Annotated in this window: 50 protein-coding genes and 1 tRNA gene; 35 read left to right on the top strand and 16 right to left on the bottom strand. The window is 68.2% G+C overall.

What is annotated here, in order from left to right; translation table 11 throughout:
* Window positions 1-18 precede the first annotated feature (18 nt).
* The 5 genes from cobA to nirB all read right to left on the bottom strand — a co-directional run bounded on the left by cobA (window position 19) and on the right by nirB (window position 7478).
* Entirely contained in the window at window positions 19-807 is a 789-nt protein-coding gene (cobA, locus tag VLG41_RS07700; protein ID WP_325348805.1) for a uroporphyrinogen-III C-methyltransferase, read from the bottom strand.
* Window positions 788-1705 (bottom strand): DNA-binding protein YbiB, encoded by a 918-nt coding sequence (gene ybiB / locus VLG41_RS07695; RefSeq protein WP_325348804.1) that lies wholly within the window; start codon window positions 1703-1705, stop codon window positions 788-790. Before ybiB ends, cobA begins: the two co-directional genes overlap by 20 nt.
* Before the next feature lie 76 nt (window positions 1706-1781).
* The gene (locus VLG41_RS07690) at window positions 1782-4562 is read right to left on the bottom strand and encodes a molybdopterin-dependent oxidoreductase (RefSeq protein WP_325348803.1); all 2781 of its coding nucleotides are present in this window, start codon (window positions 4560-4562) and stop codon (window positions 1782-1784) included.
* 58 nt (window positions 4563-4620) lie between these two features.
* Entirely contained in the window at window positions 4621-5013 is a 393-nt protein-coding gene (nirD, locus tag VLG41_RS07685) for a nitrite reductase small subunit NirD (protein WP_325348802.1), read from the bottom strand.
* Window positions 5010-7478: a nitrite reductase large subunit NirB gene (gene nirB, locus VLG41_RS07680; RefSeq protein WP_325348801.1), complete on the bottom strand. Its 2469-nt coding sequence runs from the start codon at window positions 7476-7478 to the stop codon at window positions 5010-5012. Before nirB ends, nirD begins: the two co-directional genes overlap by 4 nt.
* Before the next feature lie 359 nt (window positions 7479-7837).
* Here nirB and VLG41_RS07675 point away from each other — a divergent pair, with 359 nt between their 5' ends.
* Together VLG41_RS07675 and VLG41_RS07670 are read left to right on the top strand one after the other, a co-directional pair.
* Window positions 7838-9124, top strand: a complete 1287-nt coding sequence (locus VLG41_RS07675; protein WP_325348800.1) for a type IV pili methyl-accepting chemotaxis transducer N-terminal domain-containing protein — start codon at window positions 7838-7840, stop codon at window positions 9122-9124.
* Between the two features lie 6 nt (window positions 9125-9130).
* The gene (locus VLG41_RS07670; protein WP_414652464.1) at window positions 9131-10879 is read left to right on the top strand and encodes a protein kinase domain-containing protein; all 1749 of its coding nucleotides are present in this window, start codon (window positions 9131-9133) and stop codon (window positions 10877-10879) included.
* Window positions 10880-10943: 64 nt separating this feature from the next.
* Here VLG41_RS07670 and VLG41_RS07665 read toward each other — a convergent pair whose 3' ends face one another.
* From VLG41_RS07665 to VLG41_RS07645, 5 genes are all read right to left on the bottom strand, one after another.
* Entirely contained in the window at window positions 10944-12170 is a 1227-nt protein-coding gene (locus VLG41_RS07665; protein WP_325348799.1) for an MFS transporter, read from the bottom strand.
* Window positions 12171-12266: 96 nt separating this feature from the next.
* Window positions 12267-13112, bottom strand: coding sequence for an ABC transporter ATP-binding protein (locus tag VLG41_RS07660; protein WP_325348798.1), 846 nt, complete (start codon window positions 13110-13112; stop codon window positions 12267-12269).
* Window positions 13113-13141: 29 nt separating this feature from the next.
* On the bottom strand, window positions 13142-14011 hold the full coding sequence (gene ntrB, locus VLG41_RS07655; protein ID WP_325348797.1) for a nitrate ABC transporter permease: 870 nt from the start codon (window positions 14009-14011) through the stop codon (window positions 13142-13144).
* Window positions 14012-14074: 63 nt separating this feature from the next.
* Window positions 14075-15367 (bottom strand): CmpA/NrtA family ABC transporter substrate-binding protein, encoded by a 1293-nt coding sequence (locus VLG41_RS07650; protein ID WP_325348796.1) that lies wholly within the window; start codon window positions 15365-15367, stop codon window positions 14075-14077.
* 309 nt (window positions 15368-15676) lie between these two features.
* Complete coding sequence (locus VLG41_RS07645; protein WP_325348795.1) at window positions 15677-16933, bottom strand: nitrate- and nitrite sensing domain-containing protein; 1257 nt, start codon at window positions 16931-16933, stop codon at window positions 15677-15679.
* A 73-nt stretch (window positions 16934-17006) separates the two neighbouring features.
* On the opposite strand from VLG41_RS07645, the gene tsaD reads away from it, so the two are divergent.
* The 26 genes from tsaD to VLG41_RS07515 all read left to right on the top strand — a co-directional run bounded on the left by tsaD (window position 17007) and on the right by VLG41_RS07515 (window position 41969).
* On the top strand, window positions 17007-18092 hold the full coding sequence (tsaD, locus tag VLG41_RS07640; protein WP_325348794.1) for a tRNA (adenosine(37)-N6)-threonylcarbamoyltransferase complex transferase subunit TsaD: 1086 nt from the start codon (window positions 17007-17009) through the stop codon (window positions 18090-18092).
* Window positions 18093-18223: 131 nt separating this feature from the next.
* Entirely contained in the window at window positions 18224-19513 is a 1290-nt protein-coding gene (locus tag VLG41_RS07635; RefSeq protein WP_325348793.1) for a branched-chain amino acid ABC transporter substrate-binding protein, read from the top strand.
* Window positions 19514-19534: 21 nt separating this feature from the next.
* Window positions 19535-20731, top strand: coding sequence for a pyridoxal phosphate-dependent aminotransferase (locus tag VLG41_RS07630; RefSeq protein WP_325348792.1), 1197 nt, complete (start codon window positions 19535-19537; stop codon window positions 20729-20731).
* 113 nt (window positions 20732-20844) lie between these two features.
* Window positions 20845-21111: a 30S ribosomal protein S15 gene (gene rpsO, locus VLG41_RS07625; protein WP_291021463.1), complete on the top strand. Its 267-nt coding sequence runs from the start codon at window positions 20845-20847 to the stop codon at window positions 21109-21111.
* 246 nt (window positions 21112-21357) lie between these two features.
* Entirely contained in the window at window positions 21358-23577 is a 2220-nt protein-coding gene (gene pnp / locus VLG41_RS07620; protein WP_325348791.1) for a polyribonucleotide nucleotidyltransferase, read from the top strand.
* Window positions 23578-23597: 20 nt separating this feature from the next.
* Window positions 23598-24587, top strand: a complete 990-nt coding sequence (locus VLG41_RS07615) for an NAD(P)H-quinone oxidoreductase (RefSeq protein ID WP_325348810.1) — start codon at window positions 23598-23600, stop codon at window positions 24585-24587.
* Between the two features lie 4 nt (window positions 24588-24591).
* Window positions 24592-25338, top strand: coding sequence for a triose-phosphate isomerase (tpiA, locus tag VLG41_RS07610; protein ID WP_325348790.1), 747 nt, complete (start codon window positions 24592-24594; stop codon window positions 25336-25338).
* A 58-nt stretch (window positions 25339-25396) separates the two neighbouring features.
* The gene (gene secG, locus VLG41_RS07605) at window positions 25397-25810 is read left to right on the top strand and encodes a preprotein translocase subunit SecG (protein WP_325348789.1); all 414 of its coding nucleotides are present in this window, start codon (window positions 25397-25399) and stop codon (window positions 25808-25810) included.
* 154 nt (window positions 25811-25964) lie between these two features.
* A tRNA-Leu gene (locus VLG41_RS07600) sits at window positions 25965-26049 on the top strand.
* Window positions 26050-26098: 49 nt separating this feature from the next.
* Window positions 26099-26458, top strand: coding sequence for an NADH-quinone oxidoreductase subunit A (locus tag VLG41_RS07595; RefSeq protein ID WP_325348788.1), 360 nt, complete (start codon window positions 26099-26101; stop codon window positions 26456-26458).
* Between the two features lie 36 nt (window positions 26459-26494).
* Window positions 26495-26974 carry a NuoB/complex I 20 kDa subunit family protein gene (locus VLG41_RS07590; protein WP_009520160.1) on the top strand — a complete coding sequence of 160 codons (480 nt, stop codon included), beginning with the start codon at window positions 26495-26497 and terminating at the stop codon, window positions 26972-26974.
* Between the two features lie 28 nt (window positions 26975-27002).
* Window positions 27003-27623, top strand: a complete 621-nt coding sequence (locus VLG41_RS07585; protein WP_325348787.1) for an NADH-quinone oxidoreductase subunit C — start codon at window positions 27003-27005, stop codon at window positions 27621-27623.
* A 19-nt stretch (window positions 27624-27642) separates the two neighbouring features.
* The gene (locus tag VLG41_RS07580; protein WP_325348786.1) at window positions 27643-28896 is read left to right on the top strand and encodes an NADH-quinone oxidoreductase subunit D; all 1254 of its coding nucleotides are present in this window, start codon (window positions 27643-27645) and stop codon (window positions 28894-28896) included.
* Window positions 28893-29414: an NADH-quinone oxidoreductase subunit NuoE gene (gene nuoE / locus VLG41_RS07575; protein ID WP_325348785.1), complete on the top strand. Its 522-nt coding sequence runs from the start codon at window positions 28893-28895 to the stop codon at window positions 29412-29414. Before VLG41_RS07580 ends, nuoE begins: the two co-directional genes overlap by 4 nt.
* Complete coding sequence (nuoF, locus tag VLG41_RS07570; protein ID WP_325348784.1) at window positions 29414-30775, top strand: NADH-quinone oxidoreductase subunit NuoF; 1362 nt, start codon at window positions 29414-29416, stop codon at window positions 30773-30775. The genes nuoE and nuoF overlap by 1 nt, the downstream gene beginning before the upstream one ends.
* Window positions 30776-30797: 22 nt before the next feature.
* A complete protein-coding gene (nuoG, locus tag VLG41_RS07565; RefSeq protein ID WP_325348783.1) occupies window positions 30798-32954 on the top strand; it encodes an NADH-quinone oxidoreductase subunit NuoG in 2157 nt (718 codons plus the stop codon).
* Entirely contained in the window at window positions 32951-34027 is a 1077-nt protein-coding gene (gene nuoH / locus VLG41_RS07560; RefSeq protein ID WP_325348782.1) for an NADH-quinone oxidoreductase subunit NuoH, read from the top strand. Before nuoG ends, nuoH begins: the two co-directional genes overlap by 4 nt.
* A 13-nt stretch (window positions 34028-34040) precedes the next feature.
* Window positions 34041-34553, top strand: a complete 513-nt coding sequence (gene nuoI / locus VLG41_RS07555; RefSeq protein ID WP_291021475.1) for an NADH-quinone oxidoreductase subunit NuoI — start codon at window positions 34041-34043, stop codon at window positions 34551-34553.
* A gap of 16 nt (window positions 34554-34569) precedes the next feature.
* A complete protein-coding gene (locus VLG41_RS07550; RefSeq protein ID WP_325348781.1) occupies window positions 34570-35208 on the top strand; it encodes an NADH-quinone oxidoreductase subunit J in 639 nt (212 codons plus the stop codon).
* A complete protein-coding gene (gene nuoK, locus VLG41_RS07545; RefSeq protein ID WP_325348780.1) occupies window positions 35205-35513 on the top strand; it encodes an NADH-quinone oxidoreductase subunit NuoK in 309 nt (102 codons plus the stop codon). Before VLG41_RS07550 ends, nuoK begins: the two co-directional genes overlap by 4 nt.
* A gap of 7 nt (window positions 35514-35520) precedes the next feature.
* Complete coding sequence (gene nuoL / locus VLG41_RS07540; RefSeq protein ID WP_325348779.1) at window positions 35521-37554, top strand: NADH-quinone oxidoreductase subunit L; 2034 nt, start codon at window positions 35521-35523, stop codon at window positions 37552-37554.
* A gap of 21 nt (window positions 37555-37575) precedes the next feature.
* Entirely contained in the window at window positions 37576-39051 is a 1476-nt protein-coding gene (locus VLG41_RS07535) for an NADH-quinone oxidoreductase subunit M (RefSeq protein WP_325348778.1), read from the top strand.
* Window positions 39052-39079: 28 nt separating this feature from the next.
* Window positions 39080-40576, top strand: a complete 1497-nt coding sequence (gene nuoN, locus VLG41_RS07530) for an NADH-quinone oxidoreductase subunit NuoN (RefSeq protein WP_325348777.1) — start codon at window positions 39080-39082, stop codon at window positions 40574-40576.
* 49 nt (window positions 40577-40625) lie between these two features.
* Window positions 40626-40931: a DUF2818 family protein gene (locus VLG41_RS07525; protein WP_325348776.1), complete on the top strand. Its 306-nt coding sequence runs from the start codon at window positions 40626-40628 to the stop codon at window positions 40929-40931.
* Window positions 40924-41505 (top strand): NUDIX domain-containing protein, encoded by a 582-nt coding sequence (locus VLG41_RS07520; protein ID WP_414652462.1) that lies wholly within the window; start codon window positions 40924-40926, stop codon window positions 41503-41505. The genes VLG41_RS07525 and VLG41_RS07520 overlap by 8 nt, the downstream gene beginning before the upstream one ends.
* Window positions 41502-41969 (top strand): DUF1178 family protein, encoded by a 468-nt coding sequence (locus VLG41_RS07515; protein WP_325348775.1) that lies wholly within the window; start codon window positions 41502-41504, stop codon window positions 41967-41969. Before VLG41_RS07520 ends, VLG41_RS07515 begins: the two co-directional genes overlap by 4 nt.
* Before the next feature lie 8 nt (window positions 41970-41977).
* Here the strand turns inward: VLG41_RS07515 and VLG41_RS07510 are convergent, their stop codons facing one another.
* Window positions 41978-43285 carry a Glu/Leu/Phe/Val dehydrogenase gene (locus tag VLG41_RS07510; RefSeq protein WP_325348774.1) on the bottom strand — a complete coding sequence of 436 codons (1308 nt, stop codon included), beginning with the start codon at window positions 43283-43285 and terminating at the stop codon, window positions 41978-41980.
* A gap of 169 nt (window positions 43286-43454) precedes the next feature.
* On the opposite strand from VLG41_RS07510, the gene VLG41_RS07505 reads away from it, so the two are divergent.
* Both VLG41_RS07505 and VLG41_RS07500 read left to right on the top strand, forming a co-directional pair.
* On the top strand, window positions 43455-44636 hold the full coding sequence (locus tag VLG41_RS07505; RefSeq protein ID WP_325348773.1) for a YjgN family protein: 1182 nt from the start codon (window positions 43455-43457) through the stop codon (window positions 44634-44636).
* Between the two features lie 7 nt (window positions 44637-44643).
* Complete coding sequence (locus VLG41_RS07500; RefSeq protein ID WP_325348772.1) at window positions 44644-45696, top strand: M48 family metallopeptidase; 1053 nt, start codon at window positions 44644-44646, stop codon at window positions 45694-45696.
* 16 nt (window positions 45697-45712) lie between these two features.
* On the opposite strand, the gene VLG41_RS07495 is transcribed toward VLG41_RS07500, so the two are convergent.
* Window positions 45713-47494, bottom strand: coding sequence for an ABC transporter transmembrane domain-containing protein (locus VLG41_RS07495; protein WP_325348771.1), 1782 nt, complete (start codon window positions 47492-47494; stop codon window positions 45713-45715).
* 152 nt (window positions 47495-47646) lie between these two features.
* Here VLG41_RS07495 and VLG41_RS07490 point away from each other — a divergent pair, with 152 nt between their 5' ends.
* On the top strand, window positions 47647-48390 hold the full coding sequence (locus VLG41_RS07490; protein WP_325348770.1) for a type IV toxin-antitoxin system AbiEi family antitoxin domain-containing protein: 744 nt from the start codon (window positions 47647-47649) through the stop codon (window positions 48388-48390).
* Entirely contained in the window at window positions 48387-49307 is a 921-nt protein-coding gene (locus tag VLG41_RS07485; RefSeq protein ID WP_325348769.1) for a nucleotidyl transferase AbiEii/AbiGii toxin family protein, read from the top strand. Before VLG41_RS07490 ends, VLG41_RS07485 begins: the two co-directional genes overlap by 4 nt.
* On the opposite strand, the gene VLG41_RS07480 is transcribed toward VLG41_RS07485, so the two are convergent.
* Window positions 49293-49739 (bottom strand): hypothetical protein, encoded by a 447-nt coding sequence (locus VLG41_RS07480; RefSeq protein WP_325348768.1) that lies wholly within the window; start codon window positions 49737-49739, stop codon window positions 49293-49295. The two genes, VLG41_RS07485 and VLG41_RS07480, sit on opposite strands and share 15 nt — an antisense overlap.
* 100 nt (window positions 49740-49839) lie before the next feature.
* Here VLG41_RS07480 and VLG41_RS07475 point away from each other — a divergent pair, with 100 nt between their 5' ends.
* On the top strand, window positions 49840-50076 hold the full coding sequence (locus tag VLG41_RS07475) for a hypothetical protein (protein WP_325348767.1): 237 nt from the start codon (window positions 49840-49842) through the stop codon (window positions 50074-50076).
* Between the two features lie 1550 nt (window positions 50077-51626).
* On the opposite strand, the gene VLG41_RS07470 is transcribed toward VLG41_RS07475, so the two are convergent.
* Window positions 51627-51995, bottom strand: coding sequence for a hypothetical protein (locus VLG41_RS07470; RefSeq protein ID WP_325348766.1), 369 nt, complete (start codon window positions 51993-51995; stop codon window positions 51627-51629).
* 888 nt (window positions 51996-52883) lie between these two features.
* Window positions 52884-53384, bottom strand: coding sequence for a hypothetical protein (locus VLG41_RS07465; protein ID WP_325348765.1), 501 nt, complete (start codon window positions 53382-53384; stop codon window positions 52884-52886).
* A 183-nt stretch (window positions 53385-53567) separates the two neighbouring features.
* Between VLG41_RS07465 and VLG41_RS07460 the strand changes: the two genes are divergently transcribed.
* Window positions 53568-53837, top strand: a complete 270-nt coding sequence (locus VLG41_RS07460; RefSeq protein WP_325348764.1) for a hypothetical protein — start codon at window positions 53568-53570, stop codon at window positions 53835-53837.
* A gap of 23 nt (window positions 53838-53860) precedes the next feature.
* On the opposite strand, the gene VLG41_RS07455 is transcribed toward VLG41_RS07460, so the two are convergent.
* The gene (locus tag VLG41_RS07455; RefSeq protein WP_325348763.1) at window positions 53861-54487 is read right to left on the bottom strand and encodes an OmpA family protein; all 627 of its coding nucleotides are present in this window, start codon (window positions 54485-54487) and stop codon (window positions 53861-53863) included.
* Between the two features lie 222 nt (window positions 54488-54709).
* Here VLG41_RS07455 and VLG41_RS07450 point away from each other — a divergent pair, with 222 nt between their 5' ends.
* A complete protein-coding gene (locus VLG41_RS07450; protein WP_325348762.1) occupies window positions 54710-56869 on the top strand; it encodes an adenylate/guanylate cyclase domain-containing protein in 2160 nt (719 codons plus the stop codon).
* The last annotated feature ends 161 nt before the right edge of the window (window positions 56870-57030 follow it).

Raw genomic sequence — 57030 nt, 5'->3', positions numbered from 1 at the left:
CGCGCGTCAGACCGCGCGTCAGGCTGCGCGGATGGCCGGCTCCGCCGCGCCCAGCGATTGCAGCCCGCGCAGCACGTCGCCCACCACGATCACCGAGGGGCTGCCCAGCCCCTCGCGTTCGATGCAGCCGCGCAGGTCGCCCAGGGTGCTGACGGTGTGGCGCTGCTGGGGCAGTGTGGCGTGCTGGATCACCGCCAGCGGCGTGTCGGCCGGCAGGCCGGCCAGCAGGCCCTGCTCGATCTGCGTCGCGCCGCTCACGCCCATGTAGATGACCAGGGTGAGTTTCGCGTCGCGCGCGGTGGTGGCCAGGGCGGGCCAGTCGGTGCCGGCGTCTCCGGGCTTGGCGTGGCCGGTGATGAACACCACGCCGTGCGCGTGGTCGCGGTGCGTGAGCGGCACGCCCAGCGCGGTGAGGCCCGCCAGGCCGGAGGTGATGCCGTTGACCACCCGCACGGCGATGCCTTCGGCGCGCAGGTGCTCCACCTCCTCGCCGCCGCGGCCGAAGATGAAGGGGTCGCCGCCCTTGAGGCGCACCACGACCTCGCCCTCGCGCGCGGCCATGAGCATGAGGCGTTCGATGAAGGCCTGCGGCGTGCTCTTGCAGCCGCCGCGCTTGCCCACGTGGACGATGCGTGCCTCGGGCCGCGCGTGCTGGAGCACGGCTTCGTTGACGAGGTCGTCCACCAGCAGCACGGTGGCCGCGCCGATGGCGCGCACCGCCTTGAGGGTGAGCAGCTCGGGATCGCCGGGGCCGGCGCCCACGAGCGTGACGCTGCCGGGGGGAAAGTCAAGCGGGTTGGGTTTCATGGGCGTTCACCTCGGCGAGGATGCAGTCGGCCTGGCGCGCAATCGGCGCCGGCAAGGGGGCGTGGCCGTCGAGCACGGCGCGGATGTAGCGGGCCGTGGACGCGGCGTCGATGGCGGGCAGATCGGGCAGTTGCGCCAGCGGGCCGTCCTGCGCGGCGATGCGTTCGATGCGCTGGCCGTCGCGAAAGGCCTCGATGCGCGGCTGGCGGCGCGGATCGGCCACGGGCTCGCCTTCGGTGCCGCGCAGCAGCAGGGCGTGCGCGCCGGTGAGTGCGAAGGTGGCGGCCATGCTGAGGGCGTATTCGGGGTGGGTGTAGCTGCCCACGATGAGCGCGGGCCCGTCCACCGGGTTCATGAGCTTGACCAGGCTGTGGCCCGGGTTGCGCAGGCCCACGGCGCGGCGCACGTCGAGCAGGCGCTTGAGACCGGGCAGCAGCACGGCGGTGGGGACGAAGGCGCACTCACCGGGGGCGATGGCCGCCACGCGGCCGGCCGGGGCCACGCCCAGCGCGCCGAACACCGCCTCGGCGGCGACCCGCTTGTCCTCGGTGGCCGTGCCGTGCACCAGCACCGCCGCGCCCCGGCGCGCCAGGAGCAGCGCCAGCAGCGGCGTGAGCAGCGGCAGCTTGCGCGCGCCGTTGTAGCTGGGCAGCACGACCACCGGCCTGCCGTTGCCCGGCACGCGGTTCAGGCGCGCATGCGTGGCGTCCAGAAAGCCGGCCATTTCCTCGGGCGTTTCGCCCTTGATGCGCATGGCCAGGCAGAAGCCGCCCAGCTCCAGGTCGCTCACCGCGCCGTCGAGCACCTGACCCATCAGGTCGGCGGACTGCTCGCGCGACAAGGCACGCGCGCCGTCCTTGCCGCGGCCGATGTCCTTGATGTAGTGGCTGATGCCCATGTTCGTGGGGGAGGCTGAATGGCGGGATTGTCCGGCAGGCTTGATGACTTGTCGTTATATGAAGGCGGCGATTCGCTCAGGCCGGCGCGGTGTCGCGCTCGCGCACCAGCCGGCGCAGTTCGGGCACGCAGGAGCCGCACTGGGTGCCGCAATGCAGTTGGGTCTGCAACTGCGACAGGCGTTCCTCATCGCTGCCCTCCGCGCGCGCCAGGCAGGCGCGGATGGCGCTGTCGCTGACGTTGAGGCAGGTGCAGACCTGCCGGCCCCGAGGCGCCTGCTCCACCGGGGCGCTGGCGCCCGGCATGAGCAGGCGGCGGGCGTAGGCCTCGGCGGGCGCCTCGTCCTGCAGCAGGGGCTTGAGCCAGGCCTCGGCGCGCGCGTCGCCGGCGAGCAGGAAAGCCTCCAGGCGCGCGCCGCGGTCCGGGCTGCGCCACAGGCGGGCGCAACGCCGCTGACCCAGGCGGCGGTCGACGTAGCGCTGGGTGTCGGGCGCGTCCAGGCCCAGCAGGGCCTCCAGGCGGTCCACCAGGGCCGGCGCGGGCGGATCGTGGGCGGCGGCGCGGAACAGCACGCCGGTGCGCTCGCGGCCGAAGGGCACACAACTGGCGAACGGGAATTCGGCCATCAGCGCCCGCAGCGCGGTCTGGGTGGACAGGGCGCCGTCGTCGGGCAGCCAGGACAGGGCCAGCAGGGTCCAGGGCAGTTCGGCCTTGAGCACCTTCACCGCCGCGTGCTTGAGCTCGGGCTGCTTCGATGAGGGGCAGTAGGCCGAGGTGGTGATTGCATTCACGCCGGCCAAGGGCTCGCCGCTGCTGCTCTGGCCGCTCAGGTACTCCGGCCCCCAGTGCATGGCGATGAAGGCTTGCGCGGGTGCGATCTGATCGCTGGCCTGCGCGGGCAGCACGATGCTGCCGCGCTTGCTGGTGACGTGCACCAGGTCGCCGTCGTGCAGGGCCAGGCGCTCCATGTCGCGGGCGTTGAGTTGCACGGCCGGCTCGGCGACATGGCCGAACAGGCGGCCCAGGGTGCCGGTGCGGCTCATGCCATGCCACTGGTCGCGCAGGCGGCCGGTGGTGAGCGAGAAGGGATAGCGCGACTCGCGCGGCTCGGCCAAGGGCTTGTAGGGCAGGGCGGCAAAGCGGGCGCGGCCATCGGCGGTGGGGAAGACGCCGTCCTCATACAGCCGGCTCTTGCCGTTGGCCTCGCCTTCACGCAAGGGCCACTGCTGGGGGCCCTGTTGTTCCAGCGTGGCGTAGCTCAAGCCCGTGATGTCCAGGTCGCGTCCGCGCGTGGACTCGCGGTGTTCGAGCCAGACGGACTCGGGCGTCTCGTAGGGGAACAGGCCGTTGCCCGGGCGCAGTCGCCGAGCGAAGTCGACCACGATGCGCCAGTCGTGCCGCGCCTCGCCGGGCGGCGGCACGGCCGCGCGCACACGGCTGATGCGGCGCTCGCTGTTGGTGACGGTGCCTTCCTTCTCGCCCCAGGTGGTGGCGGGCAGCAGCAGGTCGGCGAAGTCGCAGGTGGCGGCGGTGGCGAAGGCCTCCTGCACCACCACGAACTCGGCGCGCTGCAACGCGCGTCGCACGGTGCGCTGGTCGGGCATGGACTGCGCGGGGTTGGTGCAGGCGATCCACAGCGCCTTCACGGCGCCGTCGGCGGCGGCCTCGAACAGTTCCACCGCCGTGAGTCCGGGCGTCGCGGGCACATCCGGCACGCCCCACAGCGCGGCCACCTCGGCGCGGTGCGCGGGGTTGGCCATGTCGCGGTGGGCCGAGAGCAGGTTGGCCAGGCCACCGACCTCGCGCCCGCCCATGGCGTTGGGCTGGCCCGTCAGGCTGAACGGCCCCGCGCCGGGCTGGCCGATCTGGCCGGTGGCCAGGTGCAGGTTGATCAGGCTGGCGTTCTTGGCGGTGCCGCTGCTGCTCTGGTTCAGCCCCTGGCAGTACAGGCTGAGCGTGGTGCCGCGCGCCTGTGCGTCGGTGCTGGCGCCGGTGGCGAACCAGCGCGCGGCGGTGAACAGGTCGTCCTCCTTCAGGCCGCAGACCTGGGCCACGCGATCGGGCGTGCACTCGCGCACCAGCGCCTTGAGCGCGTCGAAGCCGCTGGTATGGCGCTCGATGTACGCGGCGTCGGTCCAGCCTTCCCACAGCATGATGTGCAGCAGGCCGTGGAACAGCATCACGTCGGTGCCGGGCTGCAAGGGCAGGTGCAGGTCGGCGATGCCGGCGGTGTCGGTGCGGCGCGGGTCGGCCACGATCACCTTCATGTCCGGGTTGGCGCGGCGCGCGTCCTCCAGGCGGCGGAACAGCACCGGGTGCGCCCAGGCCGCGTTGCTGCCGGCGATGAACAGGCAGTCGGCGTGGTTCAGGTCGTCGTAGCAGGCCGGGGGCGCGTCGGCGCCCAGGGTGAGCTTGTAGCCCGCCACCGCGCTGCTCATGCACAGGCGCGAGTTGGTGTCGATGTTGTTGGTGCCGATCAGGCCCTTGGCGAGTTTGTTGAAGACGTAGTAGTCCTCGGTCAGCAACTGGCCGCTGATGTAGAAGCCCACGGCGTCGGGGCCGTGCGTGGCGATGGCGCCGTTGAAGCGGCGCGCGGCCAGGTCCAGGGCTTCGTCCCAGCCGCTGCGTTGCGGCGCGGCACCGCGCGCGGCGCGAACCATGGGGTGCAGCAACCGCGTCTGGCGGGCCACGCCGTCGGCGGCGGTCAGGTGCAGGGTCTGGCCCTTGCTGCACAGGCGGCCGAAGTTGGCGGGGTGATCCGGGTCGCCGCGCACGCCGGTGATGCGCGCGCCCTCGCTCTCGATGATGACCCCGCAGCCCACGCCGCAGTAGGGGCAGGTGGAGCGGGTGTCGGTCATAGGGAAGCCTCCGCGCGGCGCGCTGCGGCGCGAGCCCCTTCGGGCGGCCGGGCGGTGCTCATGGCGAGACGCGGCGCGTGGCCGGGCCGGCGATGGGGCGCACGAGATCGGTGGCGTGCGTGGCGAGTTCGCGCGCGTCCAGGTGCACCACGCCGTCCACCACCTGCACCGCGAAGCGCGGCGTGCAGCCCTCGTCGGGTGCCTGCGCGCAGCCGTCGTTCAGGCCGATGGTCCAGTTGTGCAGCGGGCAGGCCACGCGGTTGTCGAAGACGATGCCCTGGCTCAGCGGCCCGCCCTTGTGCGGGCAGCGGTCGAGCAGGGCGAACACGCCGCCCTCGGCGTTGCGGAAGATGGCCACGTCCAGGCCCACCGGGCGGCGCACGGTGCGCGAGCCCAGCACGGGGATGTCGTCGACGCGGCAGATGGCCGTCCATTGGCTCAGAAGGCTCATGCCACGCTCCCTTCCACGGCCATGGGCCGGATGGGGATGAACTGGCGCGTGTCCACCGCAGCCTTCTCGTGCTCGAACCAGGGGTCGGGCTCGCCGTCGAGCGCGAACTGCAGTTGCGCCCACAGCGCTTTGCGGCCCTCGGCGTCGTCCAGGATGCGCTTCTTCACGTAGTCCAGGCCCACCCGGCCCACGTAGTGCACGGTGCGCTCCAGGTACCAGCCTTCCAGGCGGTAGAGCTGCATGAAGGCGCCGGTGTACTCCAGCACCTCCTCGGCCGTTTTCAGCTTGACGAGGAACTCGGCCACCTCGGTCTTGATGCCGCCGTTGCCGGCGATGTACATCTCCCAGCCCGAGTCGACGCCGATGATGCCCACGTCCTTGATGCCGGCCTCGGCGCAGTTGCGCGGGCAGCCGCTCACCGCGAACTTCACCTTGTGCGGTGCGTACATGCGCCACATGGCGCGCTCCAGGTCCTTGCCCATCTGCGTGCTGTCTTGCGTGCCCATGCGGCACCACTCGCTGCCCACGCAGGTCTTCACCGTGCGCAGGGCCTTGGCGTAGGCGTGGCCGCTGGGCATGGCCAGGTCGCTCCACACCGCCTGCAGGTCCTCCTTCTTCACGCCCAGCAGGTCGATGCGCTGCCCGCCCGTCACCTTGACGGTGGGGATCTGGTACTTGTCCACCACGTCGGCGATGCGGCGCAGCTCGGCCGCGGTGGTCTCGCCGCCCCACATGCGCGGGATCACGCTGTAGGTGCCGTCTTTCTGGATGTTCGCGTGGCTGCGTTCGTTGATGAAGCGGCTCTGCGGGTCGTCCTTCGCTTCCTTCGGCCAGGTGCTGATGAGGTAGTAGTTGACCGCGGGGCGGCAGGTGGCGCAGCCGTTGGGCGTGCGCCAGCCCATGCCGGCGAAGACCTCGGCGGTGCTGAGGTACTTGCGCTCGCGGATGGCGTCGCGCACGGCCTGGTGCCCGTGCTCGGTGCAGCCGCAGATGGCCTTCAACTTGGGCGTGGCCGAGTAGTCGCCACCGGCGGTGAACATCAGGATCTGTTCCACCAGGCCGGTGCAGGAGCCGCAGCTGGCGCTGGCCTTGGTGTGCTTGCGCACCTCTTCCAGCGTGAACAGGCCCTTGTCCTTGATGGCCTTGCAGATGCTGCCCTTGTTGACGCCGTTGCAGCCACAGACCTCGGCGTCGTCGGGCATGGTGGCGGCCTTGCTGTGGCCTTCGTGCCCCACGTCGCCGATGTTCGATTCACCGAACATCAGCTTGTCGCGGATGTCGGCCAGGCTGCGGCCTTCGCGCAGCAGCTTGAAGTACCAGCTGCCGTCCACCGTGTCGCCGTACAGGCAGGCGCCCACCAGCTTGTCGTCCTGGATCACCAGCTTCTTGTAGACGCCGCCGCCGGGGTCGCTCATCACGATTTCCTCGGTGCCTTCGCCGCCCATGAAGTTGCCGGCCGAGAACAGGTCGATGCCGGTGACCTTGAGTTTGGTGGAGGTGAGCGAGCCCGTGTAGCGGCCGATGCCGAACTCGGCCAGGTGCGTGGCCAATACCTTGCCCTGCTCGAACAGCGGCGCCACCAGGCCGTAGGCGATGCCGCGGTGCGCGGCGCACTCGCCCACCGCGTAGATGCGCGCGTCGGTGACGGTCTGCATCGTGTCGCTGACCACGATGCCGCGGTTGACGTGCAGCTTCATCGACTCGGCCAGGGCGGTGTTGGGGCGGATGCCCACGGCCATCACCACCAGATCGGCGGGGACCTCGCTGCCGTCCTTGAAGCGCACGGCCTTCACCCGCCCGCCGTCGCCCGCCACCAATTCCTGCGTCTGCGCGCCGATCAGGAACTTCATGCCGCGCGCCTGCAGCGACTGCTGCAGCAGCTTGCCGGCCACGTCGTCCAGTTGCCGCTCCATCAGCCAGGGCGCCACGTGCACCACGCTCACGCTCATGCCGCGCTTCATCAGGCCGTTGGCGGCCTCCAGGCCCAGCAGGCCGCCGCCGATGACCACCGCGTGCCGGTACTTCGCGGCGGCGTCGATCATGGCCTGCGTGTCGGCGATGTCGCGGTAGGCCAGCACGCCGTCCAGGTCCTTGCCGGGGATCGGCAGGATGAAGGGGTTCGAGCCGGTGGCCATGATGAGCCGGTCGTAGGGCGCGCTGATCGCCTCGCCCGCGGCGTTGGTGGCATGCACCACGCGCTTGACGCGGTCCACGCTGGTCACCTGGAAGCCCGCGTGCAGGGTGACGCCGTTGTCCTGGTACCAGGACCAGTCGTTCAGCACGATCTCGTCGAGCGTCTGCTCGCCCGCGAGCACCGGCGAGAGCAGGATGCGGTTGTAGTTGGGGTGCGGCTCGGCACCGAACACGGTGATGTCGTAGAGCTCGGGGGCGATCTTGAGCAGTTCCTCAAGCGTGCGCACCCCGGCCATGCCATTGCCGACCATCACCAGTTTGGGTTTCTTCATCGTGGGAGCTCCAGGACGTGTATCGCGGGACGAGTGAACCGCCCGGCGCGGGAGGCAGGGCAGGGGCGGATGCACCCCGGTCAGGCGGTGGGTGTTTTCTTGCGCCGGTCGACCGACCGGGTCGGCGCGCGCCCTCGGGCGCTGGCCGCTGCCATGTCTGCGCGCGTCGTTGCACGCAGTGCCCCGGCTGGGCCGCCGGGACGGGACGCCTCGTCGCGTCCGAGCGTTTTCTTGCAAGAGCCGTGCCACAGGCTGGCGGTGCCCGTCGCGGCCCCCGTTCTGGTGCACCATCGCGGGGTCGCGGGCGTGCCGCAGCGCCGTGGCCCCTGCCTGTTTTGCTGCGCAAGTGATTGATTCGCATGACTTCCGTGCTGGTTCTTCTCGATGGCGCCAAGGCTTCGCCGCTGGCGGCGGACCTGCGGGCCGCCGGCCTGCAAGTGCCCGAGGTGCTTGATGCGGTGCACCAATTGATGGCGGGCGTGGTCCGCCATGCACCAGATCTGGTGGTGGTGGATGCCCCGCTGCCGGGCGAGCCGCTGTTCCAGGCGCTGGCGGCCCTGGCCGGCACCGCGCCGCGCCCGGTGCTGGTGTTCACCGGCGACGTGGACGCGCAGGGCGTGGAGCGCGCGCTCGACGCGGGCGTGCAGGTCTGGGCCGTCAATGGCTACGGCGCGCCGCGCCTGCGCCCGCTGATCCACCTGGCGCAGGCGCGCTTCAAGCGCGAGCAGGCCCTGCGCGAGGAACTGCGCGACCTGTCCCAGCGCTTCGAGGAGCGCAAGCTGGTGGAGCGCGCCAAGGGCATCCTGATGCGCGCGCGGCAGATGCCCGACGAGGACGCCTTCCAGTTGCTGCGCGGCGCGGCCATGCAGACGCAGCAGCGCATGGGCCAATTGGCGCAGCAGATCATTCACTCCGCGCGCTACGCCGAGGGCGTGAACCGCGCGGGCCAGTTGCGCATGCTCTCGCAGCGCGCGGTCAAGCTGCACCTGCTGTGCTTGGCCGGTGTGGACGAAGCGCGCCACCGCGCATTGCTCGACGCATCGGCCGAGCGCATCGACGCCAACCTCGCGCTGCTGCAACGCAACCTGTCCCAGCCCACGTTCGGCGACCTGATCGCCCCGCCGAGCAAGGCCTGGGCGCGCCTGAAGCCGCTGCTGCGCGGCGCGCCCGGCACCGCGCCCGGCGAGGCCGACGCCCTGGCCGACGAGCTGCTGGCCAGCGCCGAGCGCCTGACCGCCAGCCTGGAGAGCGCGGGCTCGGTGGCGCCGCTGCGCGCGCTCAACACCGCGGGGCGCCAGCGCATGCTCTCGCAGCGCTACGCCAAGTGCGCGCTGCTGGCGCTGCTGGAGCCGGCCGCCGTGTCGCGGCACGCGCAGGCCATGGACGAAGCCCGCCAGGCCTTCGAGCAGGGACTGGCCTACCTGCAGGCCGCGCCTCTGTCCACGCCGGAGATCCGCGCCGCGATGGACGCGGCCCTGGGCGCCTGGCAGCAGATGCTGGCCGGCGCCGCGCTGGCCGAGCGCGCCACCGGCCGCGAGCGGCAGAACCGCCTGGGCGGCTTCGCCACGGCCAGCGAGGCCGTGCTGGACGCCTTCGAGGGCCTCACGGCGCAGGTCGAGCGCAGCATGCAACTGCTCATGGGTTGAGAAGGTGTGAACGTGGGCACCGGCATCGACCTCGACATCGGTTTCTGGAGCCGGCCCGGCCGCTGCCCGGTGAACGAGGACTTCTGCGGCGCCCAGCTCGCGCCGCCGGGGCAGGAGGCGCGCGGCAGCGTCGTCGCCGTGGCCGATGGCGTGAGCGCCGGTGGCCTGGGCCGCGAGGCCGCGCAGACCACCGTCACCAGCGTGCTGCGCGACTTCCACGGCACGCCCGAAACCTGGGACACCACCGTGGCGCTGGACCGCGTGCTGGCGGCGCAGAACGCGTGGCTGGCCGGCATGAACCGGCGCCGCGCGCCGGCCATGGGGCTGACCACGCTCACCGCGCTGGTGCTGCGCGGCCAGTCGTACACGCTGGCGCACGTGGGCGACAGCCGCTGCTACCTGCTGCGCGAGGGCGAGCTCACACAGCTCAGCCACGACCACGTGGTGCCGCACCCCGAGCTGCGCCACCGCCTGCTGCGCGCCGTGGGCCTGGAAGACCACGTGGTGGTGGACTACCAGCAGGGCGACCTGCAGGTGGGCGACACCTTCGTGCTGGTCACCGACGGCGTGCACGGCAGCCTGCCCGACCGCCGCCTGCGCGAGTGCCTGGGTGGCCGCGAGGCGCGCGCCGCGGCCGAGACCCTGGTGGAGGCGGCGCTGGCCGCCGGCAGCGACGACAACGTCACCGCCCTGGTGGTGCGCGTGCGCGGCCTGTTGGAGGCCACTCTGCAGGACGCCCAGCGCCAGGCCCAGGCCCTGCCGGTGCCGCCCAAACTGGGCGTGGGCGCCGCCATCGACGGCCTGGTGGTGACCGCGCTGGTGGCCGACAACGGCGTCAACCGCCTCTACCAGGTGCGCGATCCCGGCACGCAGCGCCTGTACGCGCTCAAGACACTGCACCCCTCACGCGCGCACGACCCCGACGAACGCGCCACGCTGGCGCACGAGGGCTGGCTGGCCGCGCGCATGGCGTCCTCGCGCGTGGCCGAGCACCTGGTGGCCCTGCACCCGCGCCCGCCCGGCGGCGAGCGCACGGCCTTCTACCTGCTCTACGACTGGCACGCGGGCGAGACGCTGCGTCAGCAGCTCGACCGTGGCGAACGCCCCGGCCCCACGAAGGCGGTGGCCCTGGCCATGCAGGCGCTGCGCGTGCTGGGCCGGCTGCACCGCCAGGGGGTGGTGCACCGCGACATCAAGCCCGCCAACCTGCACCAGGGCGAGGACGGCCTGCTGCGCGTGCTCGACCTCGGCGTGGCGCTGTCGGGCCGCGAGCCGGCCGCCACCCGTGCGCTGCACGCGGGCACGCCCAGCTACATCAACCCCGAGCAGTGGGGTTTTCACCTCGGCCCCGGCGAGGCCGAGCCCGCCGCGCCGGACGCCGGCAGCGACCTGTTCGCGCTCGGCGTCACGCTGTACCAGTTGCTCTCCGGCCGCTTGCCCTACGGCGAGGTGCTGCCGTACCAGATGGGCCGCTACCACCGCGACCCGACACCCCCGAGCCGCCACAACCCGGAGGTGCCGATCTGGCTGGACCACGTGGTGCTCAAGGCCGTGGCGCGGGACCGCTCGGCGCGCTTCGAGACGGCGGAAGAATTTCTGCTGGCCCTGGAGCGCGGCGCCTCGCGGCCACTGAGCGCGCCGGCCGCCTCGCCGCTGTTCCAGCGCGACCCGGCCATGCGCTGGAAGCTGCTGGCGGGCATCAGCCTGCTCTTCAACCTGATCCTGGTGGTGTGGCTGCTGTTCCTGCCGAGGTGACGGCACCCCCCGTCGCCCGGTCGCGCACGTAGACGATCGCCCGCGCGCGCGGGCGCCCGTGCGCTCAGGCGCTGCGCGCCCGCCCGCCCTTCTCGGCCCAGGTGCGCGTCCAGCGGATCTGCATCACGCGCAGCATCAGCAGCATGGCCGCCGAGCAGGCCGCGAAGCTGGCGAAACCCCAGCCGTAGTGGCCCGCGTACTGCTTGCTCAGGCCCATGGCGTTGGGAATGAGGCCGCCGCCCAGCGCGCCGATCTCGCCGATCATGGAACCCGCCACGGCCGTGGTGAGCGGCCAGCGCAGCGGCACCAGTTGGAACAGCGCGCCGTTGCCCGCGCCAAGGGCCGCGAAGCACAGCAGGAACAGCAGCACCGTGGCGGTGAGCGATTGCTGCGCGAAGCCGCAGAGCACCAGCGTGACGGTGACGACCAGCAGCACGCCGGTCAGCGTGTTCACGCCGCCCCAGTGGTCGGAGATCCAGCCGCCGAAGATGCGCAGCGCCGCGCCCATGAAGGCCGCCAGCATGGTGAGCTGGCCCGCCTGCACCTTGCTCACGCCGAACTGGTCGTAGAAGTAGCTGGGAAGAAAGGTGGTGAGGCCGATGAAGCCGCCGAAGGTGACGGCGTAGATCAGGCTGAAGGCCCACCCGTCCTTCTCGAACAGGCAGGCGATGTGCTCGCGAAAGCTCGAATGCGCCGAGCGGTCGGGCGGCTCCTGCGCGAACACCACCATCACCACCATGGGCAGCAGGATGCCGATGGCCGCGAAGCCGTAGACCGTCTGCCAGCCGAAGGCCTGGGCCAGCGGCGGTGCCAGCAGGGCCGAGACGGCGGTGCCCACGTTGCCCGCGCCCACCAGGCCCATGGCCAGGCCCTTGTAGCGCGGCGGGAACGAGCCCGAGCCGAGCGAGAGCGCCACGCCGAAGCTGGCGCCCGCGATGCCCAGCAGCACGCCCATGGCGAGCAGGTCGCTGAAGGACTCGACGAAGAAGTAGCCGAAGAGCATGGCCACCGCGATGCCGGCCATTTCCACCAGCGTGGCGTTCTTGCGGCCCACGTACTGGGCCAGCACGCCCAAGGGAAAGCGCATCAGCGCGCCCGCGAAGATGGGCACGGAGAGCATCAGGCCCTTCTCCGTGGGCGACAGCTGGTAGGCCTCCGTGATGAAGGGGGCCATGGAGCCGTTGAGCACCCAGATGGCGCAGGAGAAGGCGAAGTAGAAGAAGGCGGCGCCCAGCGTTGGGGCGTGGCCGGCTTGGAGGAATTGTCGGAAGTGGCCGGTCTGTGCCGCCATGGTGCGATCCTTGCAGTCAGAGTGGAGAGAGGCTCCAGCTTTGGTGCAAGAACCGCGCCAGCTTGGGGCGCCCCAGCAGGGTGCGCCCGCTGATGTTCAGGCGCTCAAGGCCTCGGCCGCCTTGCCGCGCGCGCTGGCGCGCGCCATCGGCTCCACCTTGCGCTGCTTCTCGTGCAGGAAGCTCAGCACCTCGTGGCGGTAGTGGTTGTAGCGCGCGTCGTCCGACAGGGCCAGGCGGTCGCGCGGGCGCGCCAGGTCGATGTCGAGGATCTCGCCGATGGTGGCCGAGGGGCCGTTGGTCATCATCACGATGCGGTCGGACAGCAGCACCGCCTCGTCCACGTCGTGCGTGATCATCATCACCGTGTTGTGCAGCTCCGCCTGGATGCGCATCACCTCGTCCTGCAGGTGCGCGCGCGTGAGCGCGTCCAGCGCGCCGAAGGGCTCGTCGAGCAGCAGCACCTTGGGCTCCATGGCCAGCGCGCGCGCAATGCCCACGCGCTGCTTCATGCCGCCGGAGATCTCCGATGGCAGGCGGTGCAGGGCATGGCCCATGCTCACCATCTCCAGGTTGTGCAGGATCCAGTCCTTGCGCTCGGCCTTGGTCTTCACGCCGCGGAAGGTCTTGTCCACCGCCAGTTCCACGTTCTGGTAGACCGTGAGCCAGGGCAGCAGTGAGTGGTTCTGGAACACCAGCGCCCGGTCGGGGCCCGGCTCGTTCACCTCGCGGCCGTCGACGATGACACCGCCCGCGCTGGCCCTGAGCAGGCCGGCCACGATGTTGAGCACGGTGGACTTGCCGCAACCCGAGTGTCCGATGAGGGAGATGAACTCGCCGCGCTTGACGTCCAGGTTGATGTGGCGCAGCACGGGGTTGACGGCGCGACCCTTGGTGAAGGTCATGTCCACGCCGCTGATGCTGAGGTAGGCGTTGTCGCTCATGTCGGGGCTCCTGTTGCCGATGGGTGGGGTCAGCTCGCAGCGGTGCCGCGCGTGACGAGGTGGCCGATGAAGGCGACGATGCGATCGAGCAGGAAGCCGACGATGCCCACGCAGAAGAGCGCGAGGATGATGTCGCTGATGCGCGAGCTGTTCCAGGCGTCCCAGATGAAGAAGCCGATGCCCACGCCGCCGATCAGCATCTCGGCCGCGACGATGGCCAGCCAGGACAGGCCCACGCCGATGCGCAGCCCGGAGAAGATGAAGGGCGCTGCGGCCGGCAACATGATCTTGCCGAAGTACTCCACGCCGTTGAGCCGGATCACGCGCGCGACGTTGCGGTAGTCGTCGGGGATGTTGCGGATACCGATGGAGGTGTTGATGATGATCGGCCAGATGGCGGTGATGAAGATCACGAAGATGGCCGAGGGGTGGCCATCGCGAAAGCCCGCCAGCGAGATCGGCAGCCAGGCCAGCGGCGGCACGGTGCGCAGCACCTGGAAGAGCGGGTCGAGCCCGCGCAGCGCCCAGGTGGACTGCCCCACCAGCACGCCCAGGCTCACCCCCGCCACCACCGCCAGCGCGTAGCCGTAGGCCACGCGCTTGAGGCTGGCGAGCATCTGCCAGGCCAGGCCGACGTCGTTGCCGCCGTTGTCGTAGAAGGGGCTCACGATGAGCTCCCAGGTGTCTTCCACCACCTTGCTGGGCGGCGGCAGCGCGGCGCCCGGACGCGAGCCCAGCAGCTCCCATACGACCAGCAGCAGGCCGATGATCACCAGCGGGGGCAGCACGTGGGTCATGAAGCCGCGCGCGGCGGCCTTGATCCAGTTGGGCAGGTTGGCCGATGGCGAAGCTGGCGTGGCCAGCCGGATCGGCTCAAGGGTTTCCGTGGTGGTGTTCATTGCGGGGAACTCCTGGTCTCTGGGAAAGCGGGGGGCTGGGCGCGCGGGCGGGCAAGCGCGAAATCAGGCCGCCTTGACGGTCTTGATCGCGAGGCTGTCGAGGTACTTCTTCGGGTTGGCCGGGTCGAAGACCTTGCCGTCGAAGAAGGTCTCCGCGCCGCGCGAAGTGGACGTGGGGATGTCCTTGGCGGCCACGCCCAGGTCCTTGGCGGCGGCGCGCCAGAGGTCCTCGCGGTTCACCTTGGCGATCAGGGCCTTGGTGTCCAGGCTGGTGGGCAGGTAGCCCCAGCGCATGTTCTCGGTCAGGAACCACAGGTCGTGGCTCTGGAAGGGATAGCTCGCATGGTCCTTCCAGAAGCGCATCTGGAACTTGCTGTTGGCCTCCACGCGGCCGGTGCCGTAGTCGAAGTCGCCCTTGACACGGTCGATCACGTCGGCCACGGGCGCGTTGATCCAGCGCCGGCGCGAGCAGATCTCGGCCACCTCGGCGCGGTTGGCCGGGTCTTCGCACCACATCTGCGCTTCCATCACGGCCTTGATCAGCGCCTGTGTGGCGTTCGGGTTGGCCTGCACCCAGTCGGCGCGCATGGCGAAGGCCTTCTCCGGATGGTTCATCCAGAGTTCGCTGGTGGTGATGGCGGTGTAGCCGATCTTCTGGTTGATGAGCTGGCGGTTCCAGGGCTCGCAGACACAGAAGGTGTCCATGCTGCCCACCTTCATGTTGGCCACCATCTGCGCGGGCGGCACCACGATGGTGGAGATGTCCTTGTTCGGGTCCACGCCGCCAGCGGCCAGCCAGTAGCGGATCCACAGGTCGTGTGTGCCGCCGGGGAAGGTCATGGCGGCATTGACCGCCTTGCCCGAGCTGCGTTTGGCCGCCAGGGCCTTGCCGAAGGCCTTGGTGTCGGTTCCCACCTTCAGGTCGGCGTATTCCGCGCCCACCGAGATGCCCTGTCCGCCCAGGTTCAGGCGCGCCAGGATGTTCATCGGCACCGGCACGTTGTTGGGTGTCACCGCGCCGGTGGTGATGAGGTAGGGCATGGGCGTGAGGATGTGACCACCGTCGATGCCGCCCTTGGCCGAGCCGAGCACGAGGTTGTCGCGCGTGGTGCCCCAGGAGGACTGCTTGAGCACTTCGACCTCGGTCATGCCGTGCTTCTTGAAGAAGCCCTTCTCATCGGCCACGAACAGGGGCGCGGCGTCGGTGAGGGCGATGAAGCCGAGCTTGGCGGCCTTGGTTTCCAGCGCGGTGGAGGCTTGTGCCCGGGTGCTGAGCAGGCTGCCGGCGAGGGCGGCGGAGCCGAGGGCGCCGGCCTGCTGGATGAGGCGGCGGCGGGACAGAGGGGTCGAAGGCATGGTCGTGGACTCCTGTGGGGCGGATGGCGATTTCGGAACCCCCAAAACACAACGGCGCCCATTTCCACACCCGCTGAGCGCGGGAAGGAAATGGACGCCGTTGTCCGTGTCTGGGGAGACTGCTCAACTCACGGCCGCCGTTGGCTGCGAGCTGTTCTGACCGTGTCTAGCAGGGACCATGCCAGCTCGCGGCATGCGGCCAAGTGATTGATTTAAAAGGAATCGCCGCCTGTCTGCGGTGCGCGCTTGGTGCGCGTGAACGGTTCTTGTGCACCGCAGCAGTGCGCGCGTGACATCCGGGGGCGCCGCTCATCGCGGGGGCAGCACCTCGGCCATCGACAACAGCGCCTCGGCCACGTCGACCAGGCGGCGGTTCTGGTTCATGGCCATCTGGCGCAGCGTCTTGTGCGCTTCGGCCTCGCTGAGCTGGCGGTGCGCCATGAGCAGGCCCTTGGCGCGTTCGATGATCCGCCGCTCGTTGAGGCTGGCGCGCACGGCATCGAGCTCGTCGCCCATGGCCTGCAGGCGGCGCGCCTGGTCGTGCACCAGTTCCAGCACCGAGCGGTCCAGCGGCAGGCCGAAACCCTGTCCGCCCACCGGTGGCGCGGGGGCGCTGGCGTCGGCCGGTGCCAGGTAGAAGCTCAGGGGGTCGGGCGTGGGCTGGGCGGCCAGGGCGCCGAAGGTGGCCAGCTCGGCCTGGGCGTGCGCGATCTTTTCGCCGCACAGGGCGCGCAGGTCGGCGGTGAGCCGGTCCTCCACCAGCTTCATGGCGTCCATGCGGGCGCTGCAGACGTCGAACCAGGTCTGGCTCAGCTCGGGCTTGAGTGCGGCGCCATGGGCGGCGGTGTAGAGCACGCGGCGCAAACGCTCCAGCTCGGCCAGGGGAGCGCTGGTGTGCGGGGCCGTCCACAGCGCGCGCGCGGTGGACGGCGCGAAGCTCTCGAACAGCTCCAGGCAGCGCTCCTGCGATTCGATGAGGTGCAGCAGCCGCTGCTGGCCGGCCGCGTCGGCCTGGCCCTGCGCGAACAGGGCCGCGCCGGCGGCGCGCTCCTGCCCGGCGAATTCCTTGCCCTGCATGAAATTGAACAGCGCCACCAGGCGGCGCGAGACCTCGGGGTCGCTGGCGCTGTCGGCGGCCTCGAACACCACCGCCAGCAGGGCAGCGACCAGACGCACGTAGGCTTCGGTGGCGCGTGCGGTGTCCCAGGCCTGGGTGTCGAGCTGCGCGCGCAGCGCGTCCAGGCCGTCCAGGCCCTGCAGCACGTAGGCGATGCGGCTGAACAGGCGCGCGCCGTGGCCGGCCTGCGCGGTGCCGGCGTCCACGCGCTGGAACTGCGCGCGCCACTCGGCTTCCACCTGGCGCGAGGCCGCCACCTGCGCCGCGCGCGCCTCGGCGAAACGGCGGCCCTGCGAGCCCAGGAACAGGTTGGTCAGCCCGCGCTCGCGCTGCAGGCCGTGCACCAGGCGGGCGGTCACGTCCACCAGGGTGGCGGTAAAGGCCAGGCGTTGCAGGCCATCGATCTCGCAGCGCTTGGCGGCCAGCAGGAAGTCCAGGCCCGTTTTCATCTTTTACCCATTCGATGGCGTATCTCCACAAGCGCTGAGCAACAACCGTGCCGCGCTTAAACTCCCGCCCCTCATGCGAATCCTGGGTATCGAATCTTCCTGCGACGAAACCGGCGTGGCCCTCGTGGACGCGGGCGGCGAGGGCGTGCCGCGCCTGCTGGGCCACGCGCTGCACAGCCAGATCGAGATGCACCAGGCCTACGGCGGCGTGGTGCCCGAGCTGGCCAGCCGCGACCACATCCGCCGCGTGCTGCCGCTGACCGACGCGGTGCTGGCGCAGGCCGGGCTCACGCTGGCCGACATCGACGCCATCGCCTGCACCCGTGGCCCCGGCCTGGCCGGCGCGCTGCTGGTGGGCACGGGCGTGGCGCACGCGCTGGGCGTGGCCCTGGGCAAGCCCGTGCATGGCATCCACCACCTGGAGGGGCACCTGCTGTCGCCCTTCCTGAGTGCGGACCCGCCCGAATTCCCCTTCGTGGCCCTGCTGGTCTCGGGCGGGCACACGCAACTCATGCGCGTGGACGGGGTGGGGCGCTACGAACTGCTGGGCGAAACCATCGACGACGCGGCCGGGGAGGCCTTCGACAAATCGGCCAAGCTGCTGGGCCTGGGCTACCCGGGCGGGCCGGCGCTGGCGCGGCTGGCGGAGCAGGGCGACGCCTCGGCGTACGCGTTCCCGCGTCCCATGCTGCACAGCGGCGACCTGGACTTCTCCTTTGCCGGCCTGAAGACGGCGGTGCTGACCCGGGTGAAGCGCCTGGCGCGTGCCGCGCCGGAGGGCCCGGCCACCACCCGGCTGGCCGACCCGCTGAGCGAGCGGGAGAAGGCCGACGTGGCCGCCGGCGCGCAGGCCGCCATCGTGGAGGTGCTGGTGAAGAAATCGCTGGCGGCCTTGAAGGCCACGGGCCTGCGCCGCCTGGTGGTGGCCGGCGGCGTGGGCGCCAACGCCCACCTGCGCGCGCAGTTGAACGCGGCCGCCGCGCACCGCGGCCTGCGCGTGCATTACCCCGAGCTGGCGCTGTGCACCGACAACGGCGCCATGATCGCCCTGGCCGCCGGGCTGCGCGCCCAGGCCGGCCTGCTGGCCCCCGACGCGGGCGCCGGCCGCTTCGACGTGGCCCCGCGCTGGCCGCTGGCCGAACTCGCTCCCCTGCACTGATCCTTGAGCTACCGGCGGACCGGCGGCAGGTGCTTGAGATAATTATGAATTAGAGTACCACGCTGTCGCATGGGCGACAACGCCGGGCCGACTGTCTGTCGTCGGCCCGCTGTTCCACCACGGAGTTGTTGATGACCCTGATCTCCCGCCGCGGGCTGGCCACGCTGGCCGTTGCCGCCTTGTCCCTCGCCACCGTGCCGCCCGTTCTGGCGCAGGCCCCCACGCCGCCGCGCGGCGAGCCCATTCGCATCGCCATGATCGAAGGCCTGTCGGGCCCCTTTGCCAACACCGGCGAGGCCGTGTTCCGCAACCTGCTGTGGGCCACCGAGCGGGTCAACGCGCGCGGCGGCGTCAAGCTGCCCGGCGGCGCGCGGCCGCTGATCATCGAACGCTTCGACAGCAAGAACCAGGCGGAGGAGGCACTGGCCTCCCTGCGCCTGGCCAACGACCGGGGCATCGCCATCGTGGCCCAGGGCAACTCCTCGGCCGCCGCCAGTGCCATCGTCGAGGCCATCAACAAGCACAACGAGCGCGAGCCCCAGCGCCGCCAGCTCTTCCTCAACTACTCGGCGGTCGACCCGGCGCTCACCAACGAAAAGTGCAGCCCCTGGCACTTCCGCTTCGACGCCCACGCCGACATGCGCATGGCCGCGCTCATGAGCGTGCTGCGCGAGGACAAGGACCTGGAGCGCATCTACCTCATCGGCCAGGACTACAGCTTCGGCCAGGGCGTGCTGCGAGAGGCGCGCCGCCAGCTCGGCGCCCAGCGGCCCGACGTGAAGATCGTCGGCGACGAGTTGCACCCGATGGCGCGCATCAAGGACTTCCTGCCCTACGCCACCAAGATCAAGGCCAGCGGCGCGCAAGCCGTGCTCACGGGCAACTGGGGCAACGACCTCACGCTGCTGGTGAAGGCGGCGCGCGAGGTCGGTTTCGACGGCCGCTTCTACACCTTCTACGGCAACGCCCTGGGCGCACCGGCGGCCCTCGGCGACGCCGGCATCGGCAAGGTCGTGGCCGTGGCCGACTGGTTCCCCAACGTGCCCACACCCGAGAGCGAGGCCTTCTACAAGACCTTCCGCGAACGCTTTCCCAAGCCCGAGGACGACTACGTGCACATGCGCATGCAGCTCATGATCGAGGCGCTGGCGCAGGCCATCGAGCGCGCGGGCACGGTGGAGGCGGGCGCCGTTGCCACGCAGTTGGAAAAGGCCGACGTGTCGCTGGCCGGCCAGCGCGGGCGCATGCGCGGCGCCGACCACCAGTTCCAGCAGAACCTGGCCGTGGCCGTGATGGACCGCCAGGGCGCGCCGGGCGTGAAGCTCGACGTCGAGGGCTCCGGTTACGGATTCCGCGTGATCCGCACGCTGACCCCTCAGCAAGCCGAATTGCCGCACACCTGTACGATGCCGCGCTTCTGACGTTGACGATGGAGCGGTTGCATGCGTGAGGTGGTGGCGGGCCTGGAGGGCTCGCGCATTCGGGAGGTGGCCAACGAGGGCATCGGCCGTGAGGGCGTGCTCAAGTTCTGGTTCGGCGAGAGCGATGAAGTCACGCCCGAGCCGATCCGCCACGCGGCCATCGCCTCGCTGCAGGCCGGCGAAACCTTCTACGCCCACAACCTGGGCCTGCCCGAACTGCGCGAGGCCATCGCCGGCTACACCGACCGCCTGCACCCGGGCCGTGGCTCGGCCCATTGGTTCGGGCGCCTCGCCGTCACCTCGGGTGGGGTCAACGGCCTCATGCTGGCGGCGCAGGCGCTGGTGGACGCGGGCGACGAGGTGGTGGTGCTCACGCCGGCGTGGCCCAACCTGGTGGCGCAGCCGCTCATCCTGGGCGCTCGGGTGCGCAGCGTCTCGTTGGTGCCGCGCGGCGGTGCCTGGACGCTGGACCTCGAGGCCCTGCGCCAGGCCGTCACGCCGGCCACGCGGGTGCTGGTCATCAACGCGCCGGCCAACCCCACGGGTTTCACGCTCACCGCCGATCAGCAGCGCGCCATCCTGGCCCATTGCCGCGCCACTGGCACCTGGATCGTGGCGGACGAGGTTTATGAGCGCCTCTATTTCGAGGGCGACACCGCCAATGGTGCGGCGCCCAGCTTCCTCGACGTGGCCGAACCCGACGACCGCCTGATCGTCGCCCACAGCTTCTCCAAGAGCTTCCTGATGACCGGCTGGCGCCTGGGCTGGCTGGTGCTGCCGCCCGCGCTCACCGAGGCGGTGGGCAAGCTGATCGAGTTCAACACCTCCTGCGCGCCGGTGTTCGTGCAGCGCGGCGCCATCGCCGCCATCGCGCACGGCGACGCCGTGACGCCGGCCCTGGTGGCCCACCTGCGCCATTGCCGCGACACCCTGGTGCCGCTGTTGCAGGCCTTGCCCGGCCTGGAGCTGGCCACGCCGCGCGCCGGCATGTACGCGTTCTTCCGCCTGCCGGGGCAAGCCGATTGCCTGGACGTGGCCAAGCGCCTGGTGCGCGAGGCCGGCCTGGGCCTGGCGCCGGGCAGCGCTTTCGCGCCCGAGGCCGCCGGCTGGCTGCGCTGGTGTTTCGCCAGCCGGGACGTGGCGCGGCTGGAAGAGGGCGTGCGGCGCCTGAGCGGCTGGCTGGCAGCGGCAGGGCCCGCCGCAGCCCATTTCGGCTAGAATGCGCGGTTGCCGTTCCCGTCGGAGCGGCTTCACGCCCGTCGCGGCGGGGTCTCACCTCACGGGGTCCGGCCCAGGCTGCAGCGGGACGCAAGTCCACAGGAAACTTTGAAATGATCGATCAGCAAGTCAAGGCCGGCGTCATCGCCGACAACGCCCGTTCCGCCAACGACACCGGCAGCCCCGAAGTCCAGGTCGCCATCCTGACGGCCCGCATCAACGAACTCACCCCGCACTTCAAGACGCACGCCAAGGACCACCACGGCCGTCGCGGCCTGCTGCGCATGGTGAGCCGTCGCCGCAAGCTGCTGGACTACCTGAAGGCCAAGGACGCCGACCGCTACCTGGCCCTCATCCAGAAACTGGGCCTGCGCAAGTAAACCGAGCCGGGTGTGCCCGATCGAAAAGCCTGAGTTGGTTCGCTGGCTCGGGCTTTTTGCGTTTGGCGCCCCCGCTCTTCGAAACCGGAGTTCACACACCGAGCGAAGCTGTGTCATTCCAACGGGGTTGCGATGGGCGCAATCCCTCTGGAATGGCATCGTCTTGCGGGTGGGTTCTCCGGGTCCGTGCAAAGCCTTGCACGCCAAGCAGTCCCCGTTGAACGGGGCGCACACAGGAGAACGCACATGAGCATGTTCAACAAAGTCACCAAGACCTTCCAGTGGGGCCAGCACACGGTCACCATGGAAACCGGCGAGATCGCCCGCCAGTCCAGCGGCGCCGTGCTCCTCGACATGGATGGCACCGTGGTGCTGGCCACCGTGGTCGCCAAGAGCGAGGCCAAGGCCGGCCAGGACTTCTTCCCCCTGACCGTCGATTACATCGAGAAAACCTACGCGGCCGGCAAGATCCCCGGCAGCTTCTTCAAGCGCGAAGGCCGCCCGAGCGAGCTCGAGACGCTCACCAGCCGCCTGATCGACCGCCCGATCCGCCCGCTGTTCCCCGAAGGCTTCTTCAACGAAGTGCAGGTGGTCATCCACACGCTGTCGCTCAACCCCGAGGTGGACGCCGACATCGCCGCGATGATCGCGACCTCGGCCGCGCTGTCGATCTCCGGCATCCCGTTCAACGGCCCCATCGGCGCCGCCCGCGTGGGCTACGTCAATGGCCAGTACGTGCTGAACCCGGGCCAGACCGAGCGCAAGGGCTCGCAGATGGACCTGGTGGTGGCCGGTACGCAGGCCGCGGTGCTGATGGTCGAATCCGAGGCCCTGCAACTGTCCGAAGAGATCATGCTCGGCGGCGTGGTGTTCGGCCATGAGCAGGCCAACATTGCCATCAACGCCATCAACGAGTTGGTGCGCGAGGCCGGCAAGCCCGAGTGGCAATGGCAGGCGCCGGCGCGTGACGAGGCGCTGATCGCCAAGGTGGAAGAGCTCGGTGGCGACAAGCTGCGCGCGGCCTACCAGATCCGCAACAAGCAGGCCCGCACGCAGGCCCTGCGCGAAGGCTACGCCGCCGTCATGAGCGGCCTGAAGGAAGCCGGCGTCGAATTCGACAGCGTGAAGGTCGAAGGCCTGCTGTTCGACATCGAGGCCGGCATCGTGCGCGGCCAGATCCTGGCCGGCGAGCCGCGCATCGACGGCCGCGACACGCGCACCGTGCGCCCCATCGAGATCCGCAACGGCGTGCTGCCGCGCACCCACGGTTCCGCCCTGTTCACCCGCGGCGAGACGCAGGCCCTGGTGGTTGCCACGCTCGGCACCGACCGCGACGCGCAGCGCATCGACGCGCTGGCCGGCGAGTTCGAAGACCGCTTCATGCTGCACTACAACATGCCGCCCTTCGCCACCGGCGAAACCGGCCGCGTGGGCAGCCCCAAGCGCCGCGAGATCGGCCACGGCCGTCTGGCCAAGCGCGCCCTGGTGGCCTGCCTGCCGACCAAGGAAGATTTTCCCTACACCATGCGCGTGGTCTCCGAGATCACCGAATCCAACGGCTCCTCGTCGATGGCCTCGGTCTGCGGCGGCTGCCTGGCGCTGATGGACGCCGGCGTGCCCATGAAGGCGCACGTGGCCGGTATCGCCATGGGCCTGATCAAGGACGGCAACCGCTTCGCCGTGCTGACCGACATCCTGGGTGACGAGGACCACCTCGGGGACATGGACTTCAAGGTCGCGGGCACCACCAACGGCATCACCGCCCTGCAGATGGACATCAAGATCCAGGGCATCACCAAGGAAATCATGCAGGTCGCCCTGGCCCAGGCCAAGGAAGCGCGCATGCACATCCTGGGCAAGATGCAGGCCGCGATGGGCGAGGCCAAGACCGAGATCAGCGATTTCGCGCCGCGCCTGTACACCATGAAGATCAACCCGGAGAAGATCCGCGACGTGATCGGCAAGGGCGGCGCCACCATCCGCGCGCTCACCGAAGAGACGGGCACGCAGATCGACATCGGCGAAGACGGCACCATCACCATCGCCTCCACCGACGGCGCCAAGGCCGAAGAGGCCAAGCGCCGCATCGCCGAGATCACGGCCGAGGTGGAAGTGGGCAAGGTCTACGAAGGCCCGATCACCAAGATCCTGGACTTCGGTGCCCTGGTGAACCTGCTGCCCGGCAAGGACGGTCTGCTGCACATCAGCCAGATCGCGCACGAGCGCGTGGAGAAGGTCACCGACTACCTCCAGGAAGGCCAGATCGTTAAGGTCAAGGTGCTCGAGACCGACGAGAAGGGCCGCGTGAAGCTGTCGATGAAGGCGCTCCTGGAGCGCAGCGGCGGCGGCGATCGCGAGCCGCGCGAACCGCGTGAGCCCCGCGAAGGCCGCGAGCAGCGCGACCAGCGCCCCGCCGCGACGGCCGACGAGGCCGCGCAGCAGCAGCAACAGCAACAGCAGCAATAAGCCCGCGCGCGATGCCGAGCATGCAAGCGGTCGAGATCAACGGCTTTGGCGCGCCCGAGGTGTTGCGCCTGGCCGAGCGCCCGCGCCCCGAGGCGGGCGCCGGTGAGTTGCTGATCCGCGTCACCGCGTCGGGCGTGAATCGCCCTGATGTGCTGCAGCGCACCGGCAACTACCCGGTGCCGCCGGGGGCGTCCGACATTCCGGGGCTTGAAGTGGCTGGCGTCATCGAAGCCGGTGACGCCGCCGCGCTGGCCGAGGCGGGTCTGAAGGTGGGCGACCGCGTCTGCGCGCTGGTGGCCGGCGGCGGCTACGCCCAGTGGTGCGTCGCGCCGGTGGGTCAGTGCCTGCCCGTGCCCCAGGGGCTGGACGACGTGGCCGCGGCCTCGCTGCCCGAGACCTTCTTCACCGTCTGGAGCAACGTCTTCGACCGCGGCCGCCTGCAGGCCGGTGAAACCCTGCTCGTGCAGGGCGGCACCAGCGGCATCGGCGTCACCGCCATCCAGATCGCCAAGGCCCGTGGCGCCACCGTCATCGCCACGGCGGGCAGCGACGAGAAGTGCGCGGCCTGCAAGGCGCTGGGCGCCGACCACGCGATCAACTACCGAACGCAGGACTTCGTGGCCGCCGTGGCCGACATCACTGGCGGCAAAGGCGTCGACGTGATCCTCGACATGGTCGCGGGCGGCTACGTGGCCCGCGAGGTGGATTGCCTGGCCGAAGACGGCCGCCTGGTCATCATCGCGGTGCAGGGCGGCGTCAAGGCAGAGCTCAACGCCGGCCTGGTGCTGCGCCGCCGCCTCACCATCACCGGCTCCACGCTGCGCCCGCGCCCTGTGGCCTTCAAGGCCGCGATCGCGCGATCGCTCAGGGAACACGTCTGGCCGCTGCTCGAATCGGGCGCGGTCAAGCCCGTCATCCACCAGGTGTTCGCCCCCGCCCAGGCGGCCGAGGCGCACACCCTCATGGAATCCAATCGCCACGTCGGCAAGCTCGTGCTGAAGTGGGCCTGATGTCATGACGACCAAGAAACTCATCGCCGGCAACTGGAAGATGAATGGCGGCCTGGCCGCCAACGAGGCGCTGCTGCGCGCGCTGCTGGCCGGTGTCGGCCAACCCTCGGCCGACGTGGCCGTCTGCGCACCCGCGCCTTACCTCGCTCAACTGCAGGGCTTGCTGGCCGGCAGTCCCATCGACTGGGGCGCGCAGGACATGTCGGCGCACGAGCAAGGCGCCTACACCGGTGAGGTGTCGGCCGCCATGCTCAAGGACTTCGGTTGCCGCTACGCCATCGTGGGCCATTCCGAGCGCCGTCAGTACCACGGTGAGACCGACGCCGTTGTCGCGGCCAAGGCCCAGCGCGCGCTGGCCGCGGGCATCACGCCCATCGTGTGCGTCGGCGAAACCCTGGTCGAGCGCGAGGCCGAGCAGACGGAAGCGGTGGTCAAGCGACAGCTTGCTGCCGTGATCCATGCCGTGGCCCATTGCACCAGCGAAATCGTCGTGGCCTACGAGCCCGTGTGGGCCATCGGCACCGGCAAGACCGCCACGCCCGAGCAGGCGCAGCAAGTGCACGCCGTGCTGCGTGCCCAGCTCGCCGCGGCCACCAGCCACCCCGAGCGCGTGCGCATCCTGTACGGCGGCAGCATGAATGCCGCCAACGCGGCCAGTCTTCTGGCCCAAGCCGACATCGACGGTGGCCTGATCGGTGGCGCGTCCCTCAAGGCGCCCGATTTCCTGCAGATCATTGCCGCCGCCCACTGAACACAGCATCGAACCGATCCCGCCGCAAAGGCTCTGATCGAATCAAACGGAGAACCTGATGAACGTCCTGTTGACCCTTCTGCTCGTGGTGCAGATCCTCTCTGCGCTCGGCATGATCGGCCTGATCCTCATGCAGCACGGCAAGGGCGCCGACGCGGGCGCCGCCTTCGGTGGCGGCGGTGCCGGCTCGGCGAGCCTGTTCGGCGCCTCGGGTGGCGCGAACTTCCTGTCGCGCACCACCGCCGTGCTTGCCGGCGTGTTCCTGGCGTGCACCCTCGGTCTGGCCTACTTCGGCAACCTGCGCACCGCCGCACCGAGTTCGGGCAGCGTGCTCGAGAACGTGCCCGCCGCACCCGCGAGCCCGGTGCAGCAGATCCCTGGCGGGGCCTCGGCGCCCGCCGCGCCTGGCACGGTGCCCGCCCCGTCCAGCACGCCCGCGCCGGCCGGTGCCGGCCAGATCCCGGCACAGTGATGTGACGACCCGCCTTGCGCGGGCCTGACGCCTCGGGGGCACCCATCAAAAAAGGATGGGTCACTCCCCAGATGGGGGAGGCGATTCAGGGTAAACTCTATGGGTTGTCCGCAGTGCTCGATTTCCCTCTTGAGCACGACAACGCAGACCCAAAGCCGACGTGGTGAAATTGGTAGACACGCTATCTTGAGGGGGTAGTGGCGAAAGCTGTGCGAGTTCGAGTCTCGCCGTCGGCACCAGATCGTTGAAGACAAGGCCCGCAGGCCTTGTCAACGGAACCGCCCCACCATGAGCCTTGACCAGTACCTGCCCGTGCTTCTGTTCATCGTCGTGGGCATCGCGGTCGGCATCATTCCCCAGGTCCTCGGCTACATCCTCGGCCCGAACCTGCCGGACGCCGAGAAAAACTCACCCTACGAGTGCGGCTTCGAAGCCTTCGAAGACGCGCGGATGAAGTTTGACGTGCGCTACTACCTCGTGGCCATTCTCTTCATCCTCTTCGACCTCGAAATCGCGTTCCTCATCCCCTGGGCCGTGGCCTTCTCCGACATCGGCATGACCGGCTTCGTCGCCGGTGTGGTGTTCCTGGCCATTCTCACGGTGGGTTTCGCCTACGAATGGAAAAAGGGCGCCCTGGACTGGGAGTGAGTTCACTCCCGCTGCGGGCGCACTTCGGAGCAGCACATGATTGAAGGTGTCTTCAAGGAAGGCTTCGTCACCACCAGCTACGACGCGGTGGTGAACTGGGCCAAGACCGGTTCGCTGTGGCCCATGACCTTCGGTCTGGCCTGCTGCGCGGTGGAGATGATGCACGCGGCCGCCGCGCGCTACGACATCGGGCGCTTCGGCTCCGAGGTGTTTCGCGCCAGCCCCCGCCAGTCCGACCTCATGATCGTGGCCGGCACCCTGTGCAACAAGATGGCGCCGGCCCTGCGCAAGGTCTACGACCAGATGGCCGAGCCGCGCTGGGTGCTCTCCATGGGCTCCTGCGCCAACGGCGGCGGCTACTACCACTACAGCTACTCGGTCGTGCGCGGCTGCGACCGCATCGTGCCGGTCGATGTGTACGTGCCCGGCTGCCCGCCCACGGCCGAGGCGCTGCTGTACGGAATCATCCAGCTGCAGCAGAAGATCCGGCGAACCCAGACCATCGCCCGCGCCTGAGTCGCAGAACCACACCGAGCCCCACGACATGACCGACGCATCCCCCTCCCACCTGGTCGCCCCCGAGACCCTGCAGGCCAGCCTTCAGGATCTGCTCGCCGGCCGCGTGCGCGCGGTCGATCTGGAGCGTGGCGAGGTCACCGTCACGGTCGACACCAGCGCTTATCTGGACGTGATGCAGACCCTGCGCGATGCCCCTCAGGCGAGCTTCGAGCAACTCATCGACCTGTGCGGCATGGACTACTCCTCCTACGGTGATGGCCGCTGGGAAGGTCAGCGCTTCGCGGCCGTGTCGCACCTGCTGTCCGTCAGCCTGAACCAGCGCGTGCGCGTGCGGGTGTTCTGCGCCGACGACGATTTCCCCGTGCTGCCGTCGGTGACCACCCTCTGGAACAGCGCCAACTGGTACGAGCGCGAGGCCTTCGACCTCTACGGCATCGTCTTCGAGGGCCACACCGATCTGCGCCGCATCCTCACCGACTACGGTTTCATCGGACACCCGTTCCGCAAGGACTTCCCGCTCTCGGGCCACGTCGAGATGCGCTACGACGCCGAGCGCCAGCGCGTCATCTACGAACCCGTGACGATCGAGCCGCGCGAGATCACGCCGCGCGTGATTCGCGAGGACAACTACGGCGGCCTGCACTGAAGGCGCGGGGCGAACCGACATGGCAGAGATCAAGAACTACACCCTGAACTTCGGCCCGCAGCACCCGGCCGCGCACGGCGTGCTGCGCCTGGTGCTCGAACTCGACGGCGAGGTCGTGCAGCGCGCCGATCCGCACATCGGCCTGCTGCACCGCGCGACCGAAAAGCTCGCCGAGCACAAGACCTTCATCCAGTCGCTGCCTTACATGGACCGTCTCGACTACGTGTCCATGATGAGCAACGAGCACGCCTACTGCCTGGCCATCGAGAAGCTGCTGGGCATCGACGTGCCGATCCGCGCGCAGTACATCCGCGTGATGTTCTCCGAGATCACGCGCATGCTGAACCACCTCATGTGGCTTGGCTCGCACGGCAACGACTGCGGCAGCTCCACCATCCTCATCTACGCCTTCCGCGAGCGCGAGGACCTGTTCGACATGTACGAGGCGGTGTCTGGCGCGCGCATGCACGCGGCCTACTTCCGCCCGGGTGGTGTCTACCGCGACCTGCCCGACACCATGCCGCAGTACCAGGCGAGCAAGGTGCGCAACCAGCGCGGCGTGGACGAACTCAACAGGAACCGCCAGGGTTCCCTGCTCGATTTCATCGACGACTTCACCCAGCGCTTCCCTGTCTACCTCGACGAGTACCACACGCTGCTCACCGACAACCGCATCTGGAAGCAGCGCACCGTCGGCATCGGCGTGGTGCCGCCCGAGCGCGCGCTCAACCTGGGCATGACCGGCCCCATGCTGCGCGGCTCCGGCATCGCCTGGGATCTGCGCAAGAAGCAGCCGTACGAGGTGTACGACCGCATGGACTTCGACATCCCGGTCGGCAAGACCGGCGACACCTACGACCGCTACCTCGTCCGCATGGAGGAGCTCAAGCAGTCCAACCGCATCATCAAGCAGTGCGTGGACTGGCTGCGCGCCAACCCGGGGCCGGTGATCACCGACAACCACAAGGTGGCGCCCCCCACGCGCGAGGCCATGAAGGCCAACATGGAAGAGCTGATCCACCACTTCAAGCTCTTCACCGAAGGTTTCCACGTGCCCGAGGGCGAGGCCTACGCCGCCGTCGAGCACCCCAAGGGCGAGTTCGGCATCTACCTCGTGAGCGACGGCGCCAACAAGCCCTACCGCCTGAAGATCCGCGCGCCCGGTTTCGCGCACCTCGCCACGCTCGACGAGATGGCGCGTGGCCACATGCTGGCCGACGCGGTCGCCATCATCGGCACCATGGACATCGTTTTCGGGGAGATCGACCGATGAGCACCCCCGTGCCCAGCACCCCTGTGAGCTTCTCCGCCGCGACCATCGCGCGCTTCGACCGCGAGGTCGCCAAGTACCCGGCCGAGCAACGCATCTCGGCCGTCATGGCCTGCCTGGCCATCATCCAGCAGGAACAGGGCTGGGTGAGCACCGAGGCCGAGGCCGCGCTGGCCGCCTACATCGGCGTCGAGCCGATCGCGGTGCACGAGGTCACGACCTTCTACAACATGTACAACCAGCGGCCGGTGGGCAAGTTCAAGCTCAACGTCTGCACCAACCTGCCGTGCCAGTTGCGCGACGGCCAGAAGGCGCTGCACCACCTCGAGAAGAAGCTGGGCATCGAAATGGGCGAAACCACGCCCGATGGCCTGTTCACCCTGCAGCAGAGCGAGTGCCTGGGCGCCTGCGCCGATGCGCCCGTGATGCTGGTGAACGACCGCCACATGTGCAGTTTCATGAGCCACGACAAGCTCGACCAGCTCGTCGATGGCTTGCGCGCCGCGGAGGGCCAAGCCTGATGAACGCCCAACAGATCATTGGCCAGTTCGCCGCCACCGGCGTGCAGACCTGCTTTCATGGCCGCCACATCAGCCCGCAGATCTACGCCGACCTGGACGGCAAGAACTGGTCCCTCAAGGACTACGAGGCGCGCGGCGGCTACCAGGCGCTGCGCAAGATCCTTGGCAAGGACGGCAGCGGTGCCGAAGGCCTCACGCCCGACCAGGTGATCGCCACCGTCAAGGAGTCCGCCTTGCGCGGCCGTGGCGGCGCCGGTTTCCCCAGCGGCCTCAAGTGGAGCTTCATGCCCAGCCAGTTTCCGGGCCAGAAGTACCTCGTCTGCAACTCCGACGAGGGCGAGCCGGGCACCTGCAAGGACCGCGACATCCTCATGTACAACCCGCACATCGTCATCGAAGGCATGGCGATCGCGGCGTACGCCATGGGCATCAGCGTGGGCTACAACTACATCCACGGCGAGATCTTCGAGGTGTACGAACGCTTCGAGGCCGCGCTGGAGGAGGCGAGGGCGGCCGGCCTGCTGGGCGACAACATCCTCGGCTCGGGCTTCAGTTTCCAGCTGCATGGGCACCATGGCTTTGGCGCCTACATCTGCGGCGAGGAAACCGCGCTGCTCGAATCGCTGGAAGGCAAGAAGGGTCAGCCGCGCTTCAAGCCGCCGTTCCCGGCCAGCTTCGGCCTCTACGGCAAGCCCACCACCATCAACAACACCGAGACCTTCGCCGCCGTGCCCTGGATCATCCGCAACGGCGGCCAGGCCTACCTCGAGATCGGCAAGCCCAACAACGGTGGCACCAAGATCTTCTCGGTCAGCGGCGACGTCGAGATGCCCGGCAACTTCGAGATCCCGCTGGGCACGCCCTTCAGCAAGCTGCTCGAACTCGCGGGTGGTGTGCGCAAGGGCCGCCAGCTCAAGGCCGTGATCCCGGGCGGCTCGTCGGCCCCGGTGCTCCCCGCGCACATCATGATGGAGTGCACGATGGACTACGACTCCATCGCCAAGGCCGGCTCCATGCTGGGCTCGGGTGCGGTCATCGTGATGGACGACTCGCGCGACATGGTCGAGTCGCTCAAGCGCCTGTCCTATTTCTACATGCACGAAAGCTGCGGCCAGTGCACGCCCTGCCGCGAGGGCACGGGCTGGCTCTGGCGCATGGTCGACCGCATCGACCGCGGCCTGGGCCGCCCCGAGGACATGCAACTGCTCGACAACGTGGCCGAGAACATCATGGGCCGCACCATCTGCGCGCTCGGCGACGCGGCGGCCATGCCGGTGCGCGCCATGATCAAGCACTTCCGCCACGAGTTCGAGGCCAAGATCGCCGCCGCCCAGACGGGCGCCAACGCGGCCACGGCCTGAAGCGAGGAACACGGACATCCCCATGGTTGAAATCGAACTCGACGGCAAGAAGGTTGAAGTGCCCCCGGGCAGCATGGTCATGCATGCGGCCGAAAAGGCGGGCACCTACATCCCCCACTTCTGCTACCACAAGAAGCTGTCCATCGCGGCCAACTGCCGCATGTGCCTGGTCGACGTGGAGAAGGCGCCCAAGGCCATGCCGGCCTGTGCCACGCCCGTCACGCAGGGCATGATCGTCCGCACCCAGAGCGACAAGGCCGTCAAGGCCCAGAAGTCGGTGATGGAGTTCCTGCTCATCAACCACCCGCTCGACTGCCCCATCTGCGACCAGGGCGGCGAATGCCAGTTGCAGGACCTGGCCGTGGGATACGGCGGCTCCGGTTCGCGCTACCAGGAAGAAAAGCGCGTCGTCTTCCACAAGAACGTGGGCCCGCTCATCTCCATGGAAGAGATGAGTCGCTGCATCCACTGCACGCGCTGCGTGCGCTTCGGACAAGAGATCGCCGGCGTCATGGAGCTCGGCATGAGCCACCGTGGCGAACACGCCGAGATCGAGACCTTCGTGGGCCAGTCGGTGGACTCCGAGCTCTCGGGCAACATGATCGACATCTGCCCGGTCGGCGCGCTCACCAGCAAGCCCTTCCGCTACAGCGCGCGCACCTGGGAACTCTCGCGCCGCAAGAGCGTGAGCCCGCACGATTCGACCGGCGCCAACCTCGTGGTGCAGGTCAAGAACCACCAGGTCATGCGCGTGGTGCCGCTGGAGAACGAGGCGGTCAACGAATGCTGGATCGCCGACCGCGACCGCTTCTCCTACGAAGCGCTCAACGGTCCGGACCGCCTGACCCAGCCCATGCTCAAGCAGGGCGGCGAGTGGAAGACGGTGGATTGGCAGACCGCGCTGGAATACGTGGCCAACGGCCTCAAGCAGGTCAAGGGCGCGCACGGCGCGGGTGCCATCGGCCTGCTGGCCAGCCCGCACGCCACCGTGGAAGAACTGGCGCTGGCCGGCGCGCTGGTGCGCGGCCTGGGCAGCGAGAACATCGACAGCCGCCTGCGCGCGGCCGACGCTGGTGCCGTGGCGCCCAAGGGCCAGGCGCGCTGGCTGGGCCGGCCCATCGCCGAACTCTCCACGCTGCAGCGCGTGCTCGTCGTGGGTTCCAACCTGCGCAAGGACCACCCGCTGTTCGCGCAGCGCATCCGCCAGGCCGTGCGCCGCGGCGCGCAGCTCAGTGCGATCACCGAGAGCGCGCCCGACTGGGCCATCAAGCTCAAGAACCATCTGCTGTCGGACAACCGCGAATGGGCCTCGGCCCTGGCCGGCGTGGCCGCGGCGGTGGCCGCTGAAAAAGGCGTGAGCGCCCCCGTGGCCGCCACGCCCAGCGACGCGCAGCGCGCCGTCGCTGTCTCGCTGCTGGGTGGAGAGCACAAGGCCGTGCTGCTGGGCAACGCCGCCGCGCACCATGCGCAGGCCGCCAGCCTGCTGGCCCTGGCCAACTTCATCGCCGAGCACACGGGCGCCAGCGTGGGCTACCTCACCGAAGCCGCCAATACCGTCGGCGCCCAGCTCGTCGGCGCGGTGCCGGGGCAGGGCGGGCTCGATGCCGGCCGCATGCTCGGTGGCGCACTCAAGGCCGCGCTGCTGCTCAACGTGGAAGCCGAGGACACGGCCGCTGGTCTTCAAGGTCTGCGCGACACCGACATGGTCGTCACCCTGAGCCCCTTCAGGACCAACCTGGACGTGAGCGACGTGCTGCTGCCGATCGCGCCGTTCAGCGAAACCTCGGGCAGCTTCGTGAATGCGGAAGGCCGCCTGCAGAGCTTCCACGCCGTGGTGCGCCCGCTGGGTGATACGCGCCCGGCCTGGAAGGTGCTGCGTGTGCTGGGCAACTTGCTCGAGCTGCAGGGCTTCGACGCCGACTCCTCGCAAGCCGTGCTCGCACGTGCGCTGCCGGGTATCGAGTCGGGCGCCGTGGTCGCGGCCGACCGCCTGAACAACCGGGCGTCTGGCACGAACATCGACACCACGACCGCCAGCGCCGCGCCCTGCGTGGCCAGCATCTACCAGCTCGATCCGCTCGTGCGCCGGTCGACGTCGCTGCAGCTCACCGCTGACGCGCGCCGTGCGCGCGCCGAACAAGGCGCCACCAAGGGCGCTGAGGAAGGGGTGGCAGCGTGATCGACGCGATGTACAACGGCGGCCTCGGCCTCATCAACGCGCCGTGGTGGACGGCGGCGGCCTGGCCCGTGCTCTGGGCCCTCATCAAGATCGTCGCCGTGCTGGCGCCGCTGATGGGTGCGGTGGCCTACCTCACCCTCTGGGAGCGCAAGCTGCTGGGCTGGATGCAGGTGCGCCACGGCCCCAACCGCGTGGGCCCCTTCGGCCTGCTGCAGCCCATCGCGGATGCCTTGAAGCTGCTGACCAAGGAACTGATCCGCCCGAGCGCGGCGGCCAACGGCCTGTTCCGCCTGGGCCCGGTCATGGCCATCATGCCGGCGCTGGCCGCCTGGGTGGCCATTCCCTTCGGCCCCGAGGCCGTGCTGGCCAATGTCAATGCGGGCCTGTTGGTCATCCTCGCCATCACCTCGATCGAGGTCTACGGCGTGATCATCGCGGGCTGGGCCTCCAACTCCAAGTACGCCTTCCTGGGCGCGCTGCGCGCCTCGGCGCAGATGGTGAGCTACGAGATCGCCATCGGCTTCTGCTTCCTGGTGGTGGTGATGACCGCCGGCAGCCTGAACCTGGCCGACATCGTGAGTTCGCAGAGCCGTGGCATGGGCGCGGGCATGGGCCTGGACTTCCTCTCCTGGAACTGGCTGCCGCTGCTGCCCATCTTCGTCGTCTACCTGATCTCGGGCGTGGCCGAAACCAACCGCCACCCCTTCGACGTGGTCGAGGGCGAGGCCGAGATCGTGGCCGGCCACATGGTCGAGTACTCGGGCATGGGCTTCGCCATCTTCTTCCTCGCCGAATACGCCAGCATGTGGCTGGTGTCCATCCTCGGCGTGCTGATGTTCCTCGGCGGCTGGCTGTCGCCCGTGGCCTTCCTCGACTTCATCCCGGGCTGGATCTGGCTGGGCATCAAGACCGTCTTCGTGGTCTCGATCTTCATCTGGATCCGCGCCACCTTCCCGCGCTTCCGCTACGACCAGATCATGCGTCTGGGCTGGAAGATCTTCATCCCCGTCACGCTGGTGTGGCTGCTGCTCGTGGGTGCGCTCATGAAGTCGCCGTGGAACATCTGGCAGTGAGGAGGGCACAACGATGACCACCACGACCGCCGTCGCGCCGTTCAGCTTCCGCGACTTTTTCAAGAGCTTCCTGCTCGTCGAACTGGCCAAGGGCATGGCCCTGACCGGACGCTACGCTTTCCGCCGCAAGGTGACGGTGCAATTCCCTGAGGAAAAGACGCCGCTGTCGCCGCGCTTCCGCGGCCTGCACGCGCTGCGCCGCTACGACAACGGCGAAGAGCGCTGCATCGCCTGCAAGCTCTGCGAGGCGGTGTGTCCCGCGCTGGCCATCACCATCGAGAGCGATGTGCGCAACGACGGCACGCGCCGCACCACGCGCTACGACATCGACCTCACCAAGTGCATCTTCTGCGGCTTCTGCGAAGAAAGCTGCCCGGTCGACTCCATCGTCGAGACGCACATCTTCGAATACCACGGCGAAAAGCGGGGCGACCTGTACTTCACCAAGGAAATGCTGCTGGCGGTGGGCGACCGCTACGAACCCCAGATCGCCGCGGCCAAGGCCGCCGACGCGAAGTACCGCTGAGCCATCCCGAAATCCCATGGACTTCACCACCGGTTTCTTCTACCTCTTCGCGGCGGTGCTGCTGTTCGCGGCCTTTCGCGTGGTCACCTCGCGCAACGCCGTTCACGCGGTGCTCTACCTGATGCTCTCGTTCTCGCAGGCGGCCGCGCTGTGGCTGCTGCTCAAGGCCGAGTTCCTGGGCATCACCCTGGTGCTGGTGTACCTCGGCGCTGTCATGGTGCTGTTCCTGTTCGTGGTGATGATGCTCGACATCAACATCGAGTCGCTGCGCCGCGGCTTCTGGCACCACTTCCCGCTGGCGGCCATCATCGGCCTCGTCGTGGCCGGCGAGTTGATCGCCGTGCTGTGGGCGGGGTTCCCCGCGATCGCCACCAACGCCCCGCCCGTGGCGGCCGGCGTGTCGAACACCAGCGAGCTGGGCAGGCTGCTCTACTCGGCCTACCTCTACCCGATCCAGGTCGCGGGCTTCATCCTGCTCGTGGCCATGGTCGCGGCCATCGCGCTCACGCTGCGCCAGCGCAAGGACAGCAAGGCCATCAACCCGGGCGACCAGGTCCATGTGCGTGCCAGCGACCGCCTGGTGATCGTGCCCATGGCGGCCGCCACGCGGGCGCCGGTGGCTGTGTCGCAAAACACCGAGGAGGGCAAGGCATGAGCCTGTCGCTGGGTCATTTCCTGTCGGTCGGCGCGATCCTGTTCGCCGTCTCCGTCGTCGGCATCTTCCTCAACCGCAAGAACCTGATCGTGCTGCTCATGGCCATCGAGCTCATGTTGCTCGCGGTCAACATGAACTTCGTGGCCTTCTCGCACTACCTGGGCGACCTGCACGGCCAGGTGTTCGTGTTCTTCATCCTCACCGTGGCGGCCGCCGAGTCGGCCATCGGCCTCGCCATCCTCGTGCTGCTGTTCCGCAACAAGTCGTCGATCAGCGTCGAAGAACTCAACACGCTGAAGGGCTGACCGGAACATGAGCAACACGCTATCCGCCTCCACGCTGCTCGCCGTGCCGCTGGCGCCCCTGGTGGGCTCGCTCGTGGCCGGCATCCTGGGCACCGCCTTCGGTGGCAACGTCATCGGCCGGCGCGCCTCGCACGGCGCCACCATCCTGGGCGTGCTGGTCGCGATGATCCTCTCGGTCATCACGCTGGGCGACGTGATCGAGGGCGCGCGCTTCAATGCCACCATCTACGAATGGATGGTCATCGGCGGCCTGAAGATGGAGATCGGCTTCCTGGTCGACGGCCTGACCGCGATGATGATGGTGGTGGTCACCTTCGTCTCGCTCATGGTGCACCTCTACACCATCGGCTACATGGCGGACGACGAGGGCTACAACCGCTTCTTCGCCTACATCTCGCTGTTCACCTTCTCCATGCTCATGCTGGTCATGAGCAACAACCTGCTGCAGCTCTTCTTCGGCTGGGAGGCGGTGGGCCTGGTGTCGTATCTGCTGATCGGCTTCTGGTTCAACAAGCCTTCGGCGATCTTCGCCAACATGAAGGCCTTCCTGGTGAACCGGGTGGGCGACTTCGGCTTCATCCTCGGCATCGGCCTCATCGTGGCCTACACCGGCACGATGAACTACAGCGAGATCTTCGCCAAGGCTGGCGAACTGGGTGGCCTGGGCTTCCCGGGCACCGACTGGATGCTGATCACCGTGATCTGCATCTGCCTGTTCATCGGCGCCATGGGCAAGAGCGCGCAGTTCCCGCTGCACGTGTGGCTGCCCGACTCCATGGAAGGCCCCACGCCGATCTCCGCGCTGATCCACGCCGCCACCATGGTGACGGCCGGTATCTTCATGGTCGCGCGCATGAGCCCGCTCTACGAGTTGTCCGACACGGCGCTCAACTTTGTCATGATCATCGGCGCCATCACGGCGCTGTTCATGGGCTTCCTGGGCATCATCCAGAACGACATCAAGCGCGTGGTCGCGTACTCCACGCTGTCGCAACTGGGCTACATGACGGTGGCGCTCGGTGCCTCGGCCTACTCGGTCGCGGTCTTCCACCTGATGACGCACGCCTTCTTCAAGGCCCTGCTGTTCCTCGCGGCCGGCTCGGTCATCATGGGCTTGCACCACAACCAGGACATCCGTTGGATGGGCGGCGTGCGCAAGTACATGCCCATCACCTGGATCACCTCGCTGCTGGGCACCCTGGCGCTGATCGGAACGCCTCTGTTCTCGGGCTTCTACTCCAAGGACTCGATCATCGAAGCCGTGCACTTCAGCAACCTGCCGGGCGCGCACTTCGCGTACTTCGCGGTGCTGGCCGGCGTGTTCGTCACCTCGTTCTATTCGTTCCGCCTGTACTTCCTGGTCTTCCACGGAAAAGAGCGCTACGACCAGAACCCGGACGCGCACCACCACGACGATCACCACGACGACCATGGCCACCATGGCCATCACGGTGACAACAAGCCGCACGAATCGCCCTGGGTGGTGACCCTGCCCCTGGTGCTGCTGGCCATTCCGTCGGTGATCATCGGTTACCTCACCATCGAGCCCATGGTGTTCGGCGACTTCTTCCGCGACGCCATCACCATCAACAGCGCAGCGCACCCCGCGCTGACGAAGTTCGCCGAGATCTTCCATGGCCCCCTGTCCATGGCGGCCCACGCCTTCAGCACGCCGCCCTTGTACCTGGCCCTGACCGGCTTCGTGAGCGCCTGGTACTGCTACATGGTCAACCCGGCCGTGCCGGCGGCCATCGCGCGCGCGCTGCGCCCCATCGTCGTCATCCTCGAGAACAAGTACTACATGGACTGGTTCAACGAGAACGTGCTGGCCCGCGCCGCGCGCGGCCTGGGCACGGGCCTCTGGAAGGGCGGTGACCGTGGCGTCATCGAGGGCGGCATCGTGAACGCGAGCTGGAAGATCGTCGGCGCCATCGCGGCGGTGGTGCGCCGCGCGCAGACCGGTTACCTCTACCACTACGCGCTGATGATGCTCGTGGGGGTGTTGCTGTTCATGACGTACTTCGTCTGGCTCGCGAAATAAGACAAGAAAGAGAAAGCCATCATGGGTTTGCTGAGCCTTGCCATCTGGACGCCGATCGTCGTGGGCGTCGTGCTGCTCGCGCTGGGGCGTGACGAGCAGGCGGGCATGGTCCGCTGGATCGCGCTCGCGGGCGCGCTCGCCGGCCTGGCCGTGACCGTGCCGCTGTACACCGGCTTCGAGGTCGGCAGCGCGGCCATGCAGTTCGTCGAAAAGAGCCTCTGGATCGAGCGCTTCAACGTGCACTACCACCTGGGTGTGGACGGCATCTCGTTGTGGCTGGTGCTGCTCACGGCGTTCACCACCGTCGTCGTGGTGATCGCCGGTTGGGAAGTGATCACCGAGCGCGTGAACCAGTACATGGGCGCCTTCCTGATCCTCTCGGGCTTCATGATCGGCGTGTTCGCGGCGCAGGACGCGATGCTGTTCTACGTCTTCTTCGAGGCCACGCTGATCCCGATGTATCTGATCATCGGCATCTGGGGCGGCCCCAACAAGATCTACGCGGCCTTCAAGTTCTTCCTGTACACACTGCTGGGCTCGCTGCTCATGCTGGTGGCGCTGATCTACCTGTACGTGCAATCGGGTGGCAGCTTCGCGTTCACCGACTGGTACGCACTGCCCCTGGGTGGCACCGTGCAGTCCCTGCTGTTCTTCGCCTTCTTCGCGGCCTTCGCGGTGAAGGTGCCGATGTGGCCGGTGCACACCTGGCTGCCCGACGTGCACGTCGAGGCGCCCACGGGCGGCTCGGCCGTGCTGGCGGCCATCATGCTCAAGCTGGGCGCCTACGGCTTCCTGCGCTTCTCCCTGCCCATCCTGCCCGACGCCTCGCACGAATGGGCGTGGCTCATGATCGCCTTGTCGCTGATCGCGGTGATCTACGTGGGCCTGGTGGCCATGGTGCAGCAGGACATGAAGAAGCTCGTGGCCTATTCGTCGGTGGCGCACATGGGCTTCGTCACCCTCGGCTTCTTCATCTTCAGTGACCTCGGCATCAGCGGCGGCCTGGTCCAGATGGTCTCGCACGGCTTCGTCTCGGCGGCCATGTTCCTGGCCATCGGCGTGCTGTACGACCGCGTGCACTCGCGCGAGATCGCCGACTACGGCGGCGTGATCAACACCATGCCGCGCTTCGCCGCCTTCGCGCTGCTGTTCACCATGGCCAACGCGGGCCTGCCCGGTACGGCGGGCTTCGTGGGCGAGTGGATGGTGATCATCGCCGCCGTCAAGGCCAACTTCTGGATCGGCCTGCTGGCCGCCACGGCCCTGATCTTTGGCGCGGCCTACTCGCTGTGGATGTTCAAGCGCGTCTACCTGGGCGAGCCGGGCAACGACAACGTGCGCGCGCTCAGCGACATCAATGCGCGCGAGTTCCTGGTGATGGCCCTGCTGGCGTTCGCCGTGCTCGCCATGGGCGTGTACCCCAAGCCCTTCACCGACGTGATGGACCCGGCCGTGGCCGAGCTGCTGCGCCACGTGGCGAACTCCAAGCTGAACTGACAAGAAAAGACCGAGCGAGAACAGCCCCATGATCGACAACCTCAGCTGGGTCGCGGCCTACCCGGAAATCATGCTGGCGGTGATGACCTGCGTCATCGCCCTGGCCGACCTCGCCGTGAAGACGCCGCTGCGCGGCGCCACCTACGCGCTCACGCTGCTCACCCTGGCGGTGGTGGCGGGCCTGCTGGCCATGGCCGGCGCGTCCGGCCGCACCATCGAGGGCTTCGGCGGCATGATCGTGAGCGACCCGATGGGCAACTGGCTCAAGTGCTTCGCCACCATCGCCCTCATGGCCACCCTGATCTATGGCCGCGCCTACGCTGGCGCGCGCGACATGCTGCGCGGCGGTGAACTGTTCAGCCTGAGCCTCTTCGCGCTGCTGGGCATGTTCGTGATGATCTCAGGCCACAACTTCCTGGTCATCTACCTGGGCCTGGAACTGCTCACGCTCTCCAGCTACGCCCTGGTCGCGCTGCGCCGCGACGACATCGCCGCGACCGAGGCGGCCATGAAGTACTTCGTGCTGGGCGCGCTGGCCAGCGGCTTCCTGCTCTACGGGCTGTCCATGGTGTACGGTGCCACGGGCTCGCTCGACATCGGCGAGGTGATGGCCGCCATCGCGGGCGGCGAGACCACGCTCAAGGGGTCGCCGCAGGTGCTGGTGCTGGGCCTGGTGTTCGTGGTTGCCGGCCTGGCCTTCAAGCTCGGCGTGGCGCCGTTCCACATGTGGGTGCCCGACGTCTACCACGGCGCGCCCACGGCGGTCACCCTGCTCATCGGTGGCGCCCCCGAACTGGCCGCCTTCGCCATCGTGATCCGCCTGCTGGTCGAGGGCCTGCTGCCCCTGGCGGTGGACTGGCAGCAGATGCTGGCGGTACTGGCGGTGCTGTCGCTGCTGGTCGGCAACCTCGCGGCCATCGCGCAGACCAACCTCAAGCGCATGCTGGCCTTCTCCACCATCGCCCAGATGGGCTTCCTGCTGCTGGGCCTGCTGGCGGGCGTGGTGCAGGGGGACGGCGCCAACATGGTCAACGCCTACAGCTCCGCGATGTTCTATATCGTGACCTACGTGCTGACCACGCTGGCCACCTTCGGGGTGATCCTGCTGCTGTCGCGCGCAGGCTTCGAATCCGACACCATCCAGGACCTCGCCGGCCTGAACCAGCGCAGCCCGCTGTACGCCGGTGTGATGGCCATCTGCATGTTCTCGCTCGCTGGCGTGCCGCCGCTGGTGGGCTTCTACGCCAAGCTGTCGGTGCTGCAGGCCTTGCTGGCCTCGCCCAGCGGTTTCCATGTGGGCCTGGCGGTGTTCGCGGTGGTGATGTCGCTGATCGGCGCCTTCTACTACCTGCGTCTCGTCAAGGTGATGTACTTCGACGCCCCCAGCCAGACCGCGCCCATCGAGGCCGGCCTGGACGTGCGCTCGGTGCTGTCGGTCAACGGCGCGCTGGTGCTGGTGCTGGGCATCGTGCCGGGCGGCCTGATGGCGCTGTGCGCGCAGGCCGTGGCGTCGCTGTTCGCCTGAGCCCGGGCCACGCGGAACCCCCGCGCGGGCGCCGGCTCCCACCGTCACCATGAATCAAACCGCCTTCGTCTGGCTGGTGCTGGTGGCGGCCCTGGTGGCCGCCAACCTGCCTTTCGTCAACAACCGCTGGCTTGCGCTGATCCCGCGCACCCAGCCCAAGACGCTGTGGATGCGCCTGCTCGAACTCGTGCTGCTGTACTTCGTGGTCGGCGGCCTGGGCCTGGCGCTGGAGCAGCGCGTTGGCCAGATCTATTCGCAGGGCTGGGAGTTCTACGCCACCACGGCGAGCCTGTTCGTCACGCTGGCCTTCCCGGGCTTCGTGTACCGCTACCTCTACAAACGCCGCAGTGGATGACCAGCATCTGACCGAGGTACCGCTCGCGCGCACCGAGTTGTTGCGCGGCCACTTCCTGCACGTGGTGCGCGACACCGTGCGCCTGCCCACGGGTGCCGAGGCCACGCGCGAATTCGTGCTGCACCCCGGTGCGGTGATGGTGATTCCCCTGCTCGACGACGGGCGTGTGGTGCTGGAGCGCCAGTACCGCCACCCCATGCGCTCGGTCATCGTCGAATTCCCTGCCGGCAAGCTCGACGCGGGCGAGGGCAGCCTGGCCTGCGCCCGGCGTGAGCTGCGCGAGGAGACCGGCTACGCGGCCCGGCAGTGGGCCTTCGCGGGTCGCCTCGCGCCCACCATCGCGTACTCCGACGAGGTCATCGACATCTGGTTCGCGCGCGGCCTGAGCCTGGGCGAACGCGCGCTCGACGACGGCGAGGCGCTGGACGTGTTCGCTGCCACGCCCGACGAACTGCAAACCTGGTGCCGAGAGGGCCAGGTCATCGACAGCAAGACCCTGGCGGGCATGCTGTGGCTGCAAAACGTGCTGTCGGGCCAGTGGGTACTGGACTGGCAGGATAATCCCGCGCCATGAAGGTGCTCGATCTGCAATGCGCCCACCAGCACGTGTTCGAAGGCTGGTTCGGCTCCGAGGACGATTTCCACCAGCAGCTGGAACGTGGGCTGGTGAGCTGCCCGCTGTGCGGTGACCAGCGCGTGGAGAAGAAGCTCTCGGCGCCTCGGCTGAACCTGCGCGCGGGCCGCGAGGAGCCGGCCGCCGCCCGGCCCGAAGGCGTCACCCTCAGCAACCACCCGGCGCAGGCCGAACTGGTCGAACTGCAGGGGCGCATGCTCAAGGCCATGCGCGAGATCATGACGAGCACAGAGGACGTGGGCGAGCGCTTTGCCGAGCAGGCCCGCGCCATGCACCACGGCGAGATCGAGCGGCGCAACATCCGCGGCCAGACCAGCGCGGCCGTGGCCCTGGAGCTGTTGGAAGAGGGCGTGGAGGTGATGCCCCTGCCCATGCTGCCAGCCGTGAAAGACACCCTGCAATAGCAGGGTAGTCAGGGGTACAACCCGCGCAGGTCGCGCGCATGCAGGATGCGCTGGCACGCGATGATGAAGGTGGCGGTGCGCAGGCTCACATCGTGGTCTTCCGACACCTGCCACACCGCCGAGAAGGCGTCTTTCATGATCTTCACCAGGCGCGCGTTGATCTCGTCCTCGGTCCAGAAGAAGCTCGAGAAGTCCTGCACCCATTCGAAGTAGCTCACCGTGACGCCGCCCGCGTTGGCGATCACGTCGGGCAGCACCAGCACGCCACGGTCGTGCAGGATGTCGTCGGCCTGCGGGGTGGTGGGGCCGTTGGCGCCTTCGATCACCATGCGGGCCTGGATGCGGCCGGCGTTCTTGTCGGTGATCTGGCCCTCCAGCGCGGCGGGGATGAGGATGTCGCAGGGAATGCCCCAGAAATCCTCATTGGGAATGACCTGGCCACCGCCCTCGAAGCCCGCGACGGAGCCGTGCCGCCCCACGTGGTCGAGCAGGGCGGGCACGTGCAGGCCGGCTTCGTTGTAGATGGTGCCGCCGTGGTCCTGCACAGCCACCACGCGTGCGCCAGCCTCGGCGAACAGCTTGCCTGCCACGCCGCCCACGTTGCCGAAGCCCTGCACGGCCACCCGTGAGCGGCTCACATCCAGGCCGATGCGGCGCGCGGCTTCGACGCCCACCGTGAAGACGCCACGACCGGTGGCCTCGCGCCGGCCCAGCGAGCCACCCAGGTCGACCGGCTTGCCGGTGACCACACCGGTGGCGGTGGCGCCTTCGTTCATGGAGTACGTGTCCATCATCCAGGCCATGACCTGTTCGTTGGTGTTCACGTCGGGTGCGGGGATGTCCTTGCTGGGGCCGATGATGATGCCGATCTCGCTCGTGTAGCGGCGCGTCACGCGCTCCAGCTCACCTCGCGACAGCAGCTTCGGATCGACGCGGATGCCGCCCTTGGCACCGCCGTAGGGCACGTTCACCGCGGCGTTCTTGATGGACATCCAGGCCGACAGGGCCATCACCTCGGACAGCGTCACGTCCTGGTGGAAACGCACGCCGCCCTTGCCGGGGCCGCGGCTGGTGTTGTGCTGCACGCGGTAGCCCTCGAAGTGGGCCACGGTGCCGTTGTCCAGGTGGATGGGCACGTCGACGATGAGGGTTCGCTTGGGGCGCTTGAGGGTGTCGACCCAGCGGCCCAGCTTGCCGAGGTAGGGGGCGACGCGATCGACCTGCTGCAGGTAGATGCCCCAGGGGCCGAGGTGGTTGGGATCGAGGTAGGAGGGCAGCGCCTGGGTGAAGACGCTGGGGGCGGTTTGCGACGACATGGTGGGTCCTTCGAATGGACGTGGCCGCTGGGCGGGCCACGGCGAGTGCACTGTACGCAGCCACCCCGGGCTTGTCCAAGGCGGGCTCCGGATGGCTCCATGCCCGGGCTGCATGGCCCTGGCTGGCGCGGTGCTAGCATGCGCCGGCCTGCAAATGGAGGGAGGCAACATGAAGATCATCGACACACCCGATGGCCGTTTTCCGGCCGCGCAGGACGCGCGGCCGCCGGTGCAAACACTGTCCATCCGCTTCACCGGATCGGGCAGCGAGTATTTCCGCATCTGGATCGTCAACCTGCTGCTGATCCTGGTGACGTTCACGCTCTACTGGCCCTTCGCGCGGGCGCGGCGCATCGCCTATTTTCAGAACAACACCCTGGTGGGCGACGACCCTCTGGGCTTTCACGCCAACCCCTGGAAGATGTTCCGCGGCTACCTGCTGGTGGCGGGCCTGGGCCTGGCCTACGCCATTGCCTCGGAAGCGGCGCCACTGGTGGGCGGGGTGATCCTGCTGGCCTTCGCCTTGCTGTGGCCTGCGCTGTGGCGCGCCTCGCTGCAGTTCCGCCTGCGCAACACCAGTTGGCGCGGTGTGCGCCTGGCCTTCGAGGGCGACCTCAAGGGCGCCTACCTGGCCTACGCGCCGATGGTGCTGCCGGTGCTGGCCTTCGTCGCCGTGGGGTTGGTGGCCGCGCCGGGCGCGCCAGGCGAAGACGTCGCGCCAGCGGACCGCCCACTGGTGGGCTTGCTGGCCATCGCCGCCATGCTCTTGTTCGCGCTGGCGCTGCCCTGGTGCTTCGCGCGCCTCAAGCAGTACCAGCACGGCGGCTACCGCTTCGCCGGCGAGCGCACCGAGTTGCGCGCCGGGCTGCGCGAGTTCTTCGGCCTGGGCCTGCGTTCGGGCGGTGTGCTCTTGCTGCTGATGGTGGTGTTCGGCGCGCTTGCGGCGGGCGCCGTGTCGATGTCGCGAGGTGTGGCCTCGGGCATGGTCGCGGTCTTCGGCATCGCGGCACTGGCCTACATCGCCGTGCCGCTGGTCCTGGTCCCCTTCGTCACCGCCCGGCTGCAGAACCTGGTGTGGGCGAACACGCGCAGCCGCAACACGCGCTTTCGCAGCGAGCTGCGCTTCGGTGCGCTGGCGCGCGTGAACCTCGTCAACTGGTTGTTGATCATCGTCACGCTTGGCCTGTACTGGCCTTTCGCCCAGGTGCGCCTGGCGCGGGCGCGGCTGGAGGCCGTCTCCCTGCAGGTCAAAGGCTCGGTGAACGAGTGGCTGTCGCACGCGCAGGCGCGCGACGTCGGTGCGCTGGGCGACGCGGCCGGCGACTTCTTCGGCATCGACATGGGCCTGTGACCCGGCCATGCGCCTGCCCCTGCGCACACTCTGGTTCGATGGCCGCAGCCCGCGCGGCCGGGCGGTGCGCGTGCACCTGGACGGCGACGAACTCGTGCTGCAGCCGCTGGACGAAGCGGCCGACGGCGCCGCGCGGCGCTACCCCCTGCGCCGCGTGCACTGGCCCGAGCGCCGCACCCACGGCCAGCGCCAGACCGACCTGCCCGACGGCAGCCTGATCCAGCACGCCGACGCGCCCGAGTGGGACGAGTGGTGGGCCGGGCAGGGCCTGAGCGAATCCTGGGTGGTGGGCTGGCAGCAAAGCTGGCGCGCCACCGTCTGGGCGGTGGTGGGCTCGGTGGCCGTGGTGCTGGCCAGCTGGCTCTGGGGTGTGCCCCTGGTCAGCCAGTTCGTGGCGCAGCAACTGCCGAAGGAGGTGGGCGAGAGCCTGGGCCGCGACAGCCTGGCCCAGCTCGACCGCGTGCTGCTCAAGCCCACGCGCCTGAGCGAGGCGCAGCAGCGCGAAATCGAACAACACTGGACATCCTTCGTTGAGCGCGCCCACGTCGAGGGTGACGAACCCGCCTGGCGCCTGTCGTTCCGGCACGCCCCCGACCTGGGCCCCAACGCCTTGGCCCTGCCGGGCGGCCACATCATCGTCACCGATCAACTGATCGAGCTGCTGCGCGACCGGCCCGACGCGCTCACGGGCGTGCTGGCGCACGAACTGGGCCACGTACGGCACCGCGACGGCCTGGACATGCTGGTGCGCGCCAGCCTGCTCAGCGCCATCGTCGGCGTCGTCTTTGGCGACGCCAGCACCTTCATTGCCACCGTGCCCGCCACGCTGCTCACGCAGTCGTACTCGCGCGACGTGGAGCGCCGCGCCGACGCCTACGCCGCCGAGCGGCTGCACCGCGCCGGCCTCTCGCCGGCCGTGATGGTCACGCTGTTCGAGCGCTTGGCGGCCGTGCGCCAGAAAGAAGGCGAGCGCGGTGGCGTGTTGCCCATCGCCCTGGCCAGCCACCCGGCCGACGAGGATCGCATCCGCTACTTCCGCGAGTGGACGCCCGAACGCTGAACCCGCGACGGCCGTCTCAGGCGTTGAACTGCAGCGCCGCCAAGCCCGCGTACACCCCGCCGCGTGCGACCAGCTCCGCGTGCGTGCCTTGCTCCACCAGGCGCCCGTGGTCCAGCACCACGATGCGGTCGGCCCGCTGCACCGTGGCCAGCCGGTGCGCGATCACCAGCGTCGTGCGGTCGCGCATCGCCGCCTCCAGCGCCGCCTGCACCACGCGCTCGCTCTGCGCGTCCAGCGCGCTCGTGGCCTCGTCCAGCAACAGCAGCGGGGGGTTCTTCAGCATGGCGCGCGCAATCGCAATGCGCTGGCGCTGCCCGCCCGACAGGCGCACCCCGCGCTCGCCCAGGAAGGTGTCGTAGCCCTCCGGCAGCGTCGAGATGAACTCGTCCGCGAAGGCGGCGCGCGCGGCGGCCTTCACCTCATCGTCGCTGGCGCCCGGCTTGCCGTAGCGGATGTTCTCCATCGCGCTGCTGGAGAAGATCACCGGCTCCTGCGGCACGATGCCGATGCGCTCGCGCAAGTCCTGCAACTGCAGCGCGTTGATCGGCGTGCCGTCCAGCACGATGCGGCCCTGCTGCGGGTCGTAGAAGCGCAGCAGCAGTGAGAACACCGTCGTCTTGCCCGCGCCGCTGGGCCCCACGATGGCGACTGTCTGCCCCGGCTCCACCACCAGGGAGAACCCGTCCAGCGCCGCCTGCGCCGGGCGCGACGGGTAGTTGAAGTGCACCTGCTCGAACGCCAGCGCGCTGCCCCCCGCCGGCAGCGGCGCGGCCAGCGCCTGCGGTGGCGACTTCACCGGCGACTCACTCGCCAACAACTCCACCAGCCGCTCGCTCGCGCCCGCGGCGCGCAGCAGGTCGCCATACACCTCGCCCAGCACCGCCACCGCGCCCGCGAAGATCACCACGTAGAACACCGCCTGCCCCAGTTGCCCCGGCGACAACTGCCCGTTCAACACCGCCTGCGTGCCCTGGAACATGCCCCACAGAATGAGCGCCGCGTTGGCGATGATCACGAAGGCCACCAGCGCCGCGCGCGCCTTGGTGCGGCGCACCGCCGTCTCGAACGCGTGCTGCGTCGACCGGTCGAAGCGCTGCGACTCGCGCCCCTCCGCCGCGTAACTCTGCACCGTGGGAATCGCGTTCAGCACCTCGGCCGCGATCGAGCTCGAATCGGCGATGCGGTCCTGACTGGCGCGCGAGAGCCGGCGCACCCGCCGCCCGAACCACATGGCCGGCAGCACCACCAGCAGCACCGTCGCCAGCACCAGCACCATCACATACGGGTGCGACCACACCAGCATCACCAGCGCGCCGATGCCCATCACCGCATTGCGCAGCCCCATGGACAGCGACGACCCCACCACCGTCTGCACCAGCGTCGTGTCCGCCGTCAGGCGCGACAGCACCTCGCCCGTCTGCGTCGTCTCGAAGAACTGAGGGCTCTGCCGCAGCACGTGGCGGTACACCGCGTTGCGCAGGTCCGCCGTGATGCGCTCGCCGATCCAGCTCACCAGATAGAAGCGCACCGCCGAGAACAGCCCCAGCGCCACCGCCACCCCGAACAGCGCCGCGAAGTGCTCGCGCAGCGCCAGCACCTGATCGCCGCGCCCCGCCGGCACCAGCCCATCGTCGATCAGCAAGCGCAGCGCCACCGGAAACGCCAGCGTGGCCGCCGCCGCCAGCACCAGGAACAGCAGGGCCAGCCCCATCTGCAGGCGGTAGGGGCGCATGAAGGGCAGCAGCCCGGTGAGCGAACGCGGGCTCTTGCCCGAGGGGCGGTCGGAGGCGGTGGCCATGTGGGGGAGGGGACGCGGGGTCCGTGCCGGAGTGGGGGAGTAGCTTAGGCCAGAATGAAAATTTCCAAGTGATTGACGCAGAAAGTCAATTGCGGTTGAAATTTCATTCAATCCATCTTGTGATCGAATGAATTTTTGACTAGAGTTGACGTATGAAGGCAACTTCAGACAAATTTTCATTCAAGCACGTGCTCGCCGGATGGCCCCGTGGCCAGCCACGGACCACCGAAGAGCTGGCCGCTCACGGCATGACGGCCTACCGCGCCTCGGCCCTTGCTCGCAGCGACTGGCTCGAACACGTTGCACGTGGTGTGTACAAGCTGCCGGGCGACAGCCTGGACAGAGACGCCTGCCTGGCCCTCCTGGCCCGGCATCTGCCGGGCCTGCACGTCGGCGGCAAGACCGCACTCGACTGGCGTGGTGTCCGCCACAACCTGGCCATGCGAGAAGTCCTCACGCTGTGGGGCGATCGGCCCGCGCGCCTGCCCTCTTGGTTCACCGAGCGGTTCCCCAGCGCCTATCGCGCGACCAAGCTGTTCGATGCGCGGATGCGCAAGAACCTGGGGTTGCAGCCCCTCCCCAACGCCCCGTCCGACGTCCTGGTGTCCGTGCCTGAGCGGGCCCTACTCGAACTGCTCAGCGATGTCGGCAAGGGGCAAACCTTGGTGGAAGCGAAACACCTCGTCGAGAGCCTTCCCAGCCTGCGCCCCAAGGTGCTCGACGAGTTGCTGACGCACACCGTGCGCGTGAAGGTCGTCCGCCTCGCTCACGCCTTGTCGTCGACCGCCGGGCACCCATGGGCAGAGGTGGCGGCCCGGCACAACCAGCGCCTGGGCGACGCGGGCTGGGTCTCGGTAACGAAGTCGGGTGAACGCATCGACCTGAGGCGCCCATGAACCAGACATATGTCGACACCGTCCGCCTGTTGCTCGCGGTGGCGCCAGAGGTGTTTGCCTCCGGCCACTTGGGGCTCAAGGGCGGAACCGCGCTCAATCTGTTCGTGCACGACATGCCGCGCCTGTCCGTCGACATCGACGTCGTGTTTCTGGACCACGCGCTGCCGCGAGACGAAGCCATCATCGCCATTGGCGATGAACTGGCCCGCATCAAGGCGAGGCTTGAATCCATGAAGCTGCAGGTCGCGATGCCGGCCAACCAGGACGGCGAGGAGCTCAAGCTCGTCGTTTCGGATGCGGGCTCGCAGGTCAAGATCGAGGTGAACCAGGTTTTTCGCGGCACCGTGCTGCCGATCGAACAGCGTGAACTCGTCGCCACCGCCCAAGACCTTTTCACCACGAGCATCACCTTGCCCGTGCTGGCGGGGCCAGAGCTCTACGGAAGCAAGCTCGTTGCCGCATTCGACCGGCAGCATCCGCGGGACTGGTTCGATGTCTGGCACCTTCTCCAACGCAATGGCTTGACGCTCGACATCGCGGCGTGCTTTGTTGCCTACCTCGCGGGGCACAACCGGCCGGTGCATGAGGTGCTGTTTCCCACCATCAAGCCGATGCAAGGCATCTACAACGCCGAGTTCATCGGCATGGCGCGTGAGGACATTCCGCTGGCCGAACTGGAGAAGACGCGCAGCGACACGCTGGCGGCCTTGCCGAAGTTGCTGACTTCCAACCAGCGCGAGTTCCTGCTGTCGCTGGTGCGTGCCGAGCCCCGTTGGGAGCTGATGTCGTTCAAGCAATTGCCGGACCTTCCGGCCGTGCGGTGGAAGCTGCAAAACCTGGAAAAGCTCAAGACCAGGAACCAGCGCAAGTTCGCGGATCAGCACGAGCAGCTAGAGGCCAAGCTACTGGCCCTCTAGCGTGGGAGAGGCCTCGTACAACAGCCGCCGGCCGGCGGCGTGGGGGACCGGCAGCAGGCGGCCGTCGCGGACGTGCGGGTCGTCGCCGAGCTTCAGCAGCAGAGGGCCGGCCGATGGGGCCTCGCACGGCGAGGGCGCCCACAGCGCGCCAATCCAGTTGAAGGCCCAACGCGGGCCCGGCTCGCGGCGCCGGTCCAGGCGGGCAACGCCCTTGACGTCCGCGACGGGGATCTGGGTCAGCATATCCAGCAGCGTGTTGTCCCAGGCCACCAGCGAGGTCTGCGACACCTTCCGGCCGTTGTAGGAGACGTCGTAGACCAGCAGGCACCAGGGGCGCTCCATCGAGAGCGTGACGGCGGGCCAGTGGCTCTGGCGCGGGGCGACCTGAGAGGGGTGGAGGTGCTGGACGAGGCCAGGGGCGGTGATGAACACGTGCAAACTCCCAAAAGCAGCTAGTGTGGTCAGCAGGATTGGGGGCGTGGTATTTCTCGAGGAACAATTTGGCTCACGAAATTCTGTAGGCTAGGCCACCGTGCACATCGAGCGACAAGCGCGCAAGCTCTCACCGCCTACCTTCGCGAGCCTTGCCGCTGCGCTCGACTTGTTCTTCTGGCCTGGCTGGCTCGTGGTCAAGATGATCACCTTTGGCCGCTACCCGCGATCGATACATCCCGCCAAAGCCGATTGGCTCGACTACGAGCTTCTGTCGTTCATTGGTGTTGTCGCTGTCATAGGGGCATTGGTCCTGGCGGCTTACCTATGGCGGTAGACGGCCAAGAGCGGACATTCCGAATGCATTACTGCCCTAACTGCGATGCCCGAGTGCTCGAGAAGGCCCAAGGGTGTAAATCCTGTGGCGCCGATTTTGGGTACAGCAGTTCGTGGCGCCCCGTGGTCGCGCCACCTAAGCGGCAAGCGCAACCCCGAAAGGACGTTCGAGAAGAGGTCGGCGGATGCTGGACCAAGGTTGCGGGCACTCTGTGGCTCGTCGGATGGTCAGCTTTGTTGGCATTCCTCTTGCCATTCGGAGGAAGAGTCGGGGTACTTTTCCTTGCCCTATACCTTGCCAGCGTTCCAGTCGCGCTATTTCAGTTGTGGCAATCTGCCAAGCCCCCAACACTCTTTCTGGTGCTCGGCTCTGTTCCCCTGTTCTTCCCTGTTTTGGTCGTCATGGCCTTGTTGCTCGGCCAGTAGGGGCTCCGAACGGAATGACAGCTTATTGCACAGTATTCCGCCAGTTCTGGGCCCTGCGCAGCCTCAGCTAGCATGGCGGTCATCGGCCAGGAGCGGACGCTGGGTTATTCCGAATGCGATACCTTGATGTTGACGACGACGGCGTCAATGTTCAGTCGAACGGCGTGGATACCCCAACAGTCCAAGGCCTCGCGAACCAAGTCAAGCGCAACTTTCTGCTGTTGTGCGTCGACATTCCTCGGACAAGCTATCCATCCAATCGTCCATGTGACTCTTTGCCGCTCCCCGCGTCCGAGGTCACCGGTACACGTGGCTTCGCCAAAGAATCGAATTTCATGCTCACCCCAGAGGAGCACGAAATGCTGTGTCTCTGGAGTGCCTTCGTAGGCGCCGCCTGCTTTGCCTACTAGAACCAGAGCAGCGTTCAGTCGCTGATGAACAGCCCAGCGCGAGGACAACCCTGGACTGCGAGTGCCTCTGGGTCGTGACGCAATCAAAGAATCGATTCTCGACTTCTTGTCCTCAGGAATTGACTCGACAACAAAGCTCATATGCACTTATCGATTTGCAGGCCGGTAACAGCACGACATTCTGATGCGGCAGGCCGCTTCGGGCCCAAAGCGGGCGTCTGACGCGCCCTCAGGGGACACCGGAACTACTTGAAAATCGAGGGCACCACTGCGAGGAAGCAGACGAGTGCTAGTGCGGAAACAACTGGAGCGGCAGCTAGCAGCCAGACTGCTGCGATTTTGTCGCCACGTTCCGAGCGTCGCATCGCAGCCCATAGAACGAGAACGAGTGGAACAACCGGAACGGCCCAGAGCAAGGCGTCTTCTAACCGGTTCACAGAACCAGAAGACCTTAGAAGGATGACGTACACATACCAGGCAAGGGCCGCAACCAAGCCACCGAGAATTTTCATGCGTGCTGTTCTCCTTTGGCATGCGCCGCCACTCACACTGCGGGATGCTCGATGCGTCCTTGTTGACGCCCGCCCCAAGGGTGCCTTCCACGCTAGCGGGTTTGTGCACGCATAGCTCACCCGAAAGTCGGCTCCTGGCCGATGGCCGCCATGCTAGCCGAAGCGGGTTGACGTCGATAGCAGACCACGTCCGCGGCCCGCACTCACAAGCGACTCGCCCTTTCAACCACGTCAAGGTACTCGCCTCGGTCAAATCGAAACGGACCAATGTTCAGCAGCGGCGACGCGGGCCCATACCCATTCACGTAGGCGAAATCAGACCAAGTCACTTGGCCTTCATTCGCCTTGATATTCACGGCATACGCTCCGCAACCAATATCTCCGCACTCCGGACAGAGGTAGAGAAGAGTGCGGCCATCGCCATCGGAGTCATGCCGGCTCCCGAGCAAAGAAACAAGAGCCGCCCCATTGGCTTCTGAGAGGCCCTGAACAAAGCATCCCATCATGTCCGCGCTGCCTTTGGCCAGCAGCAGAAGTAGGCTGACCCCGTTCACTGTGAAGTCGACGGACACTCGGGCCCGGCGCGTTGACCCCACACTGGTCGAGCCGGCTCGTTTCAAAACCGCAAAACCCAACTGGTCTGATTGCTCCATAGTGCAAGCCGATGTCTGGTTCTGTCCGAAGACCGTCATGCTAGCTGAGCAGACTCAGTCGCTGGGCATCACTTGCACGGGGGCTCAGCATCAACTTGAGCGATGAATTCAGCCAGAACTGGAGGGGCGCAAGTGAACGGACAGAGGATCTCCTGCGCCTTCCGACTCTTTTCCTGAATGCTCATCTCTGGCCAACCTTCGACTCGTCTTGCTCGAAGTACTGAGGCGCGCCATTCGTCACGCGACTTGTCAATTGCGAGCCAACCCGCCCATCGCTGCCGGGCGGACTCTCCGTCTTCCTTCACGTTCCGCTCAATGAGTGCATCCATCACACGCAGAAACAGTGCATTGACTCGCGGACTATCTGAAATCTCATCGTCGTCCGGCAGCGCTGAGAACTTGGCTTCTCGAAACACTCTGTGCAGCGCATAGAGCTCGGAGGTGTCATCTACGCTAAAAGACGCCATTCGGTCTTCCCAATTCAATGTCCGCATCTGGCCGAAAACACCATGCTAGCTCAGGCTGGGCCGGGCTCGTTGCGGTCGCTCACCTCCTCGCCATACAGCCGTTTGCTACTTGAGCAAGGGCGAGAGCAACGGGTCCCAGGCCAGAAGCACGGATGCAGCGAGTACTGCCAAGGTTACGAACGCCCAGTACACGCGCTTCTGGGTTTTCGAGTACTTCCTGTAGTCGTCCCTGTTTGGAAGCATCACCACTTACCTTCTCCTGGTTGGTGCTTGTTCTCACGCGAGAGGCCGCTTCTGGCCGCAAGTTGACGCTTGTCCTTCGACCAAACACTAGAAAAACTCACAACGGACGTTGAGTCTTTCTCAGATGAGCTGACAAGGGACGCAGCGCGGGCAGCCATAGCAAGGCGGCTCCACTGGCAAACCCAAATAGGGAGCTGAGCACCTTGGAATTTGAGTTGAAACTCAGGGAGTCAAAGACGCCAGCGGCCACGTAGACGCCCACATAGCCAAATGCCGCGCATATGAGTGGAATGAGTGGTGTGGGGACTCGGTTCAGTATTGAACTGGCATCCGCAACAAAGAACAGCGCTCCGGCGACTGTCGCGGCCGGTAAGGAAACAAGCGCTGCCACAAGATAGAAGATTGGCATAAGCAGCAGTCCTGCCAGCGGTCCGAGCGACGCGAGCAATGGCGCACTTTTCACTGCTGAGAGCATGCCAGCCACCCCTACGAGAAGCGAAAAGCCGGCACCAACAGCCCCAGCCAGCGCCACCATGCCTCCGCCAAAAACCAGGGAGGCTTCAAAGTGCTTTCGAAGTGGCGTACTTCCCATGTCCATTGAGCTTCGGATGTTTGGCTCTGGCCGATAACCGCCATCCTAGCCCACGCTCAACGCTGCGCCCGCAGCAATCTGGAGATCGTCTGCAGATGTCGAGGCGCGACAACGCGCATCGGCTTCAATCCCATTGCACCCAATCAAATTGAGTGATAACAATCGGCACCCCCATCCCCTGGAGTGCCCATGCTCACCCGCCCCCTGATCCTCGCCCTTGCCCTGGCCTTCACCGCCACAGCCTCCTGGGCCGAAGGCGCCACCTGCCACGCCAAGTCCGCCGAGAAAAAGCTCGCCGGGGCAGCCAAGAACTCCTTTCTCACCAAGTGCGAGAAAGACGCCGCAGCCGCCTGCACCACGGCAGCGGGCGAGAAGAAGCTCTCGGGCGCGGCCAAGACCAGCTTCACCAACAAGTGCGTGCGCGACGCGGTGGGCGCCGAGGCGCAGAAGCCGGCCTGAACGCAGTGGGACGGTGCGCCGGCTCAGCGCACCGTCACCTGCACCCGTCGGTTGCGCGGCTCGTCCACGTTGTCGGCGGTGGGCACCAGCAGGTTCTTCTCGCCGTGCGATTCCTGCTTGAGCGACGTGAACTTCACGCCAGAGGCGCGCAGGCGCTCGGCCACGAGCGTGGCGCGTTGGGTGGATAGGACGACGTTGTCCGCATCGCTGCCCACGGTGTCGGTGTGGCCGACCACGACGACCTCGGTCATGGCCTGCGGTGGCCGGGTCATGAGGTAGCTCAGGATGTTCTGAAACTCTTTTTCCGATGCGGCGGTGAGCTGCGTGTTGCCCGACATGAAGTACAGCATGAAGTGTCCGGGCAGCACGGGTTGGGCGGCCTTGGCGTCGCCGAAGGCGGCGTCCACCTGGGCGTGGTTCATCACGATGTTGACCGCGCCGCCGTCGATGGCCGCGACCTGGCCCGCCTGTGTCAGCACCTGCTGTCCCTTGGGCCCGCTCACCACCACCTGCCCCACGGCGCCATCCGGGTCGGGCACCAGCACCACGTAGGAGCGGGGCAGGCTGGGCGCGCAGGCCGACAGCAGCAACACGGCGAGCACCAGCCAGGGTGCCCGCGCGGCAGAGGGGTGGGGTCGATCGTTTTTCATGCAGTGGCCTCGGAGAGCCTCGGACTTTCGCACATCGTGCCCGCAGGGGGCGACGCAGGTTCCCGATCTTGTGGGAAGCGGGGAAGCCGGGGATACTGCCCGCCGGTTGAGGAGGGCGGCGGCCGCCCCGGCGCGAAAGGTGCCTGTCCTCATGGGTACCCTGACGATGACGATGTCCCCAGACGAATTCGAATTGGCCGAGCGCCGCGCGGCCCAGGCCTGATGCACCTCTCCCTGCGCGCCATCGCGGCGCTGTTGATGCTTCTGACGGGTGGCCTCGGCCTGGTCGTCGTGCTGGCCGACCCGCTGGCCTTGCAGACCCTGCGCCACCAAGGCTTCGACCAGTACCAGCGCTGGCAGCCGCGCGTGGTCCAGGCCGCACCGGTGCGCATCATCGACATCGACGAGGCCAGCCTCGATCGCATCGGCCAATGGCCCTGGCCCCGCACGCGGCTGGCCAGTCTGGTGGAGCGCCTGGGCGAGCAGGGCGTCGCGGCGATCGGCTTCGACGTGGTGTTCGCCGAGCCCGACCGCACGTCGCCGCAGCGCGTGTCGGGCGACTGGCCGCTCACGCCCACGGCACGGTCCGAGTTGCAGCGCCTGCCCGACAACGATGCGGCCTTCGCCGAGGCGATCGCGAAGCAGGACGTGGTGCTGGGCTTCGCGGCGCGCAGCGAGGCGACGGCCGATGCGCATGCCGATGCCAATACCGATGCCAAGAGCCCGGAGCCGCGCTACCGCTACGTGTGGATGGGCGAGCCCGATGCCGGCATCCTGAACACCATAGGGGGCGCCGTGCGCCCGCTCGCGCCATTGGAGATGGCGGCCAGCGGCGTCGGCGTGCTCAGCTTCGTGCCCGACGCCGATGGCGTGGTGCGCCGTGTGCCGATGGTCATGTCGCTGCAGGGCCAGCCCGCGCCCAGCCTCAGCGCCGAGCTGCTGCGCGTGGCGCAGGGCACGCCGAACTACATCCTGCAGCGCGCCGGCGGCGGGGCACCCGCGCTGGAGTCCCTGCGCATCGGCGCGCTCACCGTGCCCACGACCGCGCGCGGCGAGATGTGGATCCACTACACCCCGGCGCAAGCGCAGCGCTACGTGCCCGCGTGGCGGGTGCTGAACGGCACGGCCGATCCGGCGCTGCTGGAAGGCCACATCGTGGTGATCGGCAGTTCGGCCCCCGGCCTGCTGGACCTGCGTTTCAACCCGCTCGGCCAGCTCATGCCCGGCGTCGAGACACACGCGCAGGCCATGGAGCAGGTGCTCACGGGGCAGCACCTGGCGCGCCCGTCCTGGGCCATGGCGGCCGAGGCCCTGCTGGTGACGGCGGGCTGCGTCCTGCTCGTCGCGATCGGGGCCTTCATGGGTTCGCTGCGCGCGGCCGCGGCCTGGCTGGTGCTGGTGGCGGCGCTGCTGTGGGGCGGCTGGTGGGCGTTCTCAACCCAGCGGGTGCTGCTGGACACCTTCACTCCCGCCATCGCCTGGACCCTGGCCTACGGCCTGGCCAGCGTGTGCCGGCATTTCCGCAGCGAGCTGCAGCACCGCTGGGTGCGGCAGGCGTTCTCGCGCTACGTCTCGCCCAACCGCGTGGCGCACCTCATGCAGAACCCCGAGCAGCTGGAACTCGGCGGCAAGCGGCAAGAGTGCAGCTTCATCTTCACCGACCTTGCGGGCTTCACCCCGCTGATGGAGTCGATCGACCCGGCCGATGCGGTGCACCTGCTCAACCGCTACCTCGAGGAGATGATCTCCATCGCCTTCCGCTACCAGGGCACGCTGGACCGCATCATGGGCGACTCGCTGGCGATCATGTTCTCCGCCCCGGTGGAGCAAGCCGATCACGCGCAGCGCGCGCTCGACTGCGCGATGGAGATGCACCGCTTCGCCACCGGGTTCACGCGCCAGCAGCAGGCCCGCGGCATGGCCTTCGGCCACACGCGCTTCGGCATCCACTCCGGCGAGGTCATCGTGGGCAATTTCGGTGGCAAGGCCCTTTTTGATTACCGCGCGTTGGGCGACCCCGTGAACACCGCCGCGCGCCTGGAAAGCGTGAACAAGCACCTGGGCACCTGGGTCTGCGTGTCCGAGGCGACGCTGTCGGCCTGCGCGCCGCGTGTGGCCCGCCCGGTGGGCCGCCTGGTGCTCAAGGGCAAGACAGCAGCGCTGCAGGTGTTCGAGCCGCTGGACGAGGTCCCTCGGGGTTACGCGCCGCTGGATCAGTACCGCAGCGCGCTCGACGCCCTGCGGGCCGGCGACGTCGCGCAGGCGCTGGAGCGCTTCGAGCACTTGCGCCGCGCCTACCCGGACGATCCGCTGGTGAACCTGCATGGCGCCCGCTTGTTGGCGGGCGAGCGCAGCGACCTCATCGTGCTGGCCGCCAAGTGATCGGCGGGGGGTCGAGGATCACTCCTCGTCGACCTTGAGCAGGAACTGCGTGCCGCGCACGCCGATCATGCCGGTCGGCGTCTTCACGGACACGGCTTCGGGCTGCAGCTTGGCAATGCCGCCGGACACGTAGTTCAGGGTGCCCTTGCCCATGCGCGCGC

The organism is Hydrogenophaga sp. (genome assembly GCF_035481345.1).
In the GTDB taxonomy this organism is placed as follows: Bacteria; Pseudomonadota; Gammaproteobacteria; order Burkholderiales; family Burkholderiaceae_C; genus Hydrogenophaga.
Note: the sequence above shows the minus strand (reverse complement) of the source record. Positions and strands in the feature narration are given on the sequence as shown.

Bases quoted from the DNA above. Each gene is read 5' to 3' on its own strand.
- cobA (WP_325348805.1), bottom strand. From the start codon at position 807: ATGAAACCCAACCCGCTTGACTTTCCCCCCGGCAGCGTCACGCTCGTG.
- VLG41_RS07455 (WP_325348763.1), bottom strand. From the start codon at position 54,487: ATGAAAAACGATCGACCCCACCCCTCTGCCGCGCGGGCACCCTGGCTG.
- VLG41_RS07595 (WP_325348788.1), top strand. From the start codon at position 26,099: ATGAGCCTTGACCAGTACCTGCCCGTGCTTCTGTTCATCGTCGTGGGC.
- rpsO (WP_291021463.1), top strand. From the start codon at position 20,845: ATGATCGATCAGCAAGTCAAGGCCGGCGTCATCGCCGACAACGCCCGT.
- VLG41_RS07615 (WP_325348810.1), top strand. From the start codon at position 23,598: ATGCAAGCGGTCGAGATCAACGGCTTTGGCGCGCCCGAGGTGTTGCGC.
- nuoG (WP_325348783.1), top strand. From the start codon at position 30,798: ATGGTTGAAATCGAACTCGACGGCAAGAAGGTTGAAGTGCCCCCGGGC.
- VLG41_RS07660 (WP_325348798.1), bottom strand. From the start codon at position 13,112: ATGAGCGACAACGCCTACCTCAGCATCAGCGGCGTGGACATGACCTTC.
- nuoF (WP_325348784.1), top strand. From the start codon at position 29,414: ATGAACGCCCAACAGATCATTGGCCAGTTCGCCGCCACCGGCGTGCAG.
- VLG41_RS07650 (WP_325348796.1), bottom strand. From the start codon at position 15,367: ATGCCTTCGACCCCTCTGTCCCGCCGCCGCCTCATCCAGCAGGCCGGC.
- nuoK (WP_325348780.1), top strand. From the start codon at position 35,205: ATGAGCCTGTCGCTGGGTCATTTCCTGTCGGTCGGCGCGATCCTGTTC.
- pnp (WP_325348791.1), top strand. From the start codon at position 21,358: ATGAGCATGTTCAACAAAGTCACCAAGACCTTCCAGTGGGGCCAGCAC.
- ntrB (WP_325348797.1), bottom strand. From the start codon at position 14,011: ATGAACACCACCACGGAAACCCTTGAGCCGATCCGGCTGGCCACGCCA.
- nuoL (WP_325348779.1), top strand. From the start codon at position 35,521: ATGAGCAACACGCTATCCGCCTCCACGCTGCTCGCCGTGCCGCTGGCG.
- tsaD (WP_325348794.1), top strand. From the start codon at position 17,007: ATGCGAATCCTGGGTATCGAATCTTCCTGCGACGAAACCGGCGTGGCC.
- VLG41_RS07485 (WP_325348769.1), top strand. From the start codon at position 48,387: ATGAACCAGACATATGTCGACACCGTCCGCCTGTTGCTCGCGGTGGCG.
- VLG41_RS07495 (WP_325348771.1), bottom strand. From the start codon at position 47,494: ATGGCCACCGCCTCCGACCGCCCCTCGGGCAAGAGCCCGCGTTCGCTC.
- nirD (WP_325348802.1), bottom strand. From the start codon at position 5,013: ATGAGCCTTCTGAGCCAATGGACGGCCATCTGCCGCGTCGACGACATC.
- VLG41_RS07675 (WP_325348800.1), top strand. From the start codon at position 7,838: ATGACTTCCGTGCTGGTTCTTCTCGATGGCGCCAAGGCTTCGCCGCTG.
- VLG41_RS07635 (WP_325348793.1), top strand. From the start codon at position 18,224: ATGACCCTGATCTCCCGCCGCGGGCTGGCCACGCTGGCCGTTGCCGCC.
- VLG41_RS07645 (WP_325348795.1), bottom strand. From the start codon at position 16,933: ATGAAAACGGGCCTGGACTTCCTGCTGGCCGCCAAGCGCTGCGAGATC.
- VLG41_RS07450 (WP_325348762.1), top strand. From the start codon at position 54,710: ATGCACCTCTCCCTGCGCGCCATCGCGGCGCTGTTGATGCTTCTGACG.
- nirB (WP_325348801.1), bottom strand. From the start codon at position 7,478: ATGAAGAAACCCAAACTGGTGATGGTCGGCAATGGCATGGCCGGGGTG.
- secG (WP_325348789.1), top strand. From the start codon at position 25,397: ATGAACGTCCTGTTGACCCTTCTGCTCGTGGTGCAGATCCTCTCTGCG.
- nuoE (WP_325348785.1), top strand. From the start codon at position 28,893: ATGAGCACCCCCGTGCCCAGCACCCCTGTGAGCTTCTCCGCCGCGACC.
- VLG41_RS07490 (WP_325348770.1), top strand. From the start codon at position 47,647: ATGAAGGCAACTTCAGACAAATTTTCATTCAAGCACGTGCTCGCCGGA.
- VLG41_RS07535 (WP_325348778.1), top strand. From the start codon at position 37,576: ATGGGTTTGCTGAGCCTTGCCATCTGGACGCCGATCGTCGTGGGCGTC.
- VLG41_RS07580 (WP_325348786.1), top strand. From the start codon at position 27,643: ATGGCAGAGATCAAGAACTACACCCTGAACTTCGGCCCGCAGCACCCG.
- VLG41_RS07665 (WP_325348799.1), bottom strand. From the start codon at position 12,170: ATGGCGGCACAGACCGGCCACTTCCGACAATTCCTCCAAGCCGGCCAC.
- VLG41_RS07500 (WP_325348772.1), top strand. From the start codon at position 44,644: ATGCGCCTGCCCCTGCGCACACTCTGGTTCGATGGCCGCAGCCCGCGC.
- VLG41_RS07505 (WP_325348773.1), top strand. From the start codon at position 43,455: ATGAAGATCATCGACACACCCGATGGCCGTTTTCCGGCCGCGCAGGAC.
- VLG41_RS07585 (WP_325348787.1), top strand. From the start codon at position 27,003: ATGACCGACGCATCCCCCTCCCACCTGGTCGCCCCCGAGACCCTGCAG.
- nuoN (WP_325348777.1), top strand. From the start codon at position 39,080: ATGATCGACAACCTCAGCTGGGTCGCGGCCTACCCGGAAATCATGCTG.
- nuoI (WP_291021475.1), top strand. From the start codon at position 34,041: ATGACCACCACGACCGCCGTCGCGCCGTTCAGCTTCCGCGACTTTTTC.
- VLG41_RS07690 (WP_325348803.1), bottom strand. From the start codon at position 4,562: ATGACCGACACCCGCTCCACCTGCCCCTACTGCGGCGTGGGCTGCGGG.
- VLG41_RS07515 (WP_325348775.1), top strand. From the start codon at position 41,502: ATGAAGGTGCTCGATCTGCAATGCGCCCACCAGCACGTGTTCGAAGGC.
- VLG41_RS07630 (WP_325348792.1), top strand. From the start codon at position 19,535: ATGCGTGAGGTGGTGGCGGGCCTGGAGGGCTCGCGCATTCGGGAGGTG.
- VLG41_RS07525 (WP_325348776.1), top strand. From the start codon at position 40,626: ATGAATCAAACCGCCTTCGTCTGGCTGGTGCTGGTGGCGGCCCTGGTG.
- VLG41_RS07465 (WP_325348765.1), bottom strand. From the start codon at position 53,384: ATGGACATGGGAAGTACGCCACTTCGAAAGCACTTTGAAGCCTCCCTG.
- ybiB (WP_325348804.1), bottom strand. From the start codon at position 1,705: ATGGGCATCAGCCACTACATCAAGGACATCGGCCGCGGCAAGGACGGC.
- VLG41_RS07590 (WP_009520160.1), top strand. From the start codon at position 26,495: ATGATTGAAGGTGTCTTCAAGGAAGGCTTCGTCACCACCAGCTACGAC.
- tpiA (WP_325348790.1), top strand. From the start codon at position 24,592: ATGACGACCAAGAAACTCATCGCCGGCAACTGGAAGATGAATGGCGGC.
- VLG41_RS07510 (WP_325348774.1), bottom strand. From the start codon at position 43,285: ATGTCGTCGCAAACCGCCCCCAGCGTCTTCACCCAGGCGCTGCCCTCC.
- VLG41_RS07460 (WP_325348764.1), top strand. From the start codon at position 53,568: ATGCTCACCCGCCCCCTGATCCTCGCCCTTGCCCTGGCCTTCACCGCC.
- VLG41_RS07550 (WP_325348781.1), top strand. From the start codon at position 34,570: ATGGACTTCACCACCGGTTTCTTCTACCTCTTCGCGGCGGTGCTGCTG.